The following is a 57,671-nucleotide window of genomic DNA, read 5'->3' as shown; positions in this document are numbered from 1 at the left end:
CAAGCGCCACGCCTACGCCGAGCAGCTCCGGCTCCTCGAACGGGCCATGGAACTCTGGGACGAGGCCCCCGCGGAGACCCGCCGCTCGCTCCGCCCCATCGACTACGCCGAGGCCTACCCGCCCTGCGGCTGCGACCCCGAGACCACCGCCCTCGGCTACCTCGACCTGCTCGCCGAGGCAGCCGTCGCCGCCCGCCTCAGCGGCGACCGCGAACGCGCCCTGAAGATCGGCAGGACGGCGCTGCGCCTCCTCGACAGCTCGGAGGAGAACGACCCCCTCCGCGCCGCCTGGTTCTGGACCGAGAAGGCCCGGCTCCAGTCCAACCTCGGCCGGGGCGACGGACGGGAGGAGATCGCCCGCGCCCAGGAACTCGTCAAGGGCCTTCCTCCCTCCGCCGTCCACGCGGTGGTCCTCGTCGCCGCCGCCGGCTGGGGCATGCTCCGCAACCCCGGATCCGAGGCCATCACCGCCGCGGAACGCGCCGTCGAGTACGCCCGGCTCGTCAGGGCCGAGTCCATCGAACTCAACGCCCGGCTCACCCTCGGCACCCTCATGGCCGGGGCCGGCGACGTCGAGGCGGGTCTCGCCGAGATGCACGAGGTACGGGAACGGGCCAAGGCCCTCGGCCACCACACCGAGACCGCCCGCGCCCACATCAACCTCGCCTCCTCCCTGGAGGCCCTCGGCCGCTCCCACGAGGCCGTCGAACTCTCCGACACCGGCGTCCGTCTCGCCCGCTCCTACGGCCTCGTCGACAGCGTCGGCTGGATCGAGGCCAACCGGGCCGAATCCCTCTTCTCCCTCGGCCGCTGGGACGAGACCCGGGAGGCCGCCGAACGGCTCCTCCGCTCGGCGACCAGCACCAAGCCCCGCGGCTCCGCCTCCCTCCGCCTCGCCCAGCTCGCCGTCGCCCGGGGCGAACTCGACGCGGCCGGCCGCCACCTCGCCGACGCCCGCGCCGTCTACGGCACCCGTGACCCGATCCCCCAGTACACCCTGCCCATGGACCAGGTCGAGATCGCCGTCGCCGCCGCCGAGGGGCGCGTCGCCGACGTCCGGGCCCAACTGGCCGCCGCCGAACGGGCCGGCTTCCCGCCCAGCACCCACCGCTACGGCTGGCCGCTCGTCCTGACCGCCGTCACCGCGGAGGCCGACAGCCGGGGGCTGCCCGCCGCCGACGAGGGCCGCGCCGAAGCACTCGACGCGATCCGCCGCTGCCTCCGCGGCCTCGCCGCCCCGGCCCCCGTCTGGGCCGCCCACGCCCGACAGGTCTCCGAGGAACTCGCCCGCGCCGAGGGCCGCGAGTCCGCCGCCCGCTGGGCCGAGGTCGTCGCCGCCTACGAACCGCTGGAACGCCCCGCCCAGCTGGCCCGGGCCCGCCACCGCCTCGCCGACGCCCTGCTCGTCGCAGGCGGCCGCCGCGAGGAGGCCACGGCCCTGCTCCGGGAGGCCCACGCCGCCGCTGTCCGCCTCGGCGCCCGCCCGCTCCGCGAGGACGTGGAGCTCCTCGCCGCCCGCGCCCGCCTCTCCCTGGCCCCCGAGAAGCAGTCCCGGGAGCCGGTGGAGCCCGCGGACGCCACCTTCGGTCTGACCCCCCGCGAACAGGACGTCCTGGCTCTGGTCGCGGTCGGTCGCACCAACCGCCAGATCGCCGAGGAGTTGTTCATCTCACCCAAGACGGCCAGCGTCCACGTCTCCAACATCCTGGCCAAACTGGGCGTCGCCGGCCGTGGCGAGGCCGCAGCCCTGGCCCACCGCCTCCACCTCCTCGACACCCCTCTCTGACCGCCCCGAGCGCTGCGCAGCTCCTGACCGCCGCGGTCGCTCCGGACCGCCCCAGCCCGCTCCGGCCGGTCCGGACCGCTCCGGTCGTTCGGGACTGTTCCGGCCGCTCCGGCCCCTCCTGTCGCTCAGGCCGAAGTCGGACTCCCCTGCGCCGCCCCCGGCCCGGTGTCGGGCCGTCCGTCAGCTCACGTCCAGCCGGAGGACCCTGTCGTCCCCCGGGCCGGGAGTGCCCCGGGTGTCGGTCTCGCTGGTCACCAGCCAGAGCCGCCCACCGCCCCCCGCGAGGACCGTGCGCAGGCGTCCGTACTCCTCCGTCAGGAACGCCTCGGGGTCCCCCGAGCGCTCCGCGCCGGAGAGCGGGACCCGCCACAGCCGCTCACCTCTGAGCCCCGCCATCCAGATCGCGCCCCGCGCGAACGCGATCCCGCTGGGGGAGGCCTCCGAGGTCGGCCACTGGGCCACCGGGTCCACGAAGCCGGCTCGTCCGGTCCGTCCCTCGACCTCCGGCCAGCCGTAGTTCTTCCCGGACTCGACCAGGTTCAGCTCGTCCCAGGTGTTCTGCCCGAACTCGGCGGCCCACAGGCGCCCGGCCGCGTCCCAGGCGATTCCCTGCACGTTCCGGTGCCCGTACGAATAGACCACCGATCCGGCGGAGGGATTGCCCGGCGCCGGCCTGCCCTCCGGGGTCATCCGCAGGATCTTCCCGCCGAGCGAGTCCCGGTCCTGGGCAAGACCGGTCCTGCCCGTCTCACCCGTCCCCGCGTACAGCATCCCGTCCGGCCCGAACGCGATCCGTCCGCCGTTGTGCACGACGCCCTTCGGGATGCCCGTCAGCACCGGCTCCGGCGCGCCGAGCCGGTCCCCGTCCCCGCCCCCGTACCGCATGCGCACGATGCGGTTGTCCGACTCCGCCGTCAGATAGGCGTACACCCAGCCGTCCCGGACCGCGAGGCCCATGAGTCCGCCCTCACCGCCCGGCACCACACCCGGCACCTGGCCGAGCGGGGTCTTCGCCCCGGTCCGCCCGTCGACCCGGGTGACCGTCCGCTCGTCCCGCGAGGAGACGAGCAGGTCACCGCCCGGAAGCTCCGCGAGCCCCCAGGGAGACTTCAGTCCCTCGGTGAGCGTCCCCGTCACGGCGACCCGGCCGCCGGCGGAGGGGGCGCCGGTCGGGGCCGGAGAGCCGGACGGGGCCGGCGTCACGGAAGCGGTGGTGCTCGCCGAGGCCGATGTCGGCGGAGCCGTACCCGGGCGGTCCTCCGTACCTCCCGAGGAGCAGCCCGCCACCAGAACCAGCACGGCGGCGCCCCACAGGGCCTTCACAACAGCAGGACGGCTCATGGCACGGTCCCTTTCGACGAGTCGAGCGGCATCCCTTCACCCTTGATACACCGCTCGGTCCGATCAGGTTCCCAGCCCGCCGCCGAAGATCCCGCGAGCCGTCCAGTCCCAGGAATCCCGCCGGCCCTCAGTCCCAGGACCCCCGTGGCGCCGGAAGCGCCGCGATCTCCGCCAGGTCCTCGGCCGTCAGCCGCAGCCCGGCCGCCCGGGCGTTCTCCACGGCCCACCGCTCCCGCTTCGCCCCCGGCACCGGCACGACGTGCGGACCCCGGCCGAGCACCCACGCCAACGCCACCTGCGCCGGGGTGACATCCGCCCCGTGCCGCGCGGCCACCCGGCGCAGACCCGCCACGAGCGGCTGGTTCGCCGCCATCATCTCGGCCGTGAACCGGGGGTGCCGGGCCCGTGGATCGTCCCGCTCGAAGCCGCCCCCGGGGAGGAGCGTCCCCGTCAGGAAACCGTTCCCCAGCGGCATCGCCGCCAGGAAGCCGACGCCTCGCGCCGCACACCACGGCAGCAGCCGTACCAGGGCCTCCTGCGACCACACCGACAGCTCGGCCTCCACCGCCGCCACCGGGAAGACCTGCTGGACCCGCTCCAGTTGACGGATCGTTCCCTCGTACCCGTCGCGGGCGGCGCCCGTCGCACCCCGGCGGGCCGCCCGCGCACCGACGGCGCACAGACCGAGCGCCCGCACCTTGCCCGCGGAGACCAGCTCGGCCATCGCGCCCCAGGTCTCCTCGACCGGTACCTCGGGGTCCGCGCGGTGCAGCTGGTACAGATCGATCACGTCGGTCTGGAGCCGCCGCAGGGAGGCGTCACAGGCCCGACGCACGTATCCCGGCCTGCCGTCGGCGACCACGTGCTGGTCGCCGACGAGCAGTCCGCACTTCGTCGAGACGAAGGCGTCCGCCCGTCGCTCCTTCAACGCCCGCCCCACGAGCAGCTCGTTGGTGAACGGTCCGTACATGTCGGCGGTGTCGAGCAGGCTCACCCCGGCGTCGAGCGCCGCGTGCACGGTCCGCAGCGAGCGGTCACCCCGTTGTTCCGAACGGCTGTACGCCCAGGTCATCGGCATGCACCCCAGGCCGATCGCACCCACGTCGAGCGCCGTCGCCCCGATAGTCCTGCGCTCCACCTGCCGGTACCCCTCCCTGTGCCGTCCCCCAAAGTAACCAATGGCGCACGGGCCTCTTCGCATAGCCTCCCGGTCATGAGACGTGATGAGACGACCGCTGACGTGTGGCTTCCGATTCCCGCGGCGGAGATCGAAGGACTTCCCGAACCGGGTACGTCGGGCCTGAACTACCAGTTCTGGGACGGGGGTCCGGACTTTCCCGCCGACCCGGCGCGCTGCGCCTTCTACGTCGTCCCGTACATGAAGGGCACGGAGATCGCCGTCCGGCCGCTGGCCGCGATGACCTCGGTCCGGGCCGTGCAGACGCTGTCCGCGGGCATCGACCACGTCACGCCGGGCATCCCCTCGCTCCGGCCCGGTGTCGCCCTCTGCAACGCGAAGGGCGTGCACGAGGCCAGCACCGCGGAACTCACGCTCGCGCTGATCCTGGCCTCCCTGCGCGGCATCCCGGGCTTCGTACGCGGCCAGGACGCCGAGGAGTGGCGGGCCGGCTTCTACCCGGCGCTCGCCGACAAGTCCGTCCTGATCGTCGGGTACGGGTCGATCGGCGCCGCCATCGAGGACCGGCTCGCACCCTTCGAGTGCGCGCGGGTCGCGCGCGTCGCACGCTCCGCGCGCACCACAGCGCGCGGACAGGTCCACGCCCTGACGGAACTGCCCGCGCTGCTTCCGGAGGCGGACGTGGTGGTGCTGTCCACTCCGCTCACGCCCGGGACCCGGCACCTCGCCGACGCCGGTTTTCTGGCCCGGATGAAGGACGGGGCCCTCCTCGTGAACGTGGCCCGCGGGCCCGTCGTGGACACGGCCGCCCTGCTCAAGGAGGTCGAGAGCGGCCGGATCACGGCGGCACTCGACGTCACCGATCCGGAACCGCTGCCGGTCGGGCATCCGTTGTGGCACGCTCCCGGTGTCCTGATCAGTCCCCATGTGGGAGGTTCGACCTCGGCCTTCATGCCGCGCGCGAAGCGGCTGATCGCGGGGCAGCTGCGGCGGCTCGTGGCGGGCGAGGAGCTGACGAACGTCCTCCTCACCACCGGCTGAGCCGCCCGCCCCCGGGTGTGGCGCGTGCGCGGTGGGGAAGGCGGTCGGGAGGAGCCGCGATGGGGCCGGTCGGGTGGTGCGCGCCCCCGACACGCGCTGTGTACGAGCCCAGTGCAGTCACGGAGAGTGCTGCGACCCTGTCCCTGTGTGACGGTCCTGGTGTATCGTCCCGGAGCGGGGGGGCCGCGTCGAGTACGGCTGACGCTGGGGAGCGACGTGACGGGACATCAGATTCCGAGGGGGGCGACGGGTGGAGCACGGCCGGAGGACCGACGATCCGACGTGGCGACGCCGCCGACGGCGAGCCTTCCGCGCCTCGCCACCGGCCTCGCGCGTTCCGTTCCGGACCAGCACGAGCCACCCCGCGCAGCCCACACCACCGGGCCGCCGGACACCCGTGGGGACTCAGGGCGGGATCCCCTACCGGCCGCAGAGCCGCCGGACACCCGGCGGGACTCAGGTCCGGACGCACGACCGGACACCGAGCCGAGCGCCCGGCGGAACTCAGGACCGGACGCCAAGCCGGACACCCGGCGGGACTCAGGACCGGACACCGACCCGGACGCCCGGCGGGGGCCGGGGCTGGACCCCGGGCCGCGCGCTCTTGCCCTCGCCCCCGCGCCGGACGCCGCCTGCGGCGCCCCCGTACCGGAGCCGACCCCCGCTGGTGCGCCGACCCCCGCTGGTGTGCGGGCCCCCGCGGGCGGGCCGGAGCCTGCCGGTGTGCGGGACCCCGCCGGCCCGCACGACTGTGACGGGCACGCCCCCGGGCGCCCCGACGAGCCGTCGGCGCGCCCGCACGACGCGGCCGGGTGCGGTGGCGCGGTACCGGGGAGCCCGGTGAGCGCGCCCGGGGCGGTCCTCGCGCGCCGCCCCGTCAGCGACGAGGGCGGCGACCCCGGCCGCCCCGCCCCCGGGCGCCCCGGCGTCGGAGGGGTCACCGCCCAGATCGCCCTGGGGCTGATCTGCGCGGGTTACACGACCGGTGCCTCGCTCGGCTGGGGCTCCCCGGAACTCGCGCTCTTCATGGGCGATTTCGGACTCAGCGCCGCCGCCCTCACCGCCGCCGTCTCCTGCCTCCTCTATGCCCGTACCCACCGCGGCAGCGCCCGCCCCGCCTGGCTGTTCTTCGCCTTCTCCTCCCTCATGGCCGCCGCGGGCAACGCGGTGTGGGGGTGGTACGAGGTCGTACTCCGCGCGGAGGTGCCCGACTCCTCCGTCGCCGACCTCTTCTTCCTCCTCTTCGCGCCCCCCGCCATCGTGGGGCTCCTCGTCCTCGCCAAGAAGCCCGTCACCCGGGCCGGCTGGGTCTGCCTCGGGCTCGACGCCTGGCTCATCGGGGGCTCCCTGCTCACGCTCTCCTGGAGCCTCGCCCTCGCCAGGACCGCCCACGTCCAGGACGAGTCCGTCGCCCAGTCGGCGCTGTCGCTCGCGTACCCGCTGCTCGACATCGTCCTCGTGAGCATGGTCCTGGTCCTGCACTTCCGGCGCTCGCACGCGAACCGGTCGGCGACCAACACCGCCATCGCCGCCCTCGCCCTGACCGTCCTGTGCGACGCCCTGTTCACCTCGCCGCTGTTCCGCGAGAACTACGCCTCGGGCCAGCTCCTCGACGCCGGCTGGTTCGCCGGCTCCCTGCTGCTCGCCTACGCGCCCTGGGGGGTGCGCCGCCTCCCGGACAGCGCCACGCCCGCGCGGGGACCGTGGCTCCACAGCCGCCCGGTCGCCGGCTCGCTCGCCGCCCTCACCCCGTACCTCGCCGCCGCGGTCTGCACCCTCGGCATCCTCTACAACGTCGTCGAGGGCCGCAGGGTCGACCGTGTCGTCGTCCTCACCGGCTGCACGGTGGTCCTCGCCCTGGTCGTACGACAGGGCATCATGCTCCTCGACAACATCGCCCTCACCCATGAACTGGCGCAGAAGGAGAACCACTTCCGGTCACTCGTGCAGGGTTCGAGCGACGTCATCATGATCGCCGCACCGAGCGGGATCCTCCGCTACGTCAGCCCCGCGGCCTCCGGCGTCTACGGCCGGGACGCCGAGGAGCTGATCGGGTCCGAGCTGGCCTCGCTCATCCACCCCGAGGACCTCGGCGCCGTCGTCCACGAGGTCCGGCGTTTCCTGGCCACCTCACCCGCGGAGGAGCCCACCACCCGGATCGAGTGCCGCTTCCGCTCGGGCCGAGGCGACTGGCTCCACGTCGAGTCGACCGTGAACAGGCACCAGGGCGGCCTGATCTTCAACAGCCGGGACGTCACCGAGCGCGTCCGGCTCCAGGCCCAGCTCCAGCACAACGCCGAGCACGACCCGCTCACCGATCTGCCCAACCGGGCGCTGTTCACCCGGCGCGTCCGGCAGGCGCTCGGCGGCCGCCGGGCCTCCGACACCGGCACCGCCGTGCTCTTCATCGACCTCGACGGCTTCAAGGGGGTCAACGACCGCCTCGGCCACCAGGCGGGCGACGACCTCCTCGTCCAGGCCGCCCGCCGCCTCCACGACTCCGTACGGGCCGGGGACACGGCCGCCCGGCTCGGCGGCGACGAGTTCGCCGCGCTCATCCTCGGGGACGGCGGCCGCGACCAGGCGGCCCGCCGGAGCCAGGTCCAGGAGATCGCCGACCGGCTCCGGCTCACCCTCTCCCGGCCGTACCGCCTCGACGGCGGCAACGAGGTCCGGGTCGCCGCCTCCATCGGGGTCGCCTTCGCCGAGCCCGGCATGGAGGCCGGCGACCTCCTGCGCAACGCCGACCTCGCCATGTACCGGGCCAAAGCGGCCGGCAAGGACCGCGTCGAGCTCTACGCCCCCCAGATGCAGGCCGAGGTCGTACGCAGGACCGAGCTGGCCGCCCGGCTGCGCACCGCCCTCCACGACGGCGAGTTCGCCCTCCTCCACCAGCCGGTCGTCGACCTCTCCACCGGCCGGATCTCCGCCGTCAGCGCCCAGGCGCGCTGGCGTTCCGCCCAGGGCATCCTCTTCACCCCCGCCGAGTACCTCCGGGTCACCGACGACGGTGACCGCACCGCCGAGATCGGCCGCTGGCTGCTCGAAGCGGCCGTGGAACAGGCCGCCGAGCGGGCGGGAATCGGCCACCGCACGCCCGTCTCCATCCGGCTCTCGGCCGGTCGGCTCCTGGACCGCTCGCTTCCGCTCGGCTCGGTCGAGTCACTGCTGACCCGGCACGGTCTGCCGTCCGGCTCGCTGATCATCGAGGTCGGCGACAGCGACCCCGGGACCTCCCTCGACGAGCTGGAGCAGCGCCTGATCACCCTCCGCCGCCTCGGGGTGCGGATCGCGCTCGACGGATTCGGCGGCGGACAGGTGGCGATCAACGCGCTCCGACGGCTTCCCGTCGACATACTGAAGCTGGACCGGGCCCTCGTGGAGGGCGTGGTCGAGTCGGCGCGCCTCCGCAAGATCACCCGCGGGGTGCTCCGTATCGCCGGTGAGCTCGGCATGCAGACCGTCGCCGAGGGCGTCGACGTACCCGAGCAGGTCGTCGCCCTGCGGGCGATGGGCTGCGGCCACGCCCAGGGCATGGCCTTCTCGGGCCCGCTCGACGAGTACCGGCTGCGCAGGGCCCTGGTCCGGGACGAGTACCGGCTGCCCGGCGCGGTTCCCGTCCGGGCCGGAAACCGTCCCCCGTTCCGGTCACATACTGAGACGCCCGTCCCACCCACTTGACAGTGGTGAGGGCTGAGAGGGAGGGTCAGTGCCATGCGCACCCGAATTCTCGTACTTGGAAAGCGCGTCGGCTGAGGCAGGGCTCCACCGGACCCCGCTGAGAACGCACCCGACGCGCTCCCCTCGCTTGCCTCACGGCACGAGGGGTTTTTTGTTGCACCGGCTCGCCTCCAAGTCGCTGCAAACCCCCGCAAAACAGCTCGCACAAACCCTCTGCTTCGAGAAGAGATGCTGATGACCGACCAGGCCACCGGGCACCATCCGCAGCCGCGGCCCCGTAGCGGCGCGCAGCCCGCCACCACCGTCGAGCACGTCACGGGTGCGCAGTCCCTCATCCGTTCTCTCGAGGAAGTGGGCGCCGACACCGTCTTCGGCATCCCCGGCGGCGCGATCCTCCCGGCCTACGACCCGATGATGGACTCGCAGCGGGTGCGCCACATCCTGGTCCGCCACGAGCAGGGCGCCGGGCACGCGGCCACGGGCTACGCCCAGGCGACCGGCAAGGTCGGCGTCTGCATGGCCACCTCGGGGCCCGGTGCGACCAACCTCGTCACCCCGATCGCGGACGCGCACATGGACTCCGTCCCGCTCGTCGCGATCACCGGCCAGGTCGCCTCGAAGGCCATCGGCACGGACGCCTTCCAGGAGGCGGACATCTGCGGCATCACGATGCCGATCACGAAGCACAACTTCCTCGTCACCAAGGCCGAGGACATCCCGCGGACGATCGCCGAGGCCTTCCACATCGCCTCCACCGGCCGTCCGGGTCCGGTCCTGGTCGACATCTCCAAGGACGCCCTGCAGGCGAAGACCACCTTCAGCTGGCCGCCGCAGACCGACCTGCCCGGCTACCGCCCGGTGACCAAGCCGCACGCCAAGCAGATCCGCGAGGCCGCCAAGCTGATCAGCGCGGCCAAGCGCCCCGTCCTGTACGTCGGCGGCGGTGTCCTGAAGGCCGGTGCCACCGGTGAGCTGAAGATCCTCGCCGAGCTGACCGGCGCCCCGGTCACCACCACCCTGATGGCCCTCGGCGCCTTCCCCGACAGCCACCCGCTGCACGTGGGCATGCCCGGCATGCACGGCGCGGTCACCGCCGTCACCGCGCTGCAGAAGGCCGACCTGATCGTCGCCCTCGGCGCCCGCTTCGACGACCGCGTCACGGGCCGGCTCGACAGCTTCGCCCCGTACGCCAAGATCGTCCACGCGGACATCGACCCGGCCGAGATCGGCAAGAACCGCACCGCCGACGTCCCGATCGTCGGTGACGCCCGCGAGGTCATCGCCGACCTGATCCAGGCCGTCCAGGCCGAGCACAGCGAGGGCAACACGGGCGACTACACCGCCTGGTGGAGCGATCTGAACCGCTGGCGCGAGACCTACCCGCTCGGCTACGACCTGCCGGAGGACGGCAGCCTCTCGCCGCAGCAGGTCATCCAGCGCATCGGACAGCTCGCCCCCGAGGGCACGATCTTCGCCGCGGGCGTCGGCCAGCACCAGATGTGGGCCGCCCACTTCATCGACTACGAGCGGCCGGCCACCTGGCTGAACTCCGGCGGCCTCGGGACGATGGGGTACGCGGTCCCCGCCGCGATGGGCGCCAAGGCCGGCATGCCCGACAGCCCGGTCTGGGCGATCGACGGCGACGGCTGCTTCCAGATGACCAATCAGGAGCTCACCACCTGCGCCCTGAACAACATCCCGATCAAGGTCGCCATCATCAACAACGGCGCCCTCGGGATGGTCCGCCAGTGGCAGACCCTCTTCTACAACCAGCGTTACTCCAACACCGTCCTGCACTCCGGACCGGACGACATCCAGGCCAACAAGGGCACTCGCGTCCCCGACTTCGTCAAGCTGTCCGAGGCCATGGGCTGTGTCGCCCTGCGCTGTGAGGACCCGGCCGACCTGGACAAGGTCATCGCCGAGGCGAACGCCATCAACGACCGGCCCGTCGTCGTCGACTTCATCGTCCACGAGGACGCGCAGGTCTGGCCGATGGTCGCCGCCGGCACCTCGAACGACGAGGTGATGGCCGCCCGGGGCGTCCGCCCCGACTTCGGCGACGGCGAAGACGACTGAAGCGCGGAACGAAGCAGAGCGAAAAGGAAGAGACCCAGACCATGTCCACCAAGCACACGCTCTCCGTTCTCGTCGAGAACACGCCCGGCATCCTCGCCCGGATCGCCGCCCTGTTCTCCCGCCGCGGCTTCAACATCGACTCCCTCGCCGTCGGCGTCACCGAGCACCCCGACATCTCCCGCATCACCATCGTGGTCAATGTCGAGGACCTGCCCCTCGAGCAGGTGACCAAGCAGCTCAACAAGCTGGTCAACGTCCTGAAGATCGTCGAACTCGAGCCCAGCGCCGCGATCCAGCGCGAGCTCGTCCTGGTGAAGGTCCGCGCCGACAACGAGACCCGCTCCCAGATCGTCGAGATCGTGCAGCTGTTCCGGGCCAAGACCGTGGACGTCTCGCCCGAGGCGGTCACCATCGAGGCCACCGGTTCGAGTGACAAACTCGACGCGATGCTCAAGATGCTGGAGCAGTTCGGCGTCAAGGAGCTCGTCCAGTCCGGCACGATCGCCATAGGGCGTGGTTCCCGGTCCATCACGGACCGGTCCCTGCGGGCCCTCGACCGCAGCGCCTGAGAGTCGTCGACGGTCGACCGCCGGTCCGTCCGGCGGTCCGACTGACGAGACCCGAAAACGTTCCTCCCGCTCCCCGCCGTACGGTGGGACGCAACACCAGCACCTCAAGGAGATTCCCAGTGGCCGAGCTGTTCTACGACGACGACGCCGACCTGTCCATCATCCAGGGCCGGAAGGTCGCGGTGATCGGCTACGGCAGCCAGGGCCACGCCCACGCGCTGTCGCTCCGTGACTCCGGTGTCGACGTCCGCGTCGGTCTGCAGGAGGGCTCGAAGTCCAAGGCCAAGGCCGAGGAGCAGGGTCTGCGCGTCGTCTCCGTGGCCGAGGCCGCGGCCGAGGCCGACCTGATCATGATCCTCACGCCGGACCCGATCCAGGCCCAGGTCTACGAGGAGTCCATCAAGGACAACCTGAAGGAGGGCGACGCGCTCTTCTTCGGTCACGGCCTCAACGTCCGCTACGGCTTCATCAAGGTGCCCGAGGGCATCGATGTCGCCCTGGTCGCCCCGAAGGGCCCGGGCCACCTGGTCCGCCGTCAGTACGAGGAGGGCCGCGGCGTTCCGTGCATCGCCGCCGTCGAGCAGGACGCGACGGGCAACGCCTTCGCGCTGGCGCTCTCGTACGCCAAGGGCATCGGCGGCACCCGCGCGGGCGTCATCAAGACGACCTTCACCGAGGAGACCGAGACCGACCTCTTCGGCGAGCAGGCCGTTCTCTGCGGTGGCACCGCGGCGCTGGTCAAGGCGGGCTTCGAGGTCCTGACCGAGGCCGGTTACCAGCCGGAGATCGCCTACTTCGAGTGCCTGCACGAGCTGAAGCTCATCGTCGACCTCATGTACGAGGGCGGCCTGGAGAAGATGCGCTGGTCGGTCTCCGAGACCGCCGAGTGGGGCGACTACGTCACCGGCCCGCGGATCATCACCGACGCCACCAAGGCCGAGATGAAGAAGGTCCTCGCGGAGATCCAGGACGGCACCTTCGCCAAGGAGTGGATGGCCGAGTACCACGGCGGTCTGAAGAAGTACAACGAGTACAAGTCCCAGGACGAGAACCACCTCCTGGAGACCACCGGCAAGGAGCTGCGCAAGCTCATGAGCTGGGTGAACGACGAGAAGGCGTAAGCCTTCAGGGCGGGGCCGGACACTGTGTCCGGCCCCTTCCCGCATCGTTGGACACCCCGTCCAACCACGGACGGGTGATCCTTCCACCGAGGCGCATGAACCGCGCCGTTGCACCACTACACTTCTCAACAACATTCGCGTTCAGGCCCACAGCGTCGTGCGCTTTCACGCGGCAAGCCCCCTCCACCGCCTGCGGCCGTCGGGACGGCCGTCCGCACTGGATCTGTGAGGACTCACGTGAGCTCGAAACCTGTCGTACTCATCGCTGAAGAGCTGTCGCCCGCCACCGTCGACGCGCTGGGCCCGGACTTCGAGATCCGGCACTGCAACGGCGCCGACCGCGCCGAGCTGATCCCCGCCATCGCCGATGTGGACGCGATCCTGGTCCGTTCCGCGACCAAGGTCGACGCCGAGGCCCTCGCCGCCGCGAACAAGCTGCGGGTCGTCGCCCGTGCCGGTGTCGGTCTGGACAACGTCGACGTCTCCGCCGCCACCAAGGCCGGCGTCATGGTCGTCAACGCCCCGACGTCGAACATCGTGACCGCGGCCGAACTCGCCTGCGGTCTGCTCGTCGCCACCGCGCGCAACATCCCGCAGGCCAACACCGCGCTGAAGAACGGCGAGTGGAAGCGCAACAAGTACACGGGTGTCGAGCTGAGCGAGAAGACCCTCGGCGTCGTCGGTCTCGGCCGCATCGGTGTCCTGGTCGCCCAGCGCATGTCCGCCTTCGGCATGAAGATCGTCGCGTACGACCCCTACGTGCAGCCGGCCCGCGCCGCCCAGATGGGTGTGAAGCTGCTCGCCCTGGACGAGCTGCTCGAAGTCGCCGACTTCATCACCGTCCACCTGCCGAAGACCCCGGAGACCCTCGGTCTCATCGGTGACGAGGCGCTGCACAAGGTCAAGCCCTCCGTCCGCATCGTGAACGCCGCGCGCGGCGGGATCGTCGACGAGGCGGCGCTGTACACCGCCCTCAAGGAGGGCCGGGTCGCCGGCGCGGGACTCGACGTGTACGCGAAGGAGCCCTGCACGGACTCCCCGCTGTTCGAGCTCGACCAGGTCGTGTGCACCCCGCACCTCGGCGCCTCCACGGACGAGGCCCAGGAGAAGGCCGGCATCGCCGTCGCCCGCTCGGTGCGTCTCGCGCTCGCCGGTGAGCTCGTCCCGGACGCGGTCAACGTGCAGGGCGGTGTCATCGCGGAGGACGTCAAGCCGGGTCTGCCGCTCGCCGAGAAGCTCGGCCGGATCTTCACCGCGCTCGCGGGCGAGGTCGCGGCCCGCCTCGACGTCGAGGTGTACGGCGAGATCACCCAGCACGATGTGAAGGTGCTCGAACTCTCCGCGCTCAAGGGCGTGTTCGAGGACGTGGTCGACGAGACCGTGTCGTACGTCAACGCCCCGCTGTTCGCGCAGGAGCGCGGCGTCGAGGTCCGGCTGACGACGAGCTCCGAGTCGCCCGACCACCGCAACGTCGTCACCGTGCGCGGCACGCTCGCCAGCGGCGAGGAGGTCGCGGTCTCCGGCACGCTGGCCGGCCCGAAGCACCTCCAGAAGATCGTCGCGGTCGGTGACTACGACGTGGACCTGGCGCTCGCCGACCACATGGTCGTGCTGCGGTACGAGGACCGTCCGGGTGTCGTCGGCACGGTCGGCCGGATCCTCGGCGAGGCCGGTCTGAACATCGCCGGCATGCAGGTCTCCCGCGCGGAGGAGGGCGGCGAGGCGCTCGTCGTGCTCACCGTCGACGACACGCTCCCGGTGCCGGTGCTCGCGGAGATCGCGGAGGAGATCGGCGCCACGTCGGCCCGTTCCGTCAACCTGATCTGACGCACGCCTCCGTACCCGGCACCAGTACGTTCGTCTGACACGGGCGTACAGGTGCCGGGTACGGTGCTGTCATGGGACCCGGCGCGCACCGAGGAGCGGGTCGACCGGGCCGGCCCCGTGGGCGCGGCCGGGGCCTTCCTCGGGCCCGACCCCGAGGTGGACCCGGAGCGGGCCCGGGTGGCGGGACGCTCTGCCGGGCCCTCGGTGACCGGGGTGACCGATGAGCCCCGGGGTCACAGCCGGGCGGACTTCAGGGACATGTGGAGCAGCAGCCGGTCCTCGCCGTCGTCCAGGTCGAGGCCCGTGAGCTGTTCGACCCGGGACAGCCGGTAGTAGAGGGTCTGGCGGTGGATGCCCAGGGCCGCCGCCGTGCGGCCCGCCTGGCCCGCGTTGTCGAGGAACACCTCGGCGGTGCGGGCCAGTTCCGCGTGGGCGGGGGCCAGCAGGGGGGCGACGACGGGGTCGATGTCGGGGTGGTAGAGCGCCGCGAGCAGCCGGTACGGGCCGATCCCGGCCCACTCCGCGACGGGGCCGAGCGTCGGCTGTGCCGTGGCGGCGCGGGCCGCCGTGTTGGCTTCGCGCCAGGCCGCCGCGAGTTCCGCGAGACCCCGGCGGGGGGTCGCGATGCCGGCCGGGGCGGCGGCGCGCAGCCGGTCGGCGGCCGTGTGGGCGGGGGAGAGGTCCTCGGCTGTCCGCAGCCGCACCAGGACGGCGAGGGACTCGCCCTCGGGGAGGGCGGCGACCGCCGCCGCGCCGGGAACCGCCCGGATCGAGGGGGCCTCGCCCTGCCAGGGAGTCACGCAGACGACGGTGTGCAGTCCGTCGGCGCTGGGGCCGAGGGCGGCCCGGAGCGCCGCGACGGCCATGTCGTTCTGCCAGCCGCGTCCGGCGGTCAGGACCGCGGCGAACTCGCGCGAGAGGTCCGCGTCCGCGCGCTCCTCGTCGGCGAGGAGGCCGCCGATCCGGGTGGCGACCTCCATCGCGGCCGTGAGCTGGGCGGGCGTGGGGCCGGGCTCGGCGTCGAGCAGCCACACGTACCCGAGGACGATGCCCCGGTGCCGTACGGGCAGGCAGAGCCGGTCCCTGAACACCCCGGCGTCCGGGGCGGCCGGGATGCGGACCGGGCCCGTCGCCCGGGTGATGCCGAAGCCCTCGAACCAGGCGCGGACCGCGGGGGTCGACTTCCGGGTCAGGATCGACCGCGTCCGGACGGGGTCCATCGCGGAGTCGTCGTCGCTGTCGTGGGCGCCGAAGGCGATCAGACCGAAATCGCGGTTCTCCAGCGTCGCCGGGGCGCCGAGCAGCGCGGAGATCTCGTCGACCAGTTCTTGGTAATCGCCCTTCACCGCCCCATTCTCGCACTCTCTCAGACATCTGTATGAGACGCCGGGCACGGATGCGTGACAGCTGTAGATGGCGGAGGATCGGAGCGATCCATAGGTTTCACGGTGGTTCTTCGTGCTGTTCCCGGTTTCTTACGAATGATCGGGTAGAGCACCCTTCGTCACCCTGTTCCTTCTGGAGGTCCCCGTGCTGGGTCCCGTGATCCTCGCCGCGTCGCGCAGCGACAAGATGCGCCGTTTCGTGTCGGCCGCCCCCGGGACCAAGCAGGTCGTCGCCCGCTTCATCGCCGGTGAGTCGGTCGACGACGTCGTCCCGATCGTCCAGGAACTGAGCGCCCGCGGCCTCGAGGTCACCCTCGACGTCGTCGGCGAGGACATCACCACCGTCGAGCAGTCGTACGCCGCCCGGGACGCCTACCTGGAGCTCATCGGCCGCCTCAAGGAGCTGGGCCTCGGCGAGCGCGCCGAGATGTCCGTGAAGCTGTCGATGTTCGGCCAGTCCCTGGAGATCGGCGGGGACGAGCCCGAAGGGCGCTCGGCTGAGGGCGGGCGACGCACGGGCGGCCACGAGCTGGCCCTCGCGAACGTCCGGCCCGTCGTCGCGGCCGCCGCCGAGATCGGCACCACCGTCACCCTGGACGCCGAGGACCACACGACCCTCGACTCGATGTTCGCCATCCACGAGGAGCTGCGGAAGGACTTCCCGCAGACGGGCTGCGTCATCCAGGCGTACCTCTTCCGCACCGAGGACGACGCCCGGCGCCTCGCCGAGAACGGCTCCCGCGTCCGGATCGTGAAGGGCGCCTACAAGGAGCCCGCCTCCGTCGCCATCCAGGACAAGCCCGGGATCGACAGGGCGTACGTCCGGATCCTGAAGATCCTGATGGAGGGCAAGGGCTACCCGATGATCGGGTCCCACGACCCGCGCCTGATCTCCATCGGCCAGGAGCTCGCCCGCCGCGCCGGGCGCAAGCTGGACGAGTACGAGTTCCAGATGCTGTACGGCATCCGTGGCGAGGAGCAGCAGCGCCTCGCCGCCGAGGGACACCGCATGCGCGTGTACACCGCCTACGGCACCGACTGGTACGGCTACTTCATGCGCCGCCTCGCGGAGAAGCCGGCCAACCTCCTCTTCTTCGTCCGCTCCATCCTCACCAAGGGCTGAGCCCACCTCTCACAAGGAGTATCGAGACTCATGGACGCTGTCACCCAGGTCCCCGCTCCGGTCAACGAGCCGGTGCACAGCTACGCCCCCGGCTCCCCCGAGCGCGCCCGTCTCGAGGCCAAGCTCAAGGAGCTGGCCGAGAACCCGCGCGAGCTGCCGATGACCATCGGCGGTGTGAAGCGCCTCGGTGGCGGCGAGGAGTTCAAGGTCGTCCAGCCGCACAACCACAAGGCCGTCATCGGCACCTTCCGCGGCGCCACCACGCAGGACGCCCAGGACGCGATCGACGCCGCCCTGGCCGCGGCCCCGGCCTGGCGCGCGATGTCCTTCGACGACCGCGCCGCGATCATCCTGCGCGCCGCCGAGCTGCTCGCCGGCCCGTGGCGCGAGACGCTGGCCGCGTCCACCATGCTGGGCCAGTCGAAGACCGCCCAGCAGGCCGAGATCGACACCCCGTGCGAGCTCGTCGACTTCTGGCGCTTCAACGTGGCGTACGCCCGCCAGATCCTGGCCGAGCAGCCGCCGGCGAACTCCCCGGGCGTGTGGAACCGGCTGGACCACCGCCCGCTCGAAGGCTTCGTCTACGCGATCACGCCGTTCAACTTCACGGCCATCGCCGGCAACCTGCCCACCGCTCCCGCCCTCATGGGCAACGTGGTGGTCTGGAAGCCGTCCCCGACGCAGACCCACTCCGCCGTGCTCCTCATGGAGCTCCTGGAGGAGGCCGGCCTGCCGAAGGGCGTCATCAACCTGGTCACGGGCGACGGCATCGCCGTCTCCGAGGTGGCCCTGAACCACCGCGACCTGGCCGGCATCCACTTCACCGGCTCGACCAAGACCTTCCAGCACCTGTGGAAGACGGTCGGCAACAACATCGAGAAGTACCGCTCGTACCCGCGTATCGTCGGCGAGACCGGCGGCAAGGACTTCGTCGTCGCCCACCCCAGCGCCGACCGGGCCATCCTGAAGACCGCGCTGACCCGTGGCTCCTTCGAGTTCCAGGGCCAGAAGTGCTCCGCGTCCTCCCGCGCGTACATCCCGGCGTCCATCTGGAACGACGGCTTCAAGGAGGAGTTCGCGGCCGAGGTCGACGGCATCACCATGGGTGACGTCACCGATCTGTCGAACTTCATCGGCGCCGTGATCGACGAGCGTTCGTTCGCCAAGAACAAGGCGGCGATCGACCGTGCCGCGGCCGACCCGAGCTGCACGATCGTCGCCGGCGGCACGTACGACGACTCGGTGGGCTACTTCGTGCGCCCGACCGTCATCGCCTGCACCGACCCCGAGAACGAGGTCTTCACGACCGAGTACTTCGGCCCGATCCTCGCGATCCACGTGTACGAGGACGACCGGTACGACGAGATGCTGACCCAGATGGAGTCGGCCTCGGACTACGCCCTCACCGGCGCGGTCATCTCCGGCGACCGCGCGGCGACCGCGTACACGATGGAGAAGCTCCGATTCGCCGCGGGCAACTTCTACATCAACGACAAGTCGACCGGCGCCGTCGTCGGCCAGCAGCCCTTCGGCGGCGGCCGCGCCTCGGGAACGAACGACAAGGCCGGCGCCCCGCAGAACCTGATGCGCTGGACGCTGACCCGCGCCATCAAGGAGACCCTGGTCCCGCCGACCGAGTACGACTACCCGCACATGGGCTGACCCGCCCGCAGTGCCCCCTGATCACCGCCCCCCTCTTCGGTCCCCCAACCGAGGACGGGGGCGGTTCCCCTTCCCCGTGCCGTTCCCCCGGCGCTCATGTACCCGCTCTCATCCCCGGACCCGGCGCCTCAGGAAGTCGTCGATCAGGGACGCGATCGCCGGGGCGTGGGTCTCCAGGGCGAAGTGGCCCGTGGGGAGGAGGTGGACCTCGGCGTCCGGGAGGTCGCGGCGGAAGGCCTCGGCGCCGGCCGGGACGAAGATCTCGTCGCCCTCGCCCCAGACCGCGAGCAGGGGGACCCGGCTCGTGCGGAAGTACTCCTGGAAGGCGGGGTACAGGGCGAAGTTGGAGCCGTAGTCGGCGATCAGGCCGAGCTGGATCTCGTCCTGGCCCGCGCGGGCCATCAGGGTGGCGTCGTGGTGCCAGGCGTCGGGGCTGAGGAGGTCGCGGTACTCGGCGGGGACGCCCGTCTCGTACTGCCACCGGATGCCGTCGAGGGAGCGGATGGCGCGGACCGGGGCCTCGGTCTCGGGGGTGCGGTTCCCGATCAGGGCGAGGACCGGTGCCCAGGCCTCGGCGCCGAGGCCCTCCTCGTAGGCGTTGCCGTTCTGGCTGATGATCGCGGTGATGCGCTCGGGGTGGGCGAGGGCGAGGCGCAGGCCGATGGGGGAGCCGTAGTCCTGGAGGTAGAGCGCGAACCGGTCGAGGCCCAGCGTCTCGGTGAACTCGGACGTCAGTGCGGCCAGTTCCGCGAAGGTGTAGTCGGTCTCGGTGGCCGAGGGGGCCGCACTGCGGCCGAAGCCGAGGTGGTCGGGCGCGATCAGCCGGTGGTTCTCGGCGAGCGGCGGGATCAGGTCGCGGAACATGTGCGAGCTGGTGGGGAAGCCGTGGAGCAGGAGGAGGACGGGGGCGTCGGCGGGGCCGGCCTCGCGGTAGGCGATCTCGTGCCCTCGGACGACGGTGGTGCGGTGGCGGGTCGGCAGCACGGACATCGTTCTCACCCCTCATGTGCGATTCACTGGTTAGGTGTGACTCAACCAGCCGACGCCTAACCTGTCAACGGCCTCACGCTGGTTAGGTGGGTGTGGAAGGGTGGCCGCATGACCGTGAGGATCGCGCCCACCCATGACGTCGGCGCCGCCCGGCTCCGCTCCGTACGCGAACTGCTCGACGCCGCCTTCGACGGCGACTTCGGCGACGACGACTGGGACCACACCCTCGGCGGCGTCCACGCCTGGACCGAGGACGAGCAGGGCATCACCGCCCACGGCGCCGTCGTGATGCGCCGCGCCCTCCACCGCGGCCGCTCGTACCGCGTCGGATACGTCGAGGGGGTCGCCGTCCGAGCCGACCGCCGGCGTCAGGGTCTCGGCGGCCTCGTCATGGCCGAGCTGGAGCGGGTCATCGACGGGGCGTACGTCTTCGGGGCCCTCGGCGCCTCGGACGACGGGGCCGCGCTCTACCGGGCGCGCGGCTGGCAGGTCTGGGAAGGCCGCCTGGAGGCCATGGGGCCCGAGGGGATCGTCCGGCTCGCGGAGGAGGAGGGGTACGTCTTCCTGCGCCCGGCCGCCGGCCGGGAGCTGCCCGACCCCGCCGCCGCCCTCGTCTTCGACTGGCGGAACGGCGACGTGATGTGAGGGTCCGTCGCGCCGTCAGGACATGAGCGGGTTCCGCCTCAGGGCGTGGGCGGCGGCGCCTCGCGCCCTTTGATCTCGCCGAGTCCCGTCTCGGCGGGCGCCGCCGTCTCAGATAGTAGGAAGTCCGAGTAATTGTGGAGACAGATGCGGCTGCCTGTCCTAGCGTTGTAGGAGCCGAACGTCTCGCTTCATCAGCGAATGGCGGCCGAGAGCGCGATGCCCCTGTGCAGGTAACCCCTGCGGCGGCGCTCCCCGCCCCTGCCGGCGCCTTCGATCACCACTGATCTCCCCACCCGTGGATCCCCGCTGATCCCGCCGATCACCACTGATCTCAAGGAGTCGATCCCTCATGGCCACCCAGACCGCCCCCCGCGTCCGCCACTCCGCCAACCGTCCCAGCGACGAGGCCCGCCAGAACGCCGCCGCCGCCCTCCAGCGCGCACTCGACCGCCGTGACAACGGCGGCTCCACCGGCCACTGACCCCTCCCGTCCGACATGGCGGTTCGTCCACATGGTGGACGTGCCGTGTCAGACGATGGGACGAAGAGTAGGGTGCCGACATGTCTCACAGCATCAATCTCGCAGTCATTCCCGGCGACGGCATCGGCCAGGAGGTCGTGGCCCAGGGCCTCAAGATCCTCGCGGCCGTCCTTCCCCAGGACGTGAAGCTGGAGACGGAGGAGTACGACTTCGGCGCCAAGCGCTACCACGCCACCGGTGAGACCCTCACCGACGCCGACCTCGACTCCCTCAAGAAGCACGACGCCATCCTGCTCGGCGCCATCGGCGACCCGTCGGTGCCCTCAGGCGTCCTGGAGCGCGGCTTCCTGCTGAAGCTCCGCTTCGCCTTCGACCACCACGTAAACCTGCGTCCCTCGAAGCTGCTCCCCGGCGTCGCGACCCCGCTCGCCGGGCAGCCCGAGATCGACTTCGTCGTGGTCCGCGAGGGCACCGAGGGCCCGTACACGGGCAACGGCGGCACCATCCGCAAGGGCACCCCGCACGAGGTCGCCACCGAGGTCTCGGTCAACACCGCCTTCGGTGTGGAGCGGGTCGTCCGGGACGCCTTCACCCGCGCCCAGGCCCGCCCGCGCAAGAAGCTGACGCTGGTCCACAAGAACAACGTGCTGACCTTCGCCGGCCACCTCTGGACGAACATCTTCCAGAAGGTCGCCCGGGAGTTCCCCGAGGTCACCACCGACTACCTGCACGTCGACGCCGCGACGATCTTCCTCGTCACCGACCCGGCCCGCTTCGACGTCATCGTCACCGACAACCTCTTCGGCGACATCATCACCGACCTCGCCGCCGCCGTCTCCGGCGGCATCGGCGTCGCCGCCTCCGGCAACATCAACCCGAGCGGCGAGTTCCCCTCGATGTTCGAGCCGGTCCACGGCTCCGCGCCGGACATCGCGGGCCAGGGCAAGGCCGACCCCACGGCCACCGTCCTCTCCGTCGCCCTCCTGCTGCGCCACCTCGGCTACGAGGCCGAGGCCGCCCGGGTCGAGACCGCCGTCGCCGCCGACCTCACCGAGCGCGGTACGGCCGTCCGCACGACGGACGAGATCGGCGACGCGCTCGCCGCGCGAGTAGCGAGCTGACCCGCGCCGACTGTCATCCGACAGCAGCCGCCGGGTCGCACCTGCACCCGGCGGCTGTACCTGTGCGGTCGCGGGGTGCCACCATCGAATCCTGGACCGCGTTCACCCGTTTCGTGCACCGGTCCCCGCGGGCGATAATCGGACGTGGGGCCGCGGCATGCGGGCATGCTCGGACGTCCCCAGTCATGGACCTCGGTCGATGACTGAGGCGTGAGCGCGGTCCTCCCCACACAACCGGTGAAGGACACGCACTCATGACGACGCCCACGATCGAGCTCAAGCCCTCAGCCAGCCCGCTGTCCGACGCGGAGCGCGAAGCGATCCTGGCCGACCCCGGATTCGGCCGCCACTTCACCGACCACATGGTCACCATCCGGTGGACCGAGGGCCGGGGATGGCACGACGGTCAGCTGGTGCCGTACGGCCCGCTGCACCTGGACCCGGCGACGAACGTCCTGCACTACGCGCAGGAGATCTTCGAGGGCCTCAAGGCATACCGCCGCCCCGACGGCTCGGTCGCCAGCTTCCGCCCGGACGCCAACGCGCGCCGCTTCCAGGCCTCCGCGCACCGCCTCGCCATGCCGGAGCTGCCCGTCGAGACCTTCGTCGAGGCCTGTGACGTGCTCGTCCAGCAGGACAAGGCGTGGGTCCCGGAGCACGGCGGCGAGGCCTCGCTCTACCTGCGCCCGTTCATGATCGCGACCGAGGTCGGCCTCGGGGTCCGCCCGGCCAACGAGTACCTCTTCGTGGTCATCGCCTCCCCGGCGGGCCCGTACTTCCCCGGCGGGGTGAAGCCCGTCTCCATCTGGCTCTCCGAGAACCGCGTCCGCGCCGTCCCCGGCGGCATGGGTGACGCCAAGACCGGCGGCAACTACGCGGCCTCCCTGCTCGCGCAGGCCGAGGCCATCGCGAAGGGCTGCGACCAGGTCGCCTACCTCGACGCCGTGGAGCACAAGTGGGTCGAGGAGCTCGGCGGCATGAACCTGTACTTCGTGTACGCCGCCGAGGGTGACCGGAAGCCCCGGCTGGTCACCCCCACCCTCACCGGTTCGCTGCTCGCCGGCATCACCCGTGACTCGCTGCTCACGATGGCGGCTGACCTCGGCCTGGAGCCGGTGGAGGCCCGTGTCTCGATCGACCAGTGGCAGGCCGACACCGAGAACGGCACCCTGACCGAGGTCTTCGCCTGCGGCACCGCCGCCGTGATCACCCCGGTCGGCACGGTCAAGTGCGAGCGGGGCGAGTGGCAGCAGTCGGGCGGCGAGCCCGGCGAGGTCACGATGAAGCTGCGCGAGGCGCTGCTCGCCGTCCAGACCGGCAAGGCCGAGGACGTCCACGGCTGGATGCACGAGCTGGGCTAGGGCCTACTCCGTCGTCGCCAGGGCTTCCGGGGCCGTCACGGTCCCGGAAGCCCTGTTCGGTGTCAGTACGGCGTACAGCGCGCCGCCCACGATCCCCGACAGCACGAAGCTGCAGTCGATCCCGCCCGTCAGGGCGAGCAGCGGCCCCTCGTAGAGGGGTGTCGACACCGAGGCCAGGCCGACCGCCGCGCCGATCGCCCAGGAGGCGGTGGCGCGCGGGTGCCAGCCCGCCGCGTACCAGTAGATCCCGCCGTGCGCACGGCGGTTGTAGACCTGGAGGGCCTCCGGGTCGTACGCCCCGCCGCACCGGGCGTGGCCGATCAGGGTGATCACCGCCCAGGGCGTGCCGATGGCCGTGAGGAGCAGCACGAACGAGGTCATCGCCGTCTGCGCGTCCGACGCGAAGTGGCCGAGGAAGACGAAGACGGTCGCCACGGCGGCCACCACGAGGGTGGCGCGGGCCCGGGTGGCCCTCGGCAGGATCGCGTCCAGGTCGAGCCCCATCGAGTACAGCATCAGACCGGCGTTGCCGACGGAGCCGGCCGTGGCCGCGATCAGGAGCGGGACCAGGTACCAGGCGGGGGAGGCGGCGACGAGCGGCCCCGCGTAGTCGAGGGCACCCCGGGCGGAGAGGGCCGTGTACGTACCGAAGAGCTGGGGGATGAGCAGCCCGACGACCAGGCCCAGACAGGTGGCCCGCCAGACCTTCGCCGCTCGGTGCCGCTCGGGGGAGACGTACCGGGTGTAGTCGCCGAGCAGGGTGATGAAGGCGACCGGTCCGCTGAGTCCCGCGGCCACCGCCGAGAGCAGCCACGTCGGCCAGAAGGAGCCGAGCAGGTACGGGGTGTCCGGCACCGCCGCCGCGGTGAAGTCCCCCGCGTAGGCGAAGAGGCCCACGGCGAGGAGGACGGTCATGCCGAGGGCGAGGGCCTTGCTCAGCCTGAGCAGCAGCCGGTAGCCGTACACCGCGGCGACGGCCGTGCAGGCGGCGAGCAGCGCGTAGACGGCGGCGTGGGTGGCGCCGCCGGTCGGCAGGCCGACCAGCCGTGCCAGGGTGCCCACCATGACGTCGCCGCCGATCCAGAGGGTCAGCGCGGTGTAGCCGAGTGAGAGCAGCAGGCCGACCACCGAGCCGACGAGCCGGCCGCGGACGCCGAAGAAGGCGCCGGACGAGGTGGAGAGATTGGTCGCGGTGCGCAGCGACACGAGCGCGAGCGGCGCGGTGACGGCGACTCCGACGAGGGTGCCGGCGACGACGGAGGTCACCGAGCCCCACAGGCCGAGGCCGAAGGAGACGGGGAGCCAGCCGAAGACGATCACCCCCAGGCACAGGTTCGATCCGAGCAGGATCGCGACGAGGTCGCGGGGGCCGCTGGTGCGTTCGGCCTCGGGGATCGTGTCGACTCCGCGCTGTTCTATCGGCATGGGGTCTCCTGGGGACGGGAGCGGCGGACGATTTAGAGTGGCGCTCAATGTGACCTGTGGTCGTCCCCCGCGTCAATGCTTGGAACCTAGCGTCTCAGCATTTAGAGTGGCGCTCAAACAGGAGGTGTTTCGGACGTGCGACTGACCCCCACGGAACGCGACCGGCTGCTGCTCTTCGGGGCCGCCGAGCTCGCCCGTGCCCGCCGGGCCCGGGGCCTGCGGCTCAATGTCCCCGAGGCGACCGCGCTCATCGCGGACACGGTCTGCGAGGCGGCCCGCGACGGCAGGCGGCTCGCCGAGGCGATCGCCGCCGCCCGCTCGGTCCTCGGCCCCGACGACGTGCTGCCCGGTGTCGCCGACGTGGTCACCGAGATCCATGTCGAGGCGGTGTTCGACGACGGCTCCCGGCTCGCGGTCGTCTCCGACCCGATCGGTGGCGGCGGTCTGGGGGACGCGGCGCCCGGCGCGCTGCTGCCCGGCCCCGGGCGCGAGGAAGCCGAGCCCGCGCTCACCCTGCGCGTGCGGAACACGGCCACCGTCCCGGTGAGCGTCACCTCCCACTTCCACTTCTTCGAGGTCAACCCGCGCCTCGCCTTCGACCGGGCCGCCACCTACGGCATGCGGCTCGCCATCCCGGCCGGTGCCTCCTTCCGCTTCGACCCGGGCGGCGAGGCCGAGGTCGGGCTCGTGCCGATCGGCGGCGCCCGTGTCGCCATCGGCTTCGCGGGCCTGGTCGACGGCCCGCTGGACGCGCCCGGCGCGAAGGAAGAAGCCCTGCGCAGGGCGCGGGCATGCGGCTACCTGGGAATCGAGGGCAACTGATGGACCCGTACGAGTACGCATCCGTGCACGGCCCGCGCGCCGGTGACCGGGTCGTCCTGGGCGACTCCGGGCTCGTCGTCCGGGTCGAGTCGGACTCCCAGAAGCCCGGCGACGAGTTCCTCGCGGGCTTCGGCAAGACGGCACGCGACGGACTGCACCTGAAGGCCGCCGCCGTCCGCGAGACCTGTGACGTCGTCATCAGCAACGTCCTCGTGATCGACGCCGTCCTGGGCATCCGCAAGGTGTCCATCGGCATCCGCGAGGGCCGGATCCACGCCATCGGCAGGGCCGGCAACCCCGACACCCTCGACGGCGTCGACGTCGTCGTCGGCACCGGCACCTCGATCGTCTCCGGCGAGGGCCTCATCGCCACCGCCGGAGCCGTCGACACCCACGTCCACCTGCTGTCGCCCCGCATCATGGAGGCCTCGCTCGCCAGCGGCGTCACCACCGTCATCGGGCAGGAGTTCGGCCCCGTGTGGGGCGTGGGCGTCAACTCGCCCTGGGCGCTGCGCCACGCGTTCAACTCCTTCGACGCCTGGCCCGTCAACATCGGCTTCCTCGCCCGCGGCTCGTCCTCCGACCCGGCCCCGCTGGTCGAGGCCCTCGCGGAGGGCGGGGCCTCCGGCTTCAAGGTCCACGAGGACATGGGCGCCCACACGCGCGCCCTCGACACGGCGCTGCGGGTCGCCGAGGAGCACGACGTGCAGGTCGCCCTGCACAGCGACGGCCTCAACGAGTGCCTGTCCGTGGAGGACACCCTCCGCGTCCTGGACGGCCGCACGATCCACGCCTTCCACATCGAGGGCTGCGGCGGCGGGCACGTACCCAACGTCCTCAAGATGGCGGGCGTGCCGAACGTCATCGGCTCCTCCACCAACCCCACGCTCCCGTTCGGCCGCGACGCCGTCGCCGAGCACTACGGGATGATCGTCTCCGTCCACGACCTGAAGACCGACCTCCCCGGTGACGCCGCCATGGCGCGCGACCGGATCCGGGCCGGGACGATGGGCGCGGAGGACGTCCTGCACGACCTCGGCGCGATCGGGATCACCTCCTCCGACGCGCAGGGGATGGGAAGGGCCGGCGAGACCGTACGCCGGACCTTCGCCATGGCCGGGAAGATGAAGGCCGAGCTCGGACCGATGGAGGGCGACGGCCCGCACGACGACAACGCGCGCGTCCTGCGCTACCTGGCCAAGCTCACCGTCAACCCGGCGATCGCCCACGGCCTCGACCACGAGATCGGCTCGATCGAGACCGGGAAGCTGGCCGACATCGTGCTGTGGCGGCCCGAGTACTTCGGCGCCAAGCCGCAGCTGGTGCTCAAGTCCGGCTTCCCCGCGTGGGGGGTCGTGGGCGATCCCAACGCCGCCACCGACACCTGTGAACCGCTCGTCCTCGGCCCGCTGTTCGGCGGGCACGGAGCCACGGCCGCCGACCTCTCGGTCGCGTTCGTCGCCCGGGCCGCCGTCGACCTCGGCGCCGACAGGATGCCGACCCGGCGCCGCCGCGTCCCCGTGCGCGGCACCCGCGGCATCGGCCCGGCGGACCTGCTGCTCAACTCACGGGTCGGAGACGTCCAGGTCGACGACCGCACGGGCCTCGTCTCGCTCGACGGCGCCCCGATCCGCTCCGAGGCGGTCGACTCCGTCTCCCTCAACCGCCTCTACTTCCTCTGACCTTCCTTAGGACTCTCCGATGACCTACCGCATGCCCGCCGAGTGGACGCCGCACGAGCGCACCTGGATGGCCTGGCCCAGCCCCAACCCCACCTTCACCGACGCGGACGAACTCGCCGAGGCCCGCGCCGCCTGGGCGTCGGTGGCCCGCGCCGTCCGCCGTTTCGAGCCGGTCACGCTGGTCGTCGCCCCCGGCGACGCGGAGTCGGCCCGCACCCTCGTCGGCCCGGACGTCGACCTGGTCGAGCGGGACCTCGACGACGCCTGGATGCGGGACATCGGCCCCACCTTCGTCACGAACGGCACCGAACTGGCCGCCGTCGACTGGGTGTTCAACGGCTGGGGCGCCCAGGACTGGGCCCGCTGGGAGCACGACTCCAAGATCGCCCGCCATGTCGCGGACCTCGCGGAGGTCCCCGTGCTCACCTCCCCCCTCGTCAACGAGGGCGGTGCCATCCACGTCGACGGCGAGGGCACGGTCCTCCTCACCGACACCGTCCAGCTCGGCCCGGGCCGCAACCCCGAGTGGACCCGCGAACAGGTCGAGAACGAGATCCACGCCAAGCTCGGCACGACGAAGGCGATCTGGCTCCCCAACGGCCTCACCGGCGACTACGGCCTCTACGGCACCCAGGGTCACGTCGACATCGTCGCCGCCTTCGCCCGCCCCGGCACCGTCCTCGTCCACAGCCAGCAGAACCCGACCCACCCCGACTACGAGCGGTCCCGGATGTACGTGAACATCCTGCGCGGGCAGACGGACGCCCAGGGCCGCCCCCTGGAGGTCGTCGAGATCCCGGCCCCGACCGTCCTCACGGACGAGGAGGGCGACTGGGTCGACTACTCCTACATCAACCACTACCTGTGCAACGGCGGCGTGGTCCTCTGCGCCTTCGACGACCCCCACGACGAACTCGCCGCCGAGATCTTCCGCCGCCTCTTCCCCGAGCGCGAGGTCGTCCTCGTCGACGCGCGGGCGATCTTCGCAGGTGGGGGCGGCATCCACTGCATCACCCAGCAGCAGCCGAAGGTCTGAGCCGCGCGGGCATACGGTAGAACGTACGAGTGAGTCAGAGCAGCAGCCCCCCGCCCCACCCCCGCCGGCGCAACCAGTCCGCCCCGCCCCGGGAGGACGTGCTCGCCGCCGCCATGGGCACGATCGCCGAACGGGGGCTCGACGGCCTGACGATGGCCGGGCTCGGGCGGCAGGTCGGCATGAGCAGCGGGCACCTCCTCTACTACTTCCGCACCAAGGACGAGCTGCTGCTCCGGACCCTGGAGTGGAGCGAGGGACGGCTCGGGGCCGAGCGGAGCGCGCTGCTCTCCGGCCCCGGGACCGCCCGCGAGCGGCTCGACGGGTACGTCGACGTGTACGTGCCCGACGGGCCGCGCGACCCGCACTGGACGCTGTGGCTGGAGGTCTGGAACCGGTCGCAGAACGCCGACGACGACGCCCGCGCCCGGCAGGCCGCCATCGAGGGCGCCTGGCACCGGGACCTGGTAGCGATCCTCGCCGAGGGAGTCTCGCGCGGGGAGTTCCGCGCGGTCGACCCCGACCGTTTCGCGGCCCGGATGCGGGCCCTGCTCGACGGCTTCAGCGTGCACGTCGCCGTCGGCATCCCGGGCACGGGGCGGGATCAAGTCCTCGCCCACGTGAGGGAGTTCATCTCCGAAACCCTGATCTCGCGACCGTAACGCACGCAAGTACTCCCGATCGTTGCCCGCCGTGACCTTGTGACGCGCGCGGCGGGTCCGGCACGGTTTCGGACCATGGGACGAGAGCACTGGAAGAAGATCTGGGTCGGGTCGGCCGGCAACATGGTCGAGTGGTTCGACTGGTTCGTGTACGCGAGCTTCGCCACCTACTTCGCCGGCGCCTTCTTCCCCGAGGGCAACGACACCGCCAAACTCATGAACACCGCCGGCATCTTCGCCGTCGGCTTCTTCATGCGGCCCGTCGGCGGATGGCTCCTCGGCCGGGTCGGCGACCGCAAGGGGCGCAAGGCCGCCCTCACCCTCACCGTCACCCTGATGTCCGCCTCGGCGCTCCTCATCGCGATCGCGCCCACCTACGCCGTCGCGGGATACGGCGGCGCCGCCGTCCTCCTGGTCGCCCGCCTCCTCCAGGGGCTCTCCGTCGGCGGCGAGTACGCCGCCAGCGCCACCTATCTCACCGAGGCCTCCGCCCCGAAGCACCGCGGCTTCGCCTCCAGCTTCCAGTACGTCTCGATGACCGTCGGCCAGATCCTCGGGCTCGGCCTGCTGCTCGTCCTCCAGCACACCCTGTCCAGCGAGGCCCTGCACAGCTGGGGCTGGCGCATCCCGTTCGTCATCGGCGCCCTCGGCGCGGCCGTCGTCTTCTACCTGCGCCGCACCATGCTGGAGACCGAGGTGTACGAGGCGACCGCCGACGACGCGGTCGCGAGCGACCAGAAGGGCACCCTCACGGCGCTCTGGGCGCATCGGCGCGAGGCCTTCCTCGTCGTCGCGCTCACCATGGGAGGGACGGTGGCCTACTACACGTACACCACCTACCTCACCAAGTACCTGTCCAACTCCGCCGGACTCCCCAAGCAGACCGCGACCCTGGTCTCCTTCTGCGCCCTGATCGTCTTCGCCTGCCTCCAGCCGCTGGCCGGCGCCCTCTCCGACCGGGTCGGCCGCCGGCCGCTCCTCATCACCTTCGCCGTGGGCTCCACCCTGCTCACCGTGCCGATCATGACGATGATGCGGCACGCGGGCTCCTTCTGGCCGGCTCTCGGGCTCTCCCTCCTCGCCCTCGTCGTCATCACCGGCTACACCTCCATCAACGCCTGCGTGAAGGCCGAGCTCTTCCCCACCGGCATCCGCGCCCTGGGCGTCGCCCTGCCGTACGCCGTCGCCAACGCCCTCTTCGGCGGCACCGCCGAATACGTGGCGCTCTGGTTCAAGGACGCCGGCATCGAATCGGGCTTCTTCTGGTACGTGGCGGGCTGCGCGGCCGTCTCGCTGGTCGTCTACCTCACGATGCGGGAGACCCGCGACATCGATCTGGGGCGGATCGGGGCGAGGAGGCCGGAGCGGGCCGGCGAACAGGAGAAGGCGTCGGCCCCCGCCGTCTGACCGCCCCGGCTCACGGGCTCGCGCCCGCGCGGGCGCTCTCCACCCGCTGCTGGAGCTTCTGGAGGACGCCCCTGGCGCGCGGGCCCAGGGCCGCGGCGTCGGCACGGGTCTCGTAGGCGAGCACGCTCACCACGGTGTCGCCCGTCCGGCCCGTGTACTGGACATAGGGGAGATCGGTCTCGGTGCCGTCGGCGTCCGCCGTCAGGGTCCCCTCCTCGGCCACCGCCTGATCGAGTCCCGTCACCTCGGGCGCCGCGGCCTGGCGGACCGAGGACCAGCGCGTCTTGCGGGACTGCTGCGTCGGGCAGCGGCGCGTGGTGTCCTCCGCGCTGTCGACGTACGCCTCGGCCGTCTCCGCGTCCACGAAGACCCGGACCTCTGTGGTCGAGTAGAGAGTCGACCGGCTGCTCTGCACGGTGCGGGTGATCGCGGCCAGCGTGCCCGACCTGGCCGCCCGGTCGTAACCCTTGCAGTCCTGCCCTACCTCGTACTCGCCCGCCGGGCCCCGCTCGTACGGGTCGCCCTTCGTGTAGCCGGCCCCCCAGTCCTCCGGGGTCATGGCCACACGCTCGGCCAGGGCGCGTGCCCGCGCGCGGGAGGCGGATGAGTCGGCGGGCGGGCTCGACGCCGCCGGGGTCGGCGAGCTCGCCGTCGTGGGGCTGTCGTCGTCGCCCCCGCCGAGGAGGGCGACCAGGCCGACGCCCAGTGCCGCCGCCACCAGCACCGCGCCGACGGCGATCAGGGCGAGACGGCGGCCGCCTCCTCCGGGGGAGGACGAGGGCCGCGCGGTGGACCCGGAGTCCGGGCCGGTGGGGCGCCCGGCCCCGGAGCCGCGCTCGTGCTCGGGGTCGGGCTCGGGCGAGGGCGGCTGGAGCGGTCCGGGAGGCGGGCCCGACGGGGGTCCGGACGGCGGCCCCGACGGGGGCCCGGAAGGTGGTGGTGTGTTCACGCGGATGATCCGTACCACCGGCGCCGCCGCCCGCATCCTGAGACCGTACTGCTGTCACTCGCGCGGCTGTGTCAGACTTCCGGCGTGCCTGCTACCACGATGATTATCGGCAGCGGCGCGCCGGTCCGCAGTGGCCACTGAAACGCGGCTCGACCCCCGCGGCAGTGGACACCGTGCCCCAGACCCGCGCGCAGACCTCTCGCACCCGCGAGGGGTTTTTTCGTTTTCCGGCCCCACCCATGCCGGAAGCGGACGACGCGTGAGAATGGGGGCAAGTGGATCCAGACCTTCCGGAGCCACATCCGACAGGAGCCATCACAGTCATGACCACGGAGAACGCCGAGAGCTCGCGCCTCGACGACAGCTTCCATGTCTTCGACACCACGCTGCGCGACGGGGCGCAGCGTGAAGGCATCAACCTCACCGTCGCGGACAAGCTGACCATCGCCCGGCACCTCGACGAGTTCGGTGTGCGCTTCATCGAGGGCGGCTGGCCCGGCGCCAACCCGCGCGACACGGAGTTCTTCGCCCGCGCCACGCAGGAGATCGCGTTCAAGAACGCGCAGCTCGTCGCGTTCGGCGCCACCCGCAGGGCGGGCGGCGACGCCGCCGAGGACCCGCAGGTCAAGGCCCTCCTCGACTCCGGCGCCCCCGTCATCACGCTGGTCGCCAAGTCCCACGACCGGCACGTCGAACTCGCCCTGCGCACCACCCTCGACGAGAACCTGGAGATGGTCCGCGACACCGTCGCCCACCTGCGCTCCCAGGGCCGCCGCGTCTTCGTCGACTGCGAGCACTTCTTCGACGGCTACAAGGCCAACCCCGACTACGCCAAGGCCGTCGTCCGCGCCGCGCACGAGGCCGGTGCCGACGTCGTCATCCTGTGCGACACCAACGGCGGCATGCTGCCGGCCCAGATCCAGGCCGTCGTCGCCACCGTCCTCGCCGACACCGGGGCCCGCCTCGGCATCCACGCCCAGGACGACACCGGCTGCGCCGTCGCCAACACCCTCGCCGCCGTCGACGCCGGCGCCACCCACGTCCAGTGCACCGCCAACGGCTACGGGGAGCGGGTCGGCAACGCCAACCTCTTCCCCGTCGTCGCGGCCCTGGAGCTCAAGTACGGCAAGAAGGTGCTGCCCGACGGCGCCCTCGCCGAGATGACCCGCATCTCGCACGCCATCGCCGAGGTCGTCAACCTCACCCCCTCCACCCACCAGCCGTACGTCGGCGTCTCCGCCTTCGCCCACAAGGCCGGACTCCACGCCTCCGCGATCAAGGTCGACCCCGACCTCTACCAGCACATCGACCCCGAGCTGGTCGGCAACACCATGCGGATGCTCGTCTCCGACATGGCCGGCCGCGCCTCCATCGAGCTCAAGGGCAAGGAACTCGGCGTCGACCTCGGCGACGACCGCGACCTCGTCGCCCGGGTCGTCGAGCGGGTCAAGGAGCGCGAACTCCGGGGCTACACGTACGAGGCCGCCGACGCCTCCTTCGAGCTGCTCCTGCGCGAGGAGGTCGAGGGCCGCGCCCGCCGCTACTTCCGTACGGAGTCCTGGCGCGCGATCGTCGAGGACCGCCCCGACGGCACCCACGCGAACGAGGCCACCGTCAAGCTGTGGGCCAAGGGCGAGCGGATCGTCGCCACCGCCGAGGGCAACGGCCCCGTCAACGCGCTCGACCGCGCGATGCGGCTCGCCCTGGAGCGGATCTACCCGCAGCTCGCCAAGTTCGAGCTGGTCGACTACAAGGTCCGCATCCTGGAGGGCCGCCACGGCACCGAGTCCACGACCCGCGTCCTGATCACCACCAGCGACGGCAACGGCGAGTGGTCGACGGTCGGCGTCGGGGAGAACGTGATCGCCGCCTCCTGGCAGGCCCTGGAGGACGCCTTCACCTACGGGGTGCTCCGGGCGGGGATCGAACCGTCCGAATAGCTCGTACCGGCAGGGGCCGCGTGAAGGACCCGCGCGAAGAGTTCGTACCGAAGAGTCCGTCTATGCCTAGTTCGACGCTGTTCGGGTAGGCGTCGAACCATGAGGACCAGGCCGCTCTCCGTACTCTCGGCCCTCGCCGGGCTGATACTGCTCATGCTCCTGGCCCTGGCCCCCTCCTCGGGCGCCAGGGCCACGGGGATCGCCGACGCGGCCGCGGCCCTGAAACAGGGCCCGGTGTACGTCGACCCGGGCGCCGCCGACCAGCTGTCGAAGGCCCAGGCGGACGCCCTCGCCCAGAAGATCAAGGACGCGGACAAGCCGCTCTTCGTGGCCGTCCTGCCGGCGAACGCCCAGTTCCCGCCGGAGAACCTCTTCCAGAACCTGCGCACCCGGACCGGTGTCACCGGCCTCTACGCGATCCGGCTCGGCGACGGCTTCAACGCCCAGGCGGACCGCTCCGTGATCTCCCCCGACGCCGTGCGGAACCTCGTCACCTCCGTACGCCAGCCCGGCGTCGACGCGGCCACCGAACTCGACAACTTCGTCGACCAGGCCCTGCCCACCCTGCGCGGCTCCGCCCCCGCCTCCTGGGGTTCCGTCGAGACCGACTCCGGCGTCCCCGTCGGCGGACTCATCACGCTCGGCGCCGTGGCGGCGGCCGGAGGCGCTGGCGCCTTCGCGGTCGTCCGCCGCAAGCGGCTCCGCAAGGAGGCCGAGGAGCGGGCGGCCCTCGACAAGCTGCGGGTCGTCGTCGACGAGGACATCACCGCCTTCGGCGAGGAACTCGAACGCCTCGACTTCCACCCCGCCGAGACCGGCGCCGACGACGCCATGCGCGGCGACTACGAACGCGCCCTCGACTCGTACGACAAGGCGAAGTCCCTCATGGCCTCCGCCGCACACCCCCACGACGTCCGCGCGGTCACCCAGGCACTGGACGACGGCCGCTACTCCCTCGCGGTCCTCGCCGCCCGCCGAGAGTCCCGCCCGCTCCCCGAGCGCCGCGCCCCCTGCTTCTTCGACCCGCGCCACGGCCCCTCCATCGAGGACCGCACCTGGACCCCGGCCGGCGGCGCCGCCCGCCAGGTCCCGGTCTGCGGTGCGGACGCGGCCCGACTCGACGACGGCCTCGACCCGATGACCCGCACGGTCGACGCCGACGGAGTACGCCGCCCCTACTGGGAGGCGGGCCCGGCCTACGGCCCCTGGGCCGGCGGCTACTTCGGCGGCGGCATCCTCCCCGGCCTCCTGATGGGCACGCTCCTCGGCTCGATGCTCGCCACCCCGGCCTACGCCTCCGAGTACGGCGGCGGCGAATTCGAGGGCGGCGACTTCTCGGGCGCCGACTTCAGCTCGGGCGACTTCGGATCCAGTGACTTCGGCGGCGGTGACTCGGGCGGATTCGGCGGCGGGGACTTCGGCGGAGGCGGCGGCTTCGACGGCGGGGGCGGCTTCTGAGCGGCGCCCGGCAGCTCCTCAGACCAGCGGCTTCACCGACATCAGCAGATGACGGTGGGCTTCGCCCGGGCCGTCGGTGAGGAGGGCGCGCTGACCGGGCCCCAGCAGCTGGAAGTGGACGTCCGGGGAGTCCAGCGACGTGAGCGCGTCCAGGAGGTAGCCCGGGTTGAAGGCGACCGTCAGGGTGTCGGTCCCCGTGAGGGTGGACGGAAGGTGCTGGGAGGCGATGTCGTCCTCGTACCCCGCCTGGAGGTGGATCGCGGTGGGCGTGAAGGTCAGCTGCACCGGGCTGTCGCCCTCGGCGACGACCGCGACCCGCTTGACGGCCTCGGTCAGCGGCGTCCGGTCGGTCACCGCAACGGCTGGGTCGCCCAGCGCGAACAGCTTGTCGTGGCGGGGCAGACGCCCGTCGAGCAGACGGGTGGTGGTGCGCAGGCCGGCGCTCTCGAAGCCGACCGAGCCGCCGTCGAGGGCGAGCCGGGCCGGACCCGCGCCCGCCAGGGAGCGGGCGATCTCGGTCAGGCGGCGGGCGGGCACGACGACGTCCGCGTCCGCTCCCGGCGCGTCGGCCTCCGGCTTCCACTCCAGGGTGCGGACGGCGTAGCGATAGCGGTCGGTGGCCGCCAGGGTCATGGCCGTCCCGTCCAGGGCGAGCCGTATCCCGGTGAGGACCGGCAGCGAGTCGTCCCGGCCGGCGGCCACCGCCACCTGGCCGACGGCCGCGGCGAAGGCGTCCCCGTCCACCAGACCGCGGACCTCGGGCAGCGCGGGCGGGGCCGGGTAGTCGTCGAGCGGCAGCAGGGACAGGCCGAAGCGGGCGTCGCCGGAGGTCACCGAGAGCCGGGCGCCCTCGACGGCGAGTTCCGTGCGGCCCCGGGGCAGCACCTTGCAGATGTCGAGCAGCCGTCGGCCCAGGACCAGCGCCCGCCCCTCGACGTCCGTGTCGGCCTCGACCTCGATGCGGGCGGAGGCCTCGTGGTCGAGTCCGGAGACCCGCAGCCGCCCGTCCGAGGCCTCCAGGAGCAGACCGCCGAGGACCGGCATGGGGGAGCGGGCCGGCAGGACGCGCGCGGCCCAGGCCACGGCATCGGTCAACACGCCGCTGTCGATACGGAATTCCATGCCCCCGACGCTAGCGTCCCCCACTGACAACGGCCTTGACCTGCGGTCGCGGTCGAGGCGGCGGCCCGCCGCGCCTGGTAAACCCCGGGTCGACGCCGAGCGCCCGCCTTCCGCTGCTGCGGAGGGCGGGCGCGCTCGCGGGGTGCCGACTCGTGCGTAGCGATTCGGAGGTACCGAAGGGAGGCCGAGGTCAGGCGGGGTTCTTGATCGCGGAGATGTCGAAGGTCAGCTTCACCTTGTCGCTGACCATCACGCCACCGGTCTCCAGGGCGGCGTTCCAGGTCAGACCCCATGCCGAGCGCAGGATCTCGGCGGAGCCCTCGAAGCCGACGCGCTCGTTGCCGTAGACGTCGGTGGCCGCGCCGTTGAACTCCAGGTCGATGGAGAGCGGCTTGGTGACGTCCTTGATGGTGAGGTCGCCGGTGATCCGGTACAGGTCGCCACCCAGCTGCTCGGCCTTCGTGGAGCGGAAGGTCATCAGCGGGAACTGCTCGGCGTCGAAGAAGTCGCCGCTGCGGAGGTGGCCGTCGCGGTCGCCGATGCCGGTGTCGACGGAGGCGATCCGGACGTCGATGGAGGCGGAGGAGGCCGCCGGGTCGGCGCCGTCGAGCCTGAGGATGCCCTCGTGCTCGGCGAAGGTGCCGCGCACGTTGGTGACCATGGCGTGGCGCACGGTGAAGCCGATGCTGCTGTGGGCGGGGTCGATGGTGTAGTCACCGGTCAGGGCGGCCAGGGCCGGGTCGACCGGGAGGGTGGCGACGGCGACTGCGGACTCGTTGCTCTTGCGGTTGAAGATGCCCATGACGTGCTCCTTGTCGGTGAGGGTCGAAGCGTGTTGTTGAAGCTTCAACGAGAACGACTCTAGGCCCATTCCGTTCAATATTCAACATCTCCGGGAGATATTCACCCTCACGGCGTCACCGGACCCCGACGCCCTCTGGCGGACGCGCGTAGAACTGCGGCATCATCCCCGTGCGAGACGAGCACCAGCACCACCTGCACCCCCAGGACCACCCCCGTCACGGTCACCAGCAGGAGGCACCCCCGATGAAGCTCCGCTCCGTCCTCACCGCCCTCGCCCTCGTCCTCGGCGCGCTCTTCGCACCCGGCGTCGGCGTCCTCACCGCCGCCGGCGAGGCCCACGCGGTGACCAAGATCAGCCACGCCACCGCGACCTCGATGTTCCGGAACTCCGGCATCACCTGGTCCTCCTCCGGCGGCTGTTCGGACCGCTCCAACCCGACGTGCACGTCCTTCGAGCAGCTCAACCTGGCCTCCGCCCAGGGCGCCCAGACCCTCAAGAGCGCCAGCGGCTGCGCTCTCAACATCACCGGCGGCACCGAGACCGGCCACGCCGGCGGCACGTACTCGCACTGGAACGGCTACAAGCTCGACTTCAGCAAGTACACCTGCGTCGGCAACTACATCAAGAACACCTTCACCTACATCGGCGTCCGCGGCGACGGCTCCCCGCAGTGGAAGTCCGGCGCCGGCAACCTCTACGCCGACGAGGGCAACCACTGGGACGTGACCTTCTACAACTGCGGCGGCTGCTGACCCCCACCGAGCCCGACGAGCCCCCTTCGACGGTCACTTGGACTAACCGAAGGGGGTTCTTGGACTGGAGGGCCCCGCGCGGCGCGATCTCGTTGACGGTGGTTCCGGACCGGGGCCAACTAGGCGCATGTCCCTCTCCCGTTCGCGAAGAATCCGTGCCGCCTGCGCGCTCGTCGCCGCCTCGTCCGCCGTGTTCGCCCTGGCCGGGCCCGCCCTGGCGGAGGGCGATACGGGTCCCGGGCCGCTCGCCGGGACCGCCGCGGCCGCCACCCCGGTCATCGCCTCCTCGCAGCTCGCCGTCGCCGTCGCCGAGGACTTCCCCCGCGTCCTCTCCTACACCGACCGCGCGAGCGGCGCCCGCCTCCTCGGCAGTACGGCCCCGGTCGCCCGGGTCGTCCTCAACGGCACCGCCCGCGCCGTCCAGGCCAAGGGCGCCCCAGTCCTGACCGCGACCTCCGCCGCGTACACCCTCACCTTCCCCGAACTGCCCGGCGTCGAGATCGACGCGAGCCTGAGCGTCGACGGGCGGACCACCACCTTCCGGGTGACGGCCGTCCGCGACGCCGAGGACTTCCGGGTCGGCACGCTCGACATACCCGGCCACGACCTGGTCTCAGTCGGCTCGGCGGACCCCGGCGCCGCGACCGCGTTCACCCGGCTCGACCCGGACTCCACCCGTACCGCCGACGTCTTCGCGCGGGTCACCGACGCGACCGCCGTCGAGGCCGCCCCGGTCGGCGCGACCTACGCCCTGGTGAACACCGGCCGGCTCGCCGCCGCCGTCGAGTCCAACTCCAGCTACGACAAGCCGTCCGGGGCGTCCGCACGCGACGGCGCCCGCTTCTGGCACCAGGCCCGCAGGAGCGGCACCGAGACCCGCGTCGGCGTCTGGTCCGGCCAGTGGACCTACCGCGGCGAGGGCGCGCCGAAGCCCGCGAGCGGCGAAGGCCTGCCCTGGGCCAAGGTCGTCGTCACCCCCGACGCCAACGCGGACGGCGCCACCGACTGGCAGGACGCCGCCGTCGCCTTCCGGACGATCGGGATCAAGGCCCCCGGCAGCGAGAAGACCCCCGGCCGGGTCGTCGCCCACATCCCGTTCAACTTCGCCTCCCAGGCCACCCACCCCTTCCTGCGCACCCTCGACGACGTCAAGCGGATCTCGCTCTCCACCGACGGACTCGGCCAGTTCGCGCTGCTCAAGGGGTACGGCTCCGAGGGCCACGACTCCGCACACCCCGACTACGGCGGCAACTACAACAAGCGGGCCGGCGGCCTCGCCGACCTCAACGTCCTCCTCGCGGAGGGACGGAAGTGGGGCGCGGACTTCGGCGTCCACGTCAACGCCACCGAGTCCTACCCCGAGGCGAAGAACTTCAGCGAGACCCTCGTCGACAGGACCAGGCCCGGCTGGAACTGGCTCAACCAGAGCTACTACATCGACCAGCGGCGCGACCTCAACAGCGGCGACCTCGCCCGCCGCTTCGAGCAACTCCGCGACGAGACCGACCGGAACCTCTCCACGCTCTACGTCGACGTCTACTACACCCACGGCTGGATCGCCGACGAGACCGTACGGGCCGTCCAGGCGCAGGGCTGGAACGTCGCCACCGAGTGGTCGGACAAGTTCGAGCGGTCCTCCCTCTGGTCCCACTGGGCCAACGACCTCGACTACGGCGGCGCCACCAACAAGGGCCTCAACTCGCAGATCATCCGCTTCATCCGCAACGGCGAGAAGGACGTCTGGAACGACCACCCGGTCCTCGGCCAGACCGCGCTCGTCGACTTCGAGGGCTGGACCGGCGAGACCGACTGGAACGACTTCACCGCCAACATCTGGCAGCGGAACCTGCCCGCGAAGTACCTCCAGCAGCAGCGGATCACCCGCTGGACCGGCGACGACCTCACCTTCACCGGCGGCGTCCGCGGGACCGTCGAGAACGGCCGCCGCACCTTCTACGAGCACGGCCGCAAGGTCCTCGACGGCGAGGACTACCTGCTCCCCTGGGACGGCGGCAGGAAGCTCTACCACTACAACCAGACCGGTGGTACGACCAGTTGGGCCGTCCCGGCCGGTGTCGGCTCGTACTCCGTGTACAGGCTCACCGACAACGGACGCGTGAAGACCGCCACCGTGCGGCCGACCGGCGGGCGGATCACCCTCGACGCCGTCGCCGGGCAGCCGTACGTGCTCCACCCCGACCGCGCCCCCGACCAGCCCGCCCCGCGCTGGGGCCAGGGCACCCCGGTCAAGGACCCCGGCTTCAACGACGCGAGGCTCACCGGCTGGACCAGGGCCGGAACCGTCACCCGTGACACCGACGACCAGGGCCGCAACAGCGCGAAGCTCTCCGGCACCGCCACCGCCTCCGTACGCCAGCAGATCACCGGCCTCGTCCCCGGCGCGCGCTACACCGCCTCGGCCCTGATCGAGGTCCAGGCCGGCGCGACCCGGCCCACCACCCTCTCCGCGGGCGGCCGGTCCGTCACCGTCGAACGGTCCACGCTCCAGGACCGGGTCGCCGCCTCCGACTGGAACGGCACCCGCTTCCAGCGCGCCAAGGTCACCTTCACGGCCCCCGCGGGCGGCGCCACCCCCCTGATGATCCAGACCGTCGGCGGCACCGCCGCCACCGTCCGGATCGACGACGTACGGATCGTCGCCAACGCCCCCGCCACCAAGCCCGGAACCCTGGTGTACGAGGACTTCGAGGCCGTCGACCAGGGCTGGGGCCCCTTCCTCAAGGGCGACTCCGGCGGTACGACCGACCCGCGCACCCACATCGCCCAGCTCCACGCCCCGTACACCCAGGCCGGCTGGAACGGGAAGCTGATCGACGACGTCATCGGCGGCGCCGAGTCCCTCAAGTCCCACGACGAGAACAGCGGACTCGTCTACCGCACCGCGCCCTGGACCGTCCCGATGAAGGACGGCCACAGCTACCGGGTGGAGTACGCCTACCAGTCCAGCCACGCGGGCGCGTACGAGTGGGTCACCGGCTACGACCGTCCGAACGGGACCTCGGTGGAGACCCGCCGCACCCCTCTCGGGCTGCAGAGGACCGACGGCCGCTTCTCCGAGACCGTCACCGCCGGCTGCGGCGACACCTGGACCGGCCTGCGCAAGCGCGGTGACGCGCCCGACGGCGCCGACTTCGTCCTCGACGCCTTCACCGTCACCGACCTGGGCCCGGCCGCCGAGCGCGCCGCCTGCGGCACACTCACCGTCACCGCGCCCGACACCCTGGAGCCCGGCCGCCCGAACCAGGTCACGGCCACCTTCGGCAACGACGAGACCACCGACGTCACCGGCGCACGGGTCGCCCTCGCACTGCCCGAGGGCTGGACCGCACAGCCGTCCGCCCCCGTCTCCCTGGGCACGGTCGCGGCGGGCGGGAAGGCCACCGCCACCTGGCAGGTCACCCCGCCGGTCGACGCGCCCTACCGGCCGTACCCCCTCGGCGCCTCCCTCACCTACGCCCTCGGCGGAGAGGAGCGGAAACTCGCCGCCGCCACCACCGCCCGCACCCTGCCCCCGCCGCCCACCGCCGACAGCTGGGCCAGTGACCTGGACTGGACGTCCGCCGCCAACGGCTGGGGACCCGTCGAGCGGGACCGGTCCAACGGCGAGACCGGCACCGGCGACGGTTCCCCGCTGCGGATCGGGGGAGTGACGTACGCCAAGGGCCTGGGCAGCCACGCCCCCGCCACGGTCCGCTACTACCTGGGCGGCCGCTGCACCTCCCTCACCGCCCAGGTCGGCGTGGACGACGTCCAGACCGCCCGGGGCAGCGTCCGGTTCAGCGTGCTCGCGGACGGCGCCGAGAAGGTGACGTCCCCGGTCCTCGGGGCCACGGACCCGGCCTGGGCGCTCACCGCCGACGTCACCGGCGCCTCCTACGTCGACCTGGTGGTCGGCGACGGCGGCGACGGCAACGGCAACGACCACGCGGACTGGGGCGACGCCCGCTTCCACTGCGGAGGCTGACCGGACGCGCGCGGGCCCGGCGGGAAGCGCCTTCGCCGGGCTTGTGCCGTGCTCATCGATTCGCCCCCGCGAGCGTCCTCGTCCGGCGCCGCCGCTCCGTGCTCGACCTGCTTGGTCTCCGAACCGCCCCGCACCGGGCAGCCGCTCGAACTGGTCCGGCGCGGCCCGGTCCGCCGGATGCTCGCCCACGACCCGTCGGTGGAGGTGCCGGCGACCGGAGCCTCGCTGCGGCTGCGGATCACGCCCGGTACGGCGGGCGCCACCCACCGCTGCGAGGTTCTCCTCCGAGCCGGTGTCGGAGGGCACTGACGAAGGTCTATGTGACAACCCTACAAATACGAGGGGTGTCTGGCTGTTGACTCGGGCTGGACAGGGCCGCGTTCTGTCCAGCCTCGCCAGGATTCGACACGGGAGACTGTACGGAGTGGACGGCGGGGTTTTCTTGTCCGACTTCGTAGGGTCGGTACATGACCGTTGTGGACCAGATCCCGAGCGAGCCCGCTGACGCCCGTGGCCGTGTGGCCGAGCTGCACGTCCTGCGCGAGCAGGCCCTGCGCGGCCCGAGCGACCGCGCGACCGAGGCCCAGCACGCGAAGGGCAAGCTGACCGCGCGCGAGCGCATCGAGCTGCTGCTCGACCCTGGTTCCTTCAGCGAGGTGGAGCAGCTGCGCCGGCACCGCGCCTCGGGCTTCGGCCTGGAGGCGAAGAAGCCGTACACCGACGGTGTGATCACCGGGTGGGGCACGGTGGAGGGCCGGACGGTCTTCGTGTACGCGCACGACTTCCGCATCTTCGGCGGCGCGCTCGGCGAGGCGCACGCCACGAAGATCCACAAGATCATGGACATGGCCATCGCGGCCGGCGCTCCGCTGGTCTCGCTCAACGACGGCGCGGGTGCCCGCATCCAGGAGGGCGTCTCGGCGCTCGCCGGCTACGGCGGCATCTTCCAGCGCAACACGCGCGCCTCGGGTGTCATCCCGCAGATCTCCGTGATGCTCGGCCCCTGCGCGGGCGGCGCGGCCTACAGCCCGGCGCTGACCGACTTCGTGTTCATGGTCCGAGAGACCTCGCAGATGTTCATCACGGGACCGGACGTCGTCAAGGCGGTCACCGGCGAGGAGATCACCCAGAACGGCCTCGGCGGCGCCGACGTCCACGCGGGCGTCTCCGGCGTCTCCCACTTCGCGTACGACGACGAGGAGACCTGCATCGCGGAGGTCCGCTACCTCCTGTCGATGCTCCCGCAGAACAACCGCGAGAACCCGCCGTCCGTCGCCTCCGAGGACCCGGCCGACCGCCGCTCCGAGGTCCTGCTCGACCTCGTGCCTGCCGACGGCAACCGCCCGTACGACATGCACAAGGTCATCGAGGAGCTCGTCGACGACGGCGACTACCTGGAGATCCACGAGCGCTGGGCCCGCAACATCATCTGCGCCCTCGCCCGGCTCGACGGCCAGGTCGTCGGCCTCGTCGCCAACCAGCCCCAGACGCTGGCCGGCGTCCTCGACATCGAGGCCTCCGAGAAGGCCGCGCGCTTCGTGCAGATGTGTGACGCCTTCAACATCCCGATCATCACCCTTCTGGACGTACCCGGCTTCCTGCCGGGCGTCGACCAGGAGCACGGTGGAATCATCAGGCACGGCGCCAAGCTGCTCTACGCGTACTGCAACGCGACCGTGCCCCGGATCAGCCTGATCCTGCGCAAGGCCTACGGCGGCGCATACATCGTCATGGACTCCCAGTCCATCGGCGCCGACCTGACGTACGCCTGGCCCACCAACGAAATCGCGGTCATGGGCGCCGAGGGCGCCGCCAACGTGATCTTCCGCAAGCAGATCGCGGACGCCGAGGACCCCGAGGCCATGCGCAGCCGCATGGTCAAGGAGTACAAGGCCGAGCTGATGCACCCGTACTACGCGGCGGAGCGCGGTCTGGTCGACGACGTCATCGACCCGGCCGACACCCGCCAGGTGCTCATCCGGTCCCTCGCGATGCTCCGCACCAAGCACGCCGACCTGCCGTCCCGCAAGCACGGCAACCCGCCTCAGTAAGAGGAGCCATCCACGTGAGTACCCCTGCCAACCTTCTCCGCGTCGAGAAGGGCCACGCCGACCCCGAGGAGCTCGCCGCCATCACCGCGGTGCTGCTCGCCCGCGCGGCCTCCCAGCCCGAGCCTGCGGGCCACCACGGCCGCACCACGGCCGGCTGGCGCCGCCTGGAGCGCGAGCACGGCTTCCGCGCCCCGCACAGCTGGCGCTGACCGCGCCCGTACCGAAGGCCCCCGCTCCGTCACAGGAGCGGGGGCCTTCGGCGTGCCGCGACCCCCGTCGGGAGCACGGCAGAGGCCCCGCGGCACCGAGGGGGTGCGCGGGGCCTCTCACATCCGTACCGGACGCCTGCCGGGACTTACCGCAGTCGGGCCATGAGGGCGTGCTCCACGAGCGTGATGAGGGCGCTCTTGGCGTCGGCGCGGTGGCGGGCGTCGGTGGTGATGATGGGGGTGTCGGGGCCGATCTGGAGGGCCTCGCGGACTTCTTCGGGCTGGTAGGGCTGGGCTCCGTCGAAGCCGTTGAGGGCGATGACGAAGGGGAGGCCCGAGTTCTCGAAGTAGTCGACCGCGGGGAAGCAGTCGGCCAGGCGGCGGGTGTCGACGAGGACGACGGCGCCGATGGCGCCGCGGACCAGGTCGTCCCACATGAACCAGAACCGGTCCTGCCCGGGGGTGCCGAACAGGTACAGGATCAGGTCCTGGTCCAGGGTGATGCGGCCGAAGTCCATGGCGACGGTCGTCGTCGTCTTGTCGCCGGTGTGCGTGAGGTCGTCGATGCCCGCGGAAGCGGACGTCATGACGGCCTCGGTACGCAGCGGGTTGATCTCCGAGACGGCGCCGACGAACGTGGTCTTGCCCACGCCGAAGCCACCCGCCACCACGATCTTCGCGCTGGTGGTTGAACGGGCCGCGCCGCCGCTAGAGCTTGCGAAGTCCACTGAGCACCCTTTCGAGCAGTGTCACGTCTGGCTGGCCGCCGGCGGCGGCGTCGCCGCCCGGCTGGTGGATGGCGACGAGTCCGGCCTCGGCCAGGTCGGCGACGAGGATTCGGGCGACGCCGAGGGGGATGGAGAGAAGTGCCGAGATCTCCGCGACCGACTTGATCTCGATGCAGAGCCGGCAGATCCGCTGGTGCTCGGGCAACTGCCCCTGCAGCCGGGACGGGTCGGCCGTCGTACTGACCAGTGCCTCGATGGCGAGCTGGTAGCGCGGCCGGGTCCGGCCGCCGGTCATCGCGTACGGACGCACCAGCGGGTTGTGCCCGCCCGAACCGCCCGAACCGCCGCCCGAACCGCCCGCACCGGCGGGGGACGGGGCGCGGTGGGCGCCCGCGGACTGGCCCTGAGGCTGCCGATAGGGCTGCGACGCACCCTGTCTGCTCGGTGTGGAGGGAAAGTTGAACCGGTTCTGCGCGGGGTCGCCGAGCGGCGCCTGGTGCGCGTCATAACCGTTGTAGGGGCTTGCGCCCGGTGGTGTTCCCACGTTCTCCTCCTCGACTGCCTCGCGGTCCATGTCCCGTGGAACCGCGCCACCGCACCCTACGGGTCGGTGGCGCGAAACGCACTGTCTGTCTGTTAGTTGAGAAGACTTCCCTGAAGCTCCGCCCGGAGGTCAGGAGTCAGTACGGTGCCCGCCCGGTCCACGAGGAGGGCCATCTCGTAGCCCACGAGACCGATGTCCGCCTCGGGGTGGGCGAGCGCGGCCAGCGAGGAGCCGTCCGAGATCGACATGAGGAAGAGGAAGCCGCGCTCCATCTCCACCACGGTCTGGTTGACCGCACCGCCCTCGAAGATCCGGGACGCGCCCGCGGTCAGCGAGGTCAGTCCGGAGGCGACGGCCGCCAGCTGGTCGGCGCGGTCCCGGGGGAAACCCTCGGACATCGCCAGCAGGAGTCCGTCGGCGGAGACCACCACCGTGTGCGACACCCCGGGGGTGTTGTCCACGAAGTTGGTGATCAACCAGTTCAGATTCTGCGCCGCCTGGCTCATGCTCACACTAACGCTCCTGGTTGTAGGTACTGCCCGGGCCGAGGCCCGATCCGTTCGTGTCCGTTCCCGCGGTGCGTCCCTGCTGGACGCCCCGGCGCAGGTTGCTCAACCTGCCCCGTACGTCCTCGGGGGCGCGGGAGACCTGGGGGCCGCCCTGCGGGGTCTGCTCAGCCGTGCCCTCGACCAGGTTGGCCTTCGGGACCCGGCGGGGGAGACCGGAGGAGGTGACCCCGCCCGCCTTCGGGTCCTTGAGCTTTCCGGCCCGCTGCCAGCGCTCGTCGTTGGTCGAGCGCCACGTTTCGGGGCCGTCGGCTTCGTTCTGCTGCTGGTCCTGCGCCGGCTGCGCGGGCTCCGCCTGCTGCGGCGCCTGCGGGCTCTGCGGGGCGACGCTGCCGCGGCGCGGCAGACCGGCGTCGGTCAGCGCGTGACCGGCGTCCGGGGCGGCACTCGGGGTCGGACCCGGACGGTCGAAGCCTACGCGCTCGGGGGCCTGTTCGGGAGCGGGCGAAGCAGATTCCGTTTCCGCTCCGTACGGCTGCTGCCAGCCGTTGCCGTAAGCGTTCTGGTCCTGCCACTCGGCCTGCTGGGACTGGGGATCGAACGCATTGCCGTACTGCTGCTGTTCGGCTGCCGGGGTCTCGTACGAGGCTTCCGCATAGCCGGGCTGCTGGTACGTCTCGTACCCCTGCTGCGGGTACGCGTAGCCGTCCTGCTGCGGGTAGCCGGCCGCGTACTCCTGGCCGTAGTCCTGCGCCTGCTGGGGCTGCTGCTGCCCGTACTCCTGCTGCGCCGGTGCGTACTGCTCCTGCGCGTACTCCTGGCCCTGCTGCTGCCCGTACTCCTGGCCCTGACCGTAGTCCTGGTCCTGGTGCCCGTAGGCCTCCGCCTGCTCCGGCTGGTCGGTCTGCTCCACCTCGTCGCGGAAGAGCGGACGGTCACCGCCCTGCGCCTGGGCCTCCAGGGCGGCACGCCGCCCCTCGCGCTTCAGCGAGCGGTCGACCGGGTCGACCGGGCGCTCGTCCTCGGCCGACCGGTCGTAGCGCGAGTCGTCGAAGCCGAGGTCGGCGGCGGTCAGCATCTGCTGCTGCGGCGGCGCGCTCTCGAAAGCGTTCTGCTGCTGCTGCGGAATGATCTGGGAGACGGTGAAGTCGTCCTGGTGCGCCTGCTCGCCACCGCCACCGTGGGTGATCGCGTCCGGCAGCATGACGAGCGAGGTCGTACCGGCCTGCTCGCCCGAGGGGCGGAGCTGGACCCGGATGCCGTGGCGGTCGGCGAGGCGGCCGACCACGAACAGGCCCATGCGCTGCGAGACGGCCACGTCGACCGTCGGCGGGTTGGCCAGCTTGTGGTTGATGTCCGCGAAGTCCTCGGCGGTGAGGCCGATGCCCTTGTCGTGGATCTCGACCATCACGCGGCCGTCGGGGAGACGGGTCGCGGTGACGCGGACCTTGGTCTGCGGGGAGGAGAACGTGGTGGCGTTCTCCAGGAGCTCGGCGAGCAGGTGGACGAGGTCGGTCACGGCCTGGCCGTGGATCTCGGCCTCCGGGACGCCCGCGAGCTCGATGCGCTCGTACTGCTCCACCTCGGAGGAGGCGGCGCGCATGACGTCGACCAGCGGGACCGGCTGGTCCCAGCGGCGGCCGGGCTCCTCGCCGGCGAGGACGAGGAGGTTCTCGCCGTTGCGGCGCATACGGGTGGCCAGGTGGTCCAGCTTGAAGAGGTTCTCCAGCTGGTCCGGGTCGGCCTCGTTGTTCTCCAGGTCGGTGATGAGGGTCAGCTGGCCCTCGATCAGCGACTGGTTGCGGCGCGAGAGGTTGGTGAAGATCGCGTTGACGTTGCCCCGGAGCATGGCCTGCTCGGCGGCGAGCCGGACGGCCTCGCGGTGCACCTGGTCGAAGGCGCGGGCGACCTCGCCGATCTCGTCCTGCGAGTCGATCGGGATGGGCTGGACGCGGGTGTCGACACGGCCTGGCTCGGTACGGGACAGCTGGTCGACCAGCATCGGCAGACGCTGCTCGGCGATGCCGAAGGCGGCGGTGCGCAGCTGCTGCATGGCGCGGCTCATCTGGCGGGCCATCATCCCGGCCAGGATGAAGGCGGTGAGCAGGGCGACGACGACGATGCCGCCGATGACCCAGGCGTCCGTCTTGGCCTCGTCGGAGATCCGCACGGCCTCGTTCACGGCCTTGTCGACGAGGATCTTCTCGACCTCGGAGTAGCCCTCGAACTTGGCGGTGGCGACGGCCATCCAGGTCTCGGCCGTGATGCCCTTGGACGAGAGGGCCGCGAGAGCGTCGGGGTTCTTGGCGGTGCCGATCGCGGAGGCCGCGCCGGAGTAGACGGAGCCGTCCTTGCCCTTGGGCAGTTCGACGCCCGCGGCCCGCATCTGCTTGGCGCCCTCCGTGGCCTTGCCGGCCATGACCTTCTTGAGCAGCTCGACGTCCTCGGGCATACCGCCGGAGGCGAACTCGCCGAGGGCGATCTGCTCCAGGTAGTTGTACGAGTTGAACGCCACGGACTGCTGGGCGAAGACGGCTTCCTGGCGGCTGGGCCGGACCAGGAGCTGGGTGCCGATCGAGCGCTGGAGGGACTCGGCGCCCTTGGCCAGCTGGATGGCGTAGACGCTGCGGCCGTAGGCGGTGACGTTGCCGGTGCCGAGACCGAGCTCGTTGGAGAACTCGGTGAGGTAGTGCTGGACGCCGGTGTACCCGAGCTGGGTGTTCACCGGGTCGAGGGCACGGGTGTACGCCGCCTTGCGCAGCGCGTCGAGCTTCGGCTCCTCGTCCTTGAAGAGGCGCAGCCGGCGCTCCAGGCCCTGGCCCGACGGGAGGTTCTTGGCGGCCTCGTCGAACGTCACGCGGGCGGCGTCGGTCGCGGCGTACGCGCGCGTGACCTCGTCGCTCTTGCGGTCCTCGGCGCTCTTGGCGGCGAGCAGCGGTCCAGCTGTGAGGTCCCGCTCGTTCAGCAGGGCGGTGCTGTACTCCGAGGCGGCGCGCACGATGAGCGCCGTCTTCTCGGCGTCCTGCGCCTCCTGCCAGGTGTCGATCGCGCCCTTGACCTGGAAGCCGCCCATGACGAGGCCGACGAGCACGGGTATGAGGAGGATCGCGTTCAGCCGGGTGGGCACCCGCCAGTTGCGGGGCGACAGCTTGCTGGAGCTGCCCTTGCCCGCGGCCGCGGTCGGCGGCGGTGTCACGGGCATGTCCGCGGGGAACATGGCAGTACGCGACGGCGGCGTGAAGTTGCCCCGCGTCTCCTGCTCCGCGGAGCTTTCCTTGCTTCGCCTCACTCGACCAACAACCTCTCGGCGTCGGCACCTACGTTGTGCCGGTGTTTCGTTCAGGGCCTACTCGGGAGTTCATGAATTGCAGCACGTGAAGGGGGTCCGTTCCAAACAGTGGGATACGGCCCCTTTCAGTGGTCCAGGCCTCGTATAAAACGGGCATAAAGAGCGAGCCCCGCCAAAAGGCGGGGCTCATGTGAGCGCAGTGACACCGATCGGATGCGTCGTGTGTCCGGGACGCTCCAATTCTCTGTCGAAACGTTATGAACGCAGGAGCGGCCGTGTCGAAGGACACAGACCGCCCCTGGCAGCGGCATATGACAACCGCCCTGACCGCTCCGCTACTTGAGCCTGGCCATGAGGGCGTGCTCCACGAGCGTGATGAGGGCGCTCTTGGCGTCGGCGCGGTGGCGGGCGTCGGTGGTGATGATGGGGGTGTCGGGGCCGATCTGGAGGGCCTCGCGGACTTCTTCGGGCTGGTAGGGCTGGGCTCCGTCGAAGCCGTTGAGGGCGATGACGAAGGGGAGGCCCGAGTTCTCGAAGTAGTCGACCGCCGGGAAGCAGTCGGCCAGACGGCGGGTGTCCACCAGGACCACCGCGCCGATGGCGCCGCGGACCAGGTCGTCCCACATGAACCAGAACCGGTCCTGCCCGGGCGTGCCGAACAGGTACAGGATCAGGTCCTGGTCCAGGGTGATGCGGCCGAAGTCCATGGCGACGGTCGTCGTCGTCTTGCCACCGGTGTGCGTGAGGTCGTCGATGCCCGCCGAGGCGGACGTCATGACGGCCTCGGTACGCAGCGGGTCGATCTCCGAGACGGCGCCGACGAACGTGGTCTTGCCCACGCCGAAGCCACCCGCCACCACGATCTTCGCGCTGGTGGTTGAACGGGCCGCGCCGCCGCTAGAGCTTGCGAAGTCCACTGAGCACCCTTTCGAGCAGAGTCACGTCCGGCGTGCCGCCGGTCTCTCCGTTGCCCGGCTGGTGGATCGCCACCATGCCGGCCTCCGCCAGGTCGGCGACGAGGATGCGGGCGACGCCGAGCGGCATCGAGAGCAGCGCCGACACCTCGGCCACCGACTTCACCTCACGGCACAGGTGGCAGATCCGCTGGTGCTCGGGCAGGAGCGTGGCGAGGTGTGCCGGGTCGGCCGTGGTGCTGACCAGCGCCTCGATGGCGAGCTGGTAGCGCGGCCGGGTCCGGCCGCCGGTCATCGCGTACGGACGCACCAGCGGCTGGTCGCCCTCGTATCCGTACTCGTCGACTGAGGCGCCGTACGGATCGTGAGAGGCGGGGGGCGGGGTCATGAATCCTCCGGGCGTGACAGCAAAGCATCTGCCGTCTGATGGGGCCGGTGGGGGGCCGGGTGGGGCGGCCGGACGGTGAACGGTGCCCAGGGCGGTACGGAGGGGCGTACCGCCCTGTCGGTCGGTCGTGCGGTGGGTTGTCCGGGGTGGGTGACCGGCTAGTGGAGCAGGCTGCCCTGGAGCTCCGCGCGGAGGTCCGGGGTGAGGACGCTGCCGGCCCGGTCGACAAGCAGCGCCATCTCGTAGCCCACGAGGCCGATGTCGCACTCGGGGTGGGCGAGCACGGCCAGCGAGGAGCCGTCGGAGACGGACATGAGGAAGAGGAAGCCGCGCTCCATCTCCACGACCGTCTGGGCGACGGGGCCCCCCTCGAAGATCCGGGACGCGCCCGCGGTCAGCGAGGTCAGCCCGGACGCGACCGCCGCCAGCTGGTCGGCGCGGTCACGGGGGAATCCTTCGGACATGGCGAGCAGGAGTCCGTCGGCGGAGACCACCACCGTGTGCGACACCCCGGGGGTGTTGTCCACGAAGTTGGTGATCAACCAGTTCAGGTTCTGCGCCGCCTGGCTCATCGCGTTCAACTAGCGCTCCTGCTGATGGTTCGGACCGAGGTGGATGCTACCCGTGGTCGAGTTGCCCGCTTGTCGGCCCTGCTGAATGCCGCGGCGCAGATTGGTCAGCCGGCCGCGGACGTCGTCGGGTGCGCGCGAGACCTGGGGGCCGGCCGTGTGGGCCTGCTCCTGCGCGGTCCCGGGCACGAGGTTGGCCTTCGGCACGCGCCGCGGAAGACCCGAGGTGGTGACCCCGCCGGCCGCGGGCTTGCGCACCCGCTCGGCCTGGCGCACCAGCTCGTCGTTGGGCGAGGTCCGCCAGGCGGCCCCGCCGTTCTGCCGGTTGGCGTCGGCGGCCGGGTCCCCGGTCTGCCGGGGCGCCGGAGCGGACGACTGCGGCCCGGCCGGGGTCTGCGCCGGCTGCGCCGAAGCCTGCCCCTGCTGGTGCCAGTTGTTCTCCAGCGTGTCGTACAGCGGCGTCCTGCCGTCGCCCGCACCGCTCGCCGGCGGCAGGGCCTCCGGACGGCGCGGCTGCTGGAGCTGCGGCTGGCGCGGCTGCGGCTGCCGGCCCGGCTCGGCACCGTGGCGCGGAGCGCCGAAGTCACCGCCGTCGCGCTGACGCGGGGCGGGAGCCTGCGGGGCCTGGCCCTGCTGCTGCGCCTGCGGTACGAAGGGCTGCCGGCCGAACTGCTGCTGCTGGCCGCCCTGGTACTGCTGCTGGGGGGCCTGGCCCTGCGGGGCCTGGTGGGGCGGCCGCCCCTGCGGCTGCTGACCGCCGAAGTCGGGCCGCGGGAACTGGCCGGTGGAGCCGGGGCCCTGAGCCGGTCCCTGCGGGGCGCCGAAGTCGGGACGGGGGAACTGGCCGGTGGAGCCGGGGCCCTGCGGTGCGTCGAAGTCCGGGCGCGGGAACTGCGCCGTCGACGCGGGGTCCTGGACACCGCCCTGGTACGCCTGCGGGGCCTGCTGCGGGTGCCCGCCCTGCGGCTGCTGCGCGCCGAAGTCGGGGCGGGGGAACTGGCCCGTGGAACCGGGACCCTGAGGAGCCGCCGGAGCCCCGAACAGGCCCGTCGTCTCCGACTCCTCGTGACCGCGCGGGGCGTCCAGCGGGGACATCTCCTGGCGCGGGCGCCGCACCGGCTGCTGCGCCGGGTCGTTGCCCCAGCTCGCGGACTGCGGGCGCTGCTGCTGGGGGTTGCCGCCCGGCAGCTCGGCGCGCGGGGCCTCGTACCCGCCGGGCCGGGGGGCCTGCGGGGCGTGCTGCGGGGCGCCGGGCCCGGCCTGCGGGCCGCTGTTGTTGCCCCACACGTCGGTACGGGAGGGGATGGCGCTCGCGGCGCCGCCGATGAGCCCGCCGCCGGGGCGCAGCGGATCCTGGCTCTGCGGGGCCTGGGGCGCCTGCGGGGCCGGGGGGACCTGCGGCAGCGAGGCGGTCTGGTCCAGCTGCGCGTTCTGCGGCTGCGGGGTGCGGGTCTGCGGGCCACCCGCGAGCGGGGCGCCGTCACGGGCGGGCAGGGCGGCCCTGGGACCGCCGGAACCGACCTGACCGCGCGGGGCTCCGCCACCGAGGAGGCCGCCCGTCGCGGACGGGCCACCGCCCTGGCCCGGACGTCCACCGCCGGGGCCGCCGGCCGCGCCGGGGCCGCCGGGAAGCCGGCCGCCCGGAGCGGAGGCGCCCTGCGGCATCGCGCCCTGGCCACCGGAACCCGGCTTCGGCATGGGCTTCTTGCCGCCCTGGGCGACGTCGACCGGGAGCATGACGAGGGCGGTGGTGCCGCCCGAGTCGGAGGGACGCAGCTGGATGCGGATGCCGTGTCGCAGGGACAGGCGGCCGACCACGAAGAGGCCCATGCGGCGGGAGACCGAGACGTCCACGGTGGGCGGCGAGGCGAGCCGCTCGTTGATCGCGGCCAGGTCCTCGGGCGAGAGGCCGATGCCGGTGTCGTGGATCTCGACGAGCACCCGGCCGTCGGGAAGCGCGTGGCCGGTGACCCGGACCTTGGTCTGGGGCGAGGAGAACGAGGTGGCGTTCTCGAGCAGCTCGGCGAGGAGGTGCACGAGGTCGTTGACGACCCGGCCGGCGACCTCGGTCGCCGGGACCGCGGCCAGTTCGACGCGCTCGTACTGCTCCACCTCGGAGGCGGCGGCACGCAGGACGTCGACCAGCGGGACCGGACGGGTCCAGCGGCGGCCCGGCTCCTCACCGGCGAGGACGAGGAGGTTCTCACCGTTACGGCGCATGCGCGTCGCGAGGTGGTCGAGCTTGAACAGCGAGGACAGCTGGTCCGGGTCGGCCTCGCGGGACTCCAGCTCGGAGATGAGCGAGAGCTGACGCTGGATGAGGCCTTGGGAGCGGCGCGACAGGTTGGTGAACATCGCGTTGACGTTGCCCCGGAGGAGGGCCTGCTCGGCGGCGAGGCGGACGGCCTCGCGGTGCACGTCGTCGAAGGCCGCGGCCACCTGGCCGATCTCGTCGCGGGAGTGCACACCGACGGACTCGACGGAGGTGTCGACGTCCTGCGGGTCGGACTCGGAGAGCTGCTTGACGAGCTCGGGCAGTCGGTCCTGGGCGACCTTGGTCGCGGTGTCCTGGAGCCGGCGCAGCGAGCGGATCATGGACCGGGCCACGACGAAGGCGCCGATGAGCGAGACGCCGAGGACGAGGAGGATCAGCGCACCGTTGATGATGGCCTCGCGCTGCGACTCCTGCCGCAGCTCACGGGCCATGGTCTCCATGTCGCCGAGCAGACCGCGCTCGATGCGGTTCATGGCGGCGATCTTGGTGCCGTACTCGTCGGTGAAGTTCAGGTGACCGCGCTTGGTGCCGCTCTGCATGGCGTCGTCCATGTTGAGGACGCGCTCGGCGTACTTCTCGGCCGCGGTGATCGACGGGTTGCCCTGGTTCAGGGACGCCGTCCGCTCGGTGGCGTCACCACCGGTCGACTCGTAGATCGCCTGGAACGACTTGAGTTCGTCGGCCTCGGAGTTGAGCGCGGCCTCGCCGTAGAGGCGGTCACCCTGCTGGATCCTGCCGGACGTCCGGTCGCTCGCGGGCAGTGCCGCCGCGATGATCGCCTGCTGGATGGAGGCGTACTCCTTGGCGGACGAGAACGCGGCGAGCGCACGGGTCCGCTTGATCATCTCGGGGTTGCTGGTCGCCTGCGCCATGTCCTGGGACAGGCTGAGCAGCGCGCGGATGAGACGGCTGTACGCCTCGACCGTCACCGAGTGGGAGACGCCCTTCTCGTAGGCGTTGCCCCGGATGGTGTTGAGCTGGATGACCTGCGAGGCGATCCCGTTGACGTTCTGGCGGATGCTGCGCAGCGCCTCGTCGCCCTCGGTGGCCGGGATCTCCTCGGTCGCCTCGAGGAAGGCCTTGTACTCGAGGTCGGTCTTCCGGCGCGGGTTGGCGACCTGGTAGTCGCTGACCGGGCGGCCGTTGACCAGGGGGCCCGCGGACAGGTCGCGCTCGGCCTGGAGGGCCTGCGCGAGGTCGGTCGCCTCTCGGGTCAGCTTGGTGAGCAGCTGCATGTGGTCGAGCTGCTCCATGTCCTGGAGCGACTCGCTGATGCGGATGCCGCCCAGGGTGGTCGCCGCGACCACGGGGAGGGTGAGGAGCGCGACCAGGCGCGTGGAGATGCGCCAGTTGCGCAGGGCTATTCGGGAGCCGACCTCGTTCTCGGCCCGGGGCTTGACGGGTGCGTCGGACGGCTCGCCGGAGGCGGCCGCGGCGCTCGTGCGCCTGCCGCCGTCACCGCCGTCGCCGGACGGTCCCTGACCCTGGTTCGGGGTGTGCGGGGCCGAGGGACCGCGGTCGGTCCCGGCACGCGGTTCCTGCTCCGCCGGAGTGTCCGCTCGGCCCTTGCGGGCCTGGGGAGACCCCGAGCCATCCCTCTTGAAACGTCCCTGCACTAGCGTCGCAACCTCTGGACCAGGCGTCCTTCCGGGTGAACGGAGAGGACGGTGTCGGCGTCGTTCGGGGTGTGGTGCACCCCAGGTGGTCGTCGGTGACCGGCGCAGTTCCCCCTTTCCCGTCGCACGGCCGGCGCTGCGTTGCGCCCCTGCGCGCCGGCTTGAAACCCGCGACGGTGCGTGGAATTCCAGCACAGTGCCGGATCTCCAACAAGGGCCGCGTGTCGCGCCGCGAAGGTCATGACAACGCGTGCGCACAGTGTCACCGCACGTAGAAGATGATCGCGGAGGATACGGACTTTTCCTCCCCAATGACTGCGCGTGCCCGTGTGTCCCAGTCGACATGATCAGGAGCGGAATAGAGGGTTCAGTGGCGGAATGTCCCTTTCCGTGGCGACAGGAGACGGTCCGTAATGCCCGGAATGTAGGGGTGATGGTGAGCAAACTCACACGAGAATCGATGTCTTAGCCATGCATTCGAAGGGAATCGCATGTTTAGCCTGACGCTTTACACCCCCACGCGCCCGCATGCGGCGCCCGTTCCGGAACAAGGTCAGATCACCGCGATGAAGACGACGACACCCGGCACCACGGCCAACCCCCGCCGTTCCACCCTCGTCCACCTCACGGACGCCGCAGAGCTCGACCGGGGCGCCCGGCCGGAGTACGCGGCCGAACTGCCCACCCGGACGGCCAACCCGCGCCGCACCATCCTCATGCAGCCCCCGGCCCCGTACCAGCCCGAGCCGTACGCCGCCGCGTCCCGCTGATCTCGCAGGTCGGCCGCCCCGCGCCGCGTTAGCCTGGAGCGTCAGACTCCAGCCAGTACAAGTGAGGGGCGACAGCACTCGTGCGCATCGCCAGATTCTCCATCGACGGCAATGTGGCCTTCGGCGCCGTCGAGGGCGAGGGAACCGTCGAGTCCGGCGGCCTCGTCCTCGACATCATCAAGGGCATTCCGTACACCGACTTCGAGCTCAGCGGCACCAAGGTCCCGCTGAGCAAGGTACGGCTCCTGCCGCCCGTGCTCCCCAACAAGGTCGTGGCCATCGGCCGCAACTACGCGGAGCACGCCGCCGAACTCGGCAACGAGGTCCCCGACGTCCCCGTCGCCTTCTTCAAGCCCACCACCTCGGTGATCGGCCCCGGCGACGCGATCGAGTACCCCTCCTTCTCCCAGGAGCTGCACCACGAGGCCGAACTGGCCGTGGTCATCGGCCGCATGTGCCGCGAGGTGCCCCGCGAGCGCGTGAAGGACGTCGTCTTCGGCTACACCTGCGCCAACGACGTCACCGCCCGCGACGCGCAGCAGCGCGAGAAGCAGTGGGCCCGCGCCAAGGGCTTCGACACCTCCTGCCCGCTGGGCCCCTGGGTGGAGACGGAGATGAGCCTCGCCGCCGCGGGCGACCTCACCATCCAGGCGACGGTCAACGGCGAACAGCGCCAGCTGGGCCGGACCAGCGACATGATCCGCTCCATCGAGGACCTGGTCGTCCACATCACCGAGGCCATGACGCTGCTCCCCGGCGACGTCATCCTCACCGGCACCCCCGCCGGGGTCGGCCCCCTCAACGTCGGCGACGAGGTCGCCGTCACCATCGAAGGCATCGGCACTCTCACCAATAAGGTGATCAAGCGTGGCTAACGCGATCCGCGTCCGTTTCTGTCCCTCGCCGACCGGCAACCCCCACGTGGGCCTGGTCCGCACCGCCCTCTTCAACTGGGCCTTCGCCCGGCACAACCAGGGCACCATGGTCTTCCGCATCGAGGACACCGACGCAGCGCGCGACTCCGAGGAGTCGTACGAGCAGCTGCTCGCCTCGCTGCGCTGGCTGGGTCTCGACTGGGACGAGGGCCCGGAGGTCGGCGGCCCCCACGCGCCGTACCGCCAGTCGCAGCGGATGGACATCTACAAGGACGTCGCCGACAAGCTGCTCGCCGGCGGGTACGCGTACCCCTGCTACTGCACCACCGAGGAGCTCGACGAGCGCCGCGAGGCCGCCCGCGCCGCCGGCCGCCCCTCCGGCTACGACGGCCACTGCCGGAACCTCACCCCGGAGCAGAAGTCCGCGTACGAGGCCGAGGGCCGCGCGTCCATCGTCCGCTTCCGGATGCCCGACGAGCCGATCACCTTCACCGACCTGGTCCGCGGCGAGCTCACCTTCACCTCGGAGAACGTGCCGGACTACGGCATCCTCCGGGCCAACGGCGCCCCGCTGTACACCCTGGTCAACCCGGTCGACGACGCCCTGATGGAGATCACCCACGTCCTGCGCGGCGAGGACCTGCTCTCCTCCACCCCGCGCCAGATCGCGCTCTACAAGGCGCTGATCGAGCTGGGCGTCGCGAAGTCGATCCCCGCCTTCGGCCACCTGCCGTACGTCATGGGCGAGGGCAACAAGAAGCTCTCCAAGCGCGACCCGCAGGCCTCCCTCAACCTCTACCGGGAGCGCGGCTTCCTCCCCGAGGGCCTGCTGAACTACCTCTCGCTCCTCGGCTGGTCCTTCTCGGCCGACCAGGACATCTTCACCATCCCCGAGATGGTGGCGGCGTTCGACATCGCCGACGTCAACGCCAACCCGGCGCGTTTCGACCTCAAGAAGGCCGAGTCGATCAACGCCGACCACATCCGGATGCTGGACGTGAAGGCCTTCACCACGGCCTGCGAGCCCTGGCTCCAGGCCCCGCACGCCAACTGGGCGCCCGAGGACTTCGACCGGGCCGCCTGGGAGGCCATCGCGCCGCACGCCCAGACTCGCGTGACCGTCCTCTCGGACATCACGGCCAACGTCGACTTCCTCTTCCTTCCCGAGCCGGTCTTCGACCAGCCCTCGTGGGACAAGGCCATGAAGGGCGAGCCTGCGGCCCTCCTCACCACGGCCCGCGAGAAGCTCGTCGACGCCGACTGGAGCGACCCGGAGTCCCTCAAGAACGCGGTCCTGACCGCCGGCGAGGCCCACGGCCTCAAGCTCGGCAAGGCCCAGGCCCCGGTCCGCGTCGCGGTCACCGGCCGCACCGTCGGCCTCCCCCTCTTCGAGTCCCTGGAGATCCTGGGCAAGGAGAAGACCCTGACCCGCATCGACGCGGCCCTGGCGAGGCTCGCCGCGTAACCGCACCCGTACGGGAGGGGCGGGGGGCCGGGGGGCCCGCCCCCCCCCCCCCCCCCGCAAACCCCCCCAAAACACACAG

The 57,671-nt window shown here is 71.7% G+C and carries 44 protein-coding genes (1 of these 44 running past the window's edge); 28 read left to right on the top strand and 16 right to left on the bottom strand.

Going from position 1 to position 57,671, the window contains the following annotated elements; all coding sequences use genetic code 11:
- Positions 1 to 1,786, top strand: partial view of an AAA family ATPase gene (locus tag ACFWV2_RS19555; protein WP_384406256.1) — the 3' portion only. It extends 1,244 nt beyond the left edge of the window; the window shows 1,786 of its 3,030 coding nt (coding positions 1,245–3,030); its start codon lies off the left edge, out of view; it ends in the stop codon at positions 1,784 to 1,786.
- A gap of 180 nt (positions 1,787 to 1,966) precedes the next feature.
- Here the strand turns inward: ACFWV2_RS19555 and ACFWV2_RS19550 are convergent, their stop codons facing one another.
- Complete coding sequence (locus ACFWV2_RS19550) at positions 1,967 to 3,127, bottom strand: PQQ-dependent sugar dehydrogenase (protein ID WP_384406241.1); 1,161 nt, start codon at positions 3,125 to 3,127, stop codon at positions 1,967 to 1,969.
- 127 nt (positions 3,128 to 3,254) lie between these two features.
- Positions 3,255 to 4,265, bottom strand: a complete 1,011-nt coding sequence (locus ACFWV2_RS19545) for an aldo/keto reductase (protein ID WP_384406240.1) — start codon at positions 4,263 to 4,265, stop codon at positions 3,255 to 3,257.
- Positions 4,266 to 4,340: 75 nt separating this feature from the next.
- Here ACFWV2_RS19545 and ACFWV2_RS19540 point away from each other — a divergent pair, with 75 nt between their 5' ends.
- The 6 genes from ACFWV2_RS19540 (at position 4,341) to serA (ending at position 14,583) form a co-directional block, all read left to right on the top strand.
- Positions 4,341 to 5,306, top strand: coding sequence for a 2-hydroxyacid dehydrogenase (locus ACFWV2_RS19540; RefSeq protein ID WP_384406239.1), 966 nt, complete (start codon positions 4,341 to 4,343; stop codon positions 5,304 to 5,306).
- Between the two features lie 840 nt (positions 5,307 to 6,146).
- Positions 6,147 to 8,987 (top strand): putative bifunctional diguanylate cyclase/phosphodiesterase, encoded by a 2,841-nt coding sequence (locus ACFWV2_RS19535; RefSeq protein WP_384406238.1) that lies wholly within the window; start codon positions 6,147 to 6,149, stop codon positions 8,985 to 8,987.
- A gap of 228 nt (positions 8,988 to 9,215) precedes the next feature.
- Positions 9,216 to 11,066: an acetolactate synthase large subunit gene (locus ACFWV2_RS19530; RefSeq protein WP_384406237.1), complete on the top strand. Its 1,851-nt coding sequence runs from the start codon at positions 9,216 to 9,218 to the stop codon at positions 11,064 to 11,066.
- Positions 11,067 to 11,107: 41 nt separating this feature from the next.
- Positions 11,108 to 11,635 (top strand): acetolactate synthase small subunit, encoded by a 528-nt coding sequence (gene ilvN / locus ACFWV2_RS19525; protein WP_024756291.1) that lies wholly within the window; start codon positions 11,108 to 11,110, stop codon positions 11,633 to 11,635.
- 119 nt (positions 11,636 to 11,754) lie between these two features.
- A complete protein-coding gene (gene ilvC, locus ACFWV2_RS19520; RefSeq protein ID WP_384406236.1) occupies positions 11,755 to 12,756 on the top strand; it encodes a ketol-acid reductoisomerase in 1,002 nt (333 codons plus the stop codon).
- A 237-nt stretch (positions 12,757 to 12,993) separates the two neighbouring features.
- Positions 12,994 to 14,583 carry a phosphoglycerate dehydrogenase gene (serA, locus tag ACFWV2_RS19515; protein WP_360786433.1) on the top strand — a complete coding sequence of 530 codons (1,590 nt, stop codon included), beginning with the start codon at positions 12,994 to 12,996 and terminating at the stop codon, positions 14,581 to 14,583.
- Between the two features lie 233 nt (positions 14,584 to 14,816).
- Here serA and ACFWV2_RS19510 read toward each other — a convergent pair whose 3' ends face one another.
- The gene (locus tag ACFWV2_RS19510; protein ID WP_384406235.1) at positions 14,817 to 15,929 is read right to left on the bottom strand and encodes a PucR family transcriptional regulator; all 1,113 of its coding nucleotides are present in this window, start codon (positions 15,927 to 15,929) and stop codon (positions 14,817 to 14,819) included.
- Positions 15,930 to 16,113: 184 nt separating this feature from the next.
- On the opposite strand from ACFWV2_RS19510, the gene ACFWV2_RS19505 reads away from it, so the two are divergent.
- Positions 16,114 to 17,091, top strand: a complete 978-nt coding sequence (locus tag ACFWV2_RS19505) for a proline dehydrogenase family protein (protein WP_384406234.1) — start codon at positions 16,114 to 16,116, stop codon at positions 17,089 to 17,091.
- A gap of 30 nt (positions 17,092 to 17,121) precedes the next feature.
- Positions 17,122 to 18,753: an L-glutamate gamma-semialdehyde dehydrogenase gene (gene pruA, locus ACFWV2_RS19500; RefSeq protein WP_384406233.1), complete on the top strand. Its 1,632-nt coding sequence runs from the start codon at positions 17,122 to 17,124 to the stop codon at positions 18,751 to 18,753.
- Positions 18,754 to 18,861: 108 nt separating this feature from the next.
- Here the strand turns inward: pruA and ACFWV2_RS19495 are convergent, their stop codons facing one another.
- A complete protein-coding gene (locus ACFWV2_RS19495) occupies positions 18,862 to 19,743 on the bottom strand; it encodes an alpha/beta fold hydrolase (protein ID WP_384406232.1) in 882 nt (293 codons plus the stop codon).
- 108 nt (positions 19,744 to 19,851) lie between these two features.
- Between ACFWV2_RS19495 and ACFWV2_RS19490 the strand changes: the two genes are divergently transcribed.
- From ACFWV2_RS19490 to ACFWV2_RS19475, 4 genes are all read left to right on the top strand, one after another.
- Positions 19,852 to 20,388 (top strand): GNAT family N-acetyltransferase, encoded by a 537-nt coding sequence (locus ACFWV2_RS19490; RefSeq protein WP_384406231.1) that lies wholly within the window; start codon positions 19,852 to 19,854, stop codon positions 20,386 to 20,388.
- 349 nt (positions 20,389 to 20,737) lie between these two features.
- Entirely contained in the window at positions 20,738 to 20,869 is a 132-nt protein-coding gene (locus ACFWV2_RS19485) for a hypothetical protein (RefSeq protein ID WP_266897031.1), read from the top strand.
- Positions 20,870 to 20,949: 80 nt separating this feature from the next.
- The gene (locus tag ACFWV2_RS19480) at positions 20,950 to 21,990 is read left to right on the top strand and encodes a 3-isopropylmalate dehydrogenase (protein ID WP_384406230.1); all 1,041 of its coding nucleotides are present in this window, start codon (positions 20,950 to 20,952) and stop codon (positions 21,988 to 21,990) included.
- A gap of 254 nt (positions 21,991 to 22,244) precedes the next feature.
- Complete coding sequence (locus ACFWV2_RS19475) at positions 22,245 to 23,351, top strand: branched-chain amino acid aminotransferase (RefSeq protein WP_384406229.1); 1,107 nt, start codon at positions 22,245 to 22,247, stop codon at positions 23,349 to 23,351.
- A gap of 3 nt (positions 23,352 to 23,354) precedes the next feature.
- Here ACFWV2_RS19475 and ACFWV2_RS19470 read toward each other — a convergent pair whose 3' ends face one another.
- Positions 23,355 to 24,776, bottom strand: a complete 1,422-nt coding sequence (locus ACFWV2_RS19470) for a cytosine permease (RefSeq protein WP_384406228.1) — start codon at positions 24,774 to 24,776, stop codon at positions 23,355 to 23,357.
- A 135-nt stretch (positions 24,777 to 24,911) separates the two neighbouring features.
- Between ACFWV2_RS19470 and ureA the strand changes: the two genes are divergently transcribed.
- The 5 genes from ureA to ACFWV2_RS19445 all read left to right on the top strand — a co-directional run bounded on the left by ureA (position 24,912) and on the right by ACFWV2_RS19445 (position 30,382).
- Positions 24,912 to 25,598: an urease subunit gamma gene (gene ureA, locus ACFWV2_RS19465; RefSeq protein WP_384406227.1), complete on the top strand. Its 687-nt coding sequence runs from the start codon at positions 24,912 to 24,914 to the stop codon at positions 25,596 to 25,598.
- Entirely contained in the window at positions 25,598 to 27,280 is a 1,683-nt protein-coding gene (locus tag ACFWV2_RS19460) for an urease subunit alpha (protein WP_384406226.1), read from the top strand. The genes ureA and ACFWV2_RS19460 overlap by 1 nt, the downstream gene beginning before the upstream one ends.
- A gap of 19 nt (positions 27,281 to 27,299) precedes the next feature.
- Positions 27,300 to 28,316 carry an agmatine/peptidylarginine deiminase gene (locus ACFWV2_RS19455; RefSeq protein WP_384406225.1) on the top strand — a complete coding sequence of 339 codons (1,017 nt, stop codon included), beginning with the start codon at positions 27,300 to 27,302 and terminating at the stop codon, positions 28,314 to 28,316.
- A gap of 113 nt (positions 28,317 to 28,429) precedes the next feature.
- Positions 28,430 to 28,975, top strand: a complete 546-nt coding sequence (locus ACFWV2_RS19450; protein ID WP_384406255.1) for a TetR/AcrR family transcriptional regulator — start codon at positions 28,430 to 28,432, stop codon at positions 28,973 to 28,975.
- Positions 28,976 to 29,050: 75 nt separating this feature from the next.
- Complete coding sequence (locus ACFWV2_RS19445; RefSeq protein WP_384406224.1) at positions 29,051 to 30,382, top strand: MFS transporter; 1,332 nt, start codon at positions 29,051 to 29,053, stop codon at positions 30,380 to 30,382.
- Between the two features lie 10 nt (positions 30,383 to 30,392).
- Here the strand turns inward: ACFWV2_RS19445 and ACFWV2_RS19440 are convergent, their stop codons facing one another.
- Complete coding sequence (locus ACFWV2_RS19440) at positions 30,393 to 31,331, bottom strand: hypothetical protein (RefSeq protein WP_384406223.1); 939 nt, start codon at positions 31,329 to 31,331, stop codon at positions 30,393 to 30,395.
- Positions 31,332 to 31,654: 323 nt separating this feature from the next.
- Between ACFWV2_RS19440 and cimA the strand changes: the two genes are divergently transcribed.
- Together cimA and ACFWV2_RS19430 are read left to right on the top strand one after the other, a co-directional pair.
- Positions 31,655 to 33,271, top strand: a complete 1,617-nt coding sequence (cimA, locus tag ACFWV2_RS19435) for a citramalate synthase (protein ID WP_384406222.1) — start codon at positions 31,655 to 31,657, stop codon at positions 33,269 to 33,271.
- Positions 33,272 to 33,370: 99 nt separating this feature from the next.
- Positions 33,371 to 34,729 carry a hypothetical protein gene (locus tag ACFWV2_RS19430; RefSeq protein ID WP_384406221.1) on the top strand — a complete coding sequence of 453 codons (1,359 nt, stop codon included), beginning with the start codon at positions 33,371 to 33,373 and terminating at the stop codon, positions 34,727 to 34,729.
- An 18-nt stretch (positions 34,730 to 34,747) separates the two neighbouring features.
- On the opposite strand, the gene dnaN is transcribed toward ACFWV2_RS19430, so the two are convergent.
- Positions 34,748 to 35,851: a DNA polymerase III subunit beta gene (gene dnaN / locus ACFWV2_RS19425; protein WP_384406220.1), complete on the bottom strand. Its 1,104-nt coding sequence runs from the start codon at positions 35,849 to 35,851 to the stop codon at positions 34,748 to 34,750.
- A gap of 190 nt (positions 35,852 to 36,041) precedes the next feature.
- Complete coding sequence (locus ACFWV2_RS19420; RefSeq protein ID WP_384406219.1) at positions 36,042 to 36,653, bottom strand: YceI family protein; 612 nt, start codon at positions 36,651 to 36,653, stop codon at positions 36,042 to 36,044.
- Positions 36,654 to 36,898: 245 nt separating this feature from the next.
- Here ACFWV2_RS19420 and ACFWV2_RS19415 point away from each other — a divergent pair, with 245 nt between their 5' ends.
- The 5 genes from ACFWV2_RS19415 (at position 36,899) to ACFWV2_RS19395 (ending at position 43,653) form a co-directional block, all read left to right on the top strand.
- Positions 36,899 to 37,408 (top strand): hypothetical protein, encoded by a 510-nt coding sequence (locus ACFWV2_RS19415; protein ID WP_384406254.1) that lies wholly within the window; start codon positions 36,899 to 36,901, stop codon positions 37,406 to 37,408.
- 127 nt (positions 37,409 to 37,535) lie between these two features.
- A complete protein-coding gene (locus tag ACFWV2_RS19410) occupies positions 37,536 to 41,393 on the top strand; it encodes an endo-alpha-N-acetylgalactosaminidase family protein (RefSeq protein WP_384406218.1) in 3,858 nt (1,285 codons plus the stop codon).
- A 111-nt stretch (positions 41,394 to 41,504) separates the two neighbouring features.
- Complete coding sequence (locus ACFWV2_RS19405; protein ID WP_384406217.1) at positions 41,505 to 41,702, top strand: hypothetical protein; 198 nt, start codon at positions 41,505 to 41,507, stop codon at positions 41,700 to 41,702.
- Positions 41,703 to 41,860: 158 nt separating this feature from the next.
- A complete protein-coding gene (locus tag ACFWV2_RS19400) occupies positions 41,861 to 43,444 on the top strand; it encodes an acyl-CoA carboxylase subunit beta (protein ID WP_360786468.1) in 1,584 nt (527 codons plus the stop codon).
- Between the two features lie 14 nt (positions 43,445 to 43,458).
- Positions 43,459 to 43,653: an acyl-CoA carboxylase subunit epsilon gene (locus tag ACFWV2_RS19395; RefSeq protein WP_384406216.1), complete on the top strand. Its 195-nt coding sequence runs from the start codon at positions 43,459 to 43,461 to the stop codon at positions 43,651 to 43,653.
- 146 nt (positions 43,654 to 43,799) lie between these two features.
- Here the strand turns inward: ACFWV2_RS19395 and ACFWV2_RS19390 are convergent, their stop codons facing one another.
- The 8 genes from ACFWV2_RS19390 to ACFWV2_RS19355 form a co-directional block, all read right to left on the bottom strand.
- Positions 43,800 to 44,381: an ATP/GTP-binding protein gene (locus ACFWV2_RS19390; RefSeq protein WP_266897066.1), complete on the bottom strand. Its 582-nt coding sequence runs from the start codon at positions 44,379 to 44,381 to the stop codon at positions 43,800 to 43,802.
- Entirely contained in the window at positions 44,362 to 44,925 is a 564-nt protein-coding gene (locus ACFWV2_RS19385; protein WP_384406253.1) for a DUF742 domain-containing protein, read from the bottom strand. Before ACFWV2_RS19385 ends, ACFWV2_RS19390 begins: the two co-directional genes overlap by 20 nt.
- A gap of 92 nt (positions 44,926 to 45,017) precedes the next feature.
- Positions 45,018 to 45,431, bottom strand: a complete 414-nt coding sequence (locus ACFWV2_RS19380; protein WP_317877038.1) for a roadblock/LC7 domain-containing protein — start codon at positions 45,429 to 45,431, stop codon at positions 45,018 to 45,020.
- Positions 45,432 to 45,438: 7 nt separating this feature from the next.
- Positions 45,439 to 48,720 (bottom strand): nitrate- and nitrite sensing domain-containing protein, encoded by a 3,282-nt coding sequence (locus ACFWV2_RS19375; RefSeq protein ID WP_384406215.1) that lies wholly within the window; start codon positions 48,718 to 48,720, stop codon positions 45,439 to 45,441.
- A gap of 335 nt (positions 48,721 to 49,055) precedes the next feature.
- Positions 49,056 to 49,637: an ATP/GTP-binding protein gene (locus ACFWV2_RS19370; protein WP_384406214.1), complete on the bottom strand. Its 582-nt coding sequence runs from the start codon at positions 49,635 to 49,637 to the stop codon at positions 49,056 to 49,058.
- On the bottom strand, positions 49,618 to 50,022 hold the full coding sequence (locus tag ACFWV2_RS19365; protein WP_024756254.1) for a DUF742 domain-containing protein: 405 nt from the start codon (positions 50,020 to 50,022) through the stop codon (positions 49,618 to 49,620). Before ACFWV2_RS19365 ends, ACFWV2_RS19370 begins: the two co-directional genes overlap by 20 nt.
- 158 nt (positions 50,023 to 50,180) lie before the next feature.
- Positions 50,181 to 50,594 (bottom strand): roadblock/LC7 domain-containing protein, encoded by a 414-nt coding sequence (locus tag ACFWV2_RS19360; RefSeq protein ID WP_030496942.1) that lies wholly within the window; start codon positions 50,592 to 50,594, stop codon positions 50,181 to 50,183.
- 9 nt (positions 50,595 to 50,603) lie between these two features.
- Positions 50,604 to 54,482 (bottom strand): nitrate- and nitrite sensing domain-containing protein, encoded by a 3,879-nt coding sequence (locus ACFWV2_RS19355; RefSeq protein ID WP_384406213.1) that lies wholly within the window; start codon positions 54,480 to 54,482, stop codon positions 50,604 to 50,606.
- 566 nt (positions 54,483 to 55,048) lie between these two features.
- Here ACFWV2_RS19355 and ACFWV2_RS19350 point away from each other — a divergent pair.
- The 3 genes from ACFWV2_RS19350 to gltX all read left to right on the top strand — a co-directional run bounded on the left by ACFWV2_RS19350 (position 55,049) and on the right by gltX (position 57,592).
- Entirely contained in the window at positions 55,049 to 55,252 is a 204-nt protein-coding gene (locus ACFWV2_RS19350; protein WP_073819096.1) for a hypothetical protein, read from the top strand.
- 80 nt (positions 55,253 to 55,332) lie between these two features.
- Entirely contained in the window at positions 55,333 to 56,127 is a 795-nt protein-coding gene (locus ACFWV2_RS19345) for a fumarylacetoacetate hydrolase family protein (protein WP_384406212.1), read from the top strand.
- Positions 56,120 to 57,592 carry a glutamate--tRNA ligase gene (gene gltX / locus ACFWV2_RS19340; RefSeq protein ID WP_384406211.1) on the top strand — a complete coding sequence of 491 codons (1,473 nt, stop codon included), beginning with the start codon at positions 56,120 to 56,122 and terminating at the stop codon, positions 57,590 to 57,592. The genes ACFWV2_RS19345 and gltX overlap by 8 nt, the downstream gene beginning before the upstream one ends.
- Positions 57,593 to 57,671 lie beyond the last annotated feature (79 nt).

The organism is Streptomyces sp. NPDC058671, from assembly GCF_042716475.1.
Classification (GTDB): Bacteria; Actinomycetota; Actinomycetes; order Streptomycetales; family Streptomycetaceae; genus Streptomyces.
The sequence above is the reverse complement of the archived record's forward strand: the minus strand, read 5'-3'. Positions and strand labels throughout refer to the sequence as shown.

What these genes read in the sequence shown, in the direction of transcription:
- cimA (WP_384406222.1), top strand. Translation starts at nt 31,655, where the DNA reads ATGACCACGGAGAACGCCGAGAGCTCGCGCCTCGACGACAGCTTCCAT.
- ACFWV2_RS19480 (WP_384406230.1), top strand. Translation starts at nt 20,950, where the DNA reads ATGTCTCACAGCATCAATCTCGCAGTCATTCCCGGCGACGGCATCGGC.
- ACFWV2_RS19495 (WP_384406232.1), bottom strand. Translation starts at nt 19,743, where the DNA reads ATGTCCGTGCTGCCGACCCGCCACCGCACCACCGTCGTCCGAGGGCAC.
- ACFWV2_RS19450 (WP_384406255.1), top strand. Translation starts at nt 28,430, where the DNA reads ATGGGCACGATCGCCGAACGGGGGCTCGACGGCCTGACGATGGCCGGG.
- ACFWV2_RS19490 (WP_384406231.1), top strand. Translation starts at nt 19,852, where the DNA reads ATGACCGTGAGGATCGCGCCCACCCATGACGTCGGCGCCGCCCGGCTC.
- ACFWV2_RS19470 (WP_384406228.1), bottom strand. Translation starts at nt 24,776, where the DNA reads ATGCCGATAGAACAGCGCGGAGTCGACACGATCCCCGAGGCCGAACGC.
- pruA (WP_384406233.1), top strand. Translation starts at nt 17,122, where the DNA reads ATGGACGCTGTCACCCAGGTCCCCGCTCCGGTCAACGAGCCGGTGCAC.
- ACFWV2_RS19475 (WP_384406229.1), top strand. Translation starts at nt 22,245, where the DNA reads ATGACGACGCCCACGATCGAGCTCAAGCCCTCAGCCAGCCCGCTGTCC.
- ACFWV2_RS19365 (WP_024756254.1), bottom strand. Translation starts at nt 50,022, where the DNA reads ATGACCCCGCCCCCCGCCTCTCACGATCCGTACGGCGCCTCAGTCGAC.
- ACFWV2_RS19460 (WP_384406226.1), top strand. Translation starts at nt 25,598, where the DNA reads ATGGACCCGTACGAGTACGCATCCGTGCACGGCCCGCGCGCCGGTGAC.
- ACFWV2_RS19540 (WP_384406239.1), top strand. Translation starts at nt 4,341, where the DNA reads ATGAGACGTGATGAGACGACCGCTGACGTGTGGCTTCCGATTCCCGCG.
- ACFWV2_RS19410 (WP_384406218.1), top strand. Translation starts at nt 37,536, where the DNA reads ATGTCCCTCTCCCGTTCGCGAAGAATCCGTGCCGCCTGCGCGCTCGTC.
- ACFWV2_RS19400 (WP_360786468.1), top strand. Translation starts at nt 41,861, where the DNA reads ATGACCGTTGTGGACCAGATCCCGAGCGAGCCCGCTGACGCCCGTGGC.
- ACFWV2_RS19420 (WP_384406219.1), bottom strand. Translation starts at nt 36,653, where the DNA reads ATGGGCATCTTCAACCGCAAGAGCAACGAGTCCGCAGTCGCCGTCGCC.
- ACFWV2_RS19360 (WP_030496942.1), bottom strand. Translation starts at nt 50,594, where the DNA reads ATGAGCCAGGCGGCGCAGAACCTGAACTGGTTGATCACCAACTTCGTG.
- ACFWV2_RS19550 (WP_384406241.1), bottom strand. Translation starts at nt 3,127, where the DNA reads ATGAGCCGTCCTGCTGTTGTGAAGGCCCTGTGGGGCGCCGCCGTGCTG.
- ACFWV2_RS19415 (WP_384406254.1), top strand. Translation starts at nt 36,899, where the DNA reads ATGAAGCTCCGCTCCGTCCTCACCGCCCTCGCCCTCGTCCTCGGCGCG.
- ilvN (WP_024756291.1), top strand. Translation starts at nt 11,108, where the DNA reads ATGTCCACCAAGCACACGCTCTCCGTTCTCGTCGAGAACACGCCCGGC.
- ACFWV2_RS19350 (WP_073819096.1), top strand. Translation starts at nt 55,049, where the DNA reads ATGAAGACGACGACACCCGGCACCACGGCCAACCCCCGCCGTTCCACC.
- ACFWV2_RS19445 (WP_384406224.1), top strand. Translation starts at nt 29,051, where the DNA reads ATGGGACGAGAGCACTGGAAGAAGATCTGGGTCGGGTCGGCCGGCAAC.
- ACFWV2_RS19430 (WP_384406221.1), top strand. Translation starts at nt 33,371, where the DNA reads ATGAGGACCAGGCCGCTCTCCGTACTCTCGGCCCTCGCCGGGCTGATA.
- ACFWV2_RS19530 (WP_384406237.1), top strand. Translation starts at nt 9,216, where the DNA reads ATGCTGATGACCGACCAGGCCACCGGGCACCATCCGCAGCCGCGGCCC.
- ACFWV2_RS19485 (WP_266897031.1), top strand. Translation starts at nt 20,738, where the DNA reads ATGGCCACCCAGACCGCCCCCCGCGTCCGCCACTCCGCCAACCGTCCC.
- ACFWV2_RS19455 (WP_384406225.1), top strand. Translation starts at nt 27,300, where the DNA reads ATGACCTACCGCATGCCCGCCGAGTGGACGCCGCACGAGCGCACCTGG.
- ACFWV2_RS19380 (WP_317877038.1), bottom strand. Translation starts at nt 45,431, where the DNA reads ATGAGCCAGGCGGCGCAGAATCTGAACTGGTTGATCACCAACTTCGTG.
- dnaN (WP_384406220.1), bottom strand. Translation starts at nt 35,851, where the DNA reads ATGGAATTCCGTATCGACAGCGGCGTGTTGACCGATGCCGTGGCCTGG.